This is a genomic window from Brevundimonas sp. T2-11 (genome assembly GCF_055397675.1).
The window spans coordinates 1,262,537-1,320,207 of the sequence record NZ_AP027920.1; the positions used below are offsets into that span (position 1 = coordinate 1,262,537).

Consider the following 57,671-nt stretch of genomic DNA (forward strand, 5'->3'; position numbering starts at 1 on the left):
AAGTCACGCTCGATCCGTCGAGCTCCCGGTCTTCTGCGCCCATCGCGGGCGGGCTGACCGGGGCCATGCTCGGCCGGGCGCTCGGCGACGCCGTCGTCAAGCTGAACCCGACCAGGCTGCTCAGAAACCCGGTGATCTTCGCCACCTGGATCGTCGCGGCTCTGGCCACCGTCTCTGCGGTCGCCGCCGTGGCGACGGGGCAGGCGGCAGGTTTCGCCATCCAGTTGGCCCTGTGGCTGTGGGCCACGGTCCTGTTCGCCAACGTCGCGGAAAGCATCGCCGAAGGGCGCGGCAAGGCGGCGGCCGACAGCCTGCGCGCCGCCCGCGTCACCACCAAGGCCAAGCTGATCGTCGACCCCAAGACCGGCACGCTTGTTCCGACCCCGGCGCATGAGCTGGAGATCGGCGCCATCGTCCTGGTCGAGGCCGGGGACGTCATTCCCTCGGACGGCGAGATCGTCGAGGGCGTCGCCTCGGTCAATGAGGCCGCCATCACCGGCGAGAGCGCCCCCGTCATCCGCGAAAGCGGCGGCGACCGCTCGGCCGTCACCGGCGGCACCACCGTGGTGTCGGACTGGATCAAGGTGCGCATCACCTCGGCCCCTGGCTCGACCTTCCTTGACCGTATGATCGCCATGGTCGAGGGCGCGGACCGTCGCAAGACGCCGAACGAACTGGCCTTGTCGGTGCTGCTGGCCGGTCTGACCCTGGTCTTCCTGATCGCGGTGGCGTCTCTGCTGGGCCTCGGCGCCTATTCGGGGATCAAGCTGGATCCCATCGTGCTGGGCGCCCTGTTCATCACCCTGATCCCCACGACGATCGGGGGCCTGCTGTCCGCCGTCGGCATCGCCGGCATGGACCGGTTGCTGAAGGTGAATGTTCTGGCCACCTCGGGCCGCGCGGTGGAGGCGGCAGGCGACGTCGACACCCTGCTGCTCGACAAGACCGGCACCATCACCTTCGGCAACCGCATGGCGACCGAGGTCATCCCCGCGCCGGGCGTGCGTCCCGAGGCGGCGATGCGGGCGGCGGTCATGGCCTCCCTGGCCGATGAGACGCCGGAGGGCCGCTCCATCGTCGAACTGGGCCACAACGCCGGGGTGACGGGCGATCTGCCGGAAGGGGCCAAGACCATCCCCTTCACCGCTGTGACCCGCCAGTCAGGCCTCGAAGCCGATGGCCGATCGTGGCGCAAGGGGGCGGTGGACGCGGTGCTCAAGGCGCTGGGCGTGGCCGAAAGCGCCGCCCCGGCCGAGTTCCGCGCCGCAGTGGATCGCATCGCCCGTTCGGGCGGCACGCCCCTGGCTGTGGTCGAAAACGACGCACTGGTTGGCGTCATCCACCTGAAGGACGTGGTCAAGCCGGGGGTGAAGGCGCGCTTCGCCGACCTGCGCCGCATGGGCCTGCGCACCGTCATGATCACCGGCGACAACCCGGTGACGGCGGCGGCCATCGCGTCGGAGGCCGGGGTCGACGATTTCCTGGCCGAAGCGACGCCCGAGGACAAGATGCGCCTGATCAAGGCCGAACAGGCCAAGGGGCGTCTGGTCGCCATGTGCGGCGACGGGGCCAACGACGCGCCCGCCCTGGCTCAGGCCGATGTCGGCGTGGCCATGCAGACCGGGGCCCAGGCCGCCCGCGAGGCCGGCAACATGGTCGATCTGGACTCGGACCCCACCAAGGTCATCGAGATCGTCGAGGTCGGCAAGCAACTGCTGATCACCCGCGGCGCCCTGACCACCTTCTCGATCGCCAACGACGTGGCCAAATACTTCGCCATCATCCCGGCCATGTTCGTGGTCGGCCTGCCGTCGCTGGCGGCGCTGAACGTGATGCAGCTGTCCAGCCCGGAAAGCGCCATCCTCTCGGCGGTCATCTTCAACGCCCTGGTCATCATCGCCCTGATCCCGCTGGCGCTGCGCGGGGTGAAGTATCGCGCTGTGGGGGCCGGAAAGCTGCTGGGCCGCAACCTGCTGATCTACGGCCTGGGCGGTCTGACCGCGCCCTTCGTCGGCATCAAGCTCATCGACATCGTCATCTCCGCCCTCGGCCTGGCCTGAGGGGAAGGAAAGCATCATGCGTAAACGCAACTCCACCAAGGTTTCGGGCGCCAACGACGCCCTGTTCGGCGGCGCCTGCCTGGTCGCCATCATCGCCCTGGGCCTGTGCAGCAGCCCGGCCGAGGCCCAGGAAAAAGCCGGACCTGACGTCGCCTTCAACGCCGCCGTCGCCAGCGACTATGTCTTCCGCGGCGTCAGCCAGACCGAGAGCGATCCGGCCGTCTCGGCCGGGGTCGATGTCACGCAAGGTCTGTTCTACGCCGGGGCCTGGGCCGGCAACGTCTCCTTCGCCGGTGACGGCGACACCGACGCCGAGATCGACCTCTACGCCGGCGTCCGGCCCGAGTTCGGCGGCTTCAACTGGGACTTCGGCGTGGTCAGCTATTTCTACGCGGGCCAGCCGGACGGCGCCGACTACGACTATGTCGAGCTGAAGGCCGCAGCCTCGCGCGCCGTCGGCCCGGCGACCCTGGGGGCGGCGATCTACTACTCGCCTGACTTCTTCGGCGCTTCCGAGGACGAGGCGACCTACGCCGAGATTAACGGCGCGATCAGCCCGGCCGACAAGTGGACGATTTCGGCGGCGGTGGGGCGTCAGTGGGTGTCGTCCGATTTCGACTACACCACCTGGAACCTGGGCGCGGCCTGGCAGATGACCGACCATCTGGCGCTGGACGTCCGCTATTTCGACACCGACGAACACGGCTTCGGCGACGCCTATGACAGCCGCGCCGTGGCCAGCTTGAAGGCGGTCTTCTGATGCTGAACCACATCCGTCCGGCGATCGTGATGATCGTCCTGTTCACCGGCGTTCTGGGCGTCGCTTATCCGTTCGCGGTGACGGGCGTGGCCCAGGCCGCCTTCTCGGAGCAGGCCGACGGCAGCCTGGTCCGGGACAAGGTCGGCAAGGTCGTCGGCTCGGCCCTGGTCGGTCAGAACTTCGCCGAGCCGGGCTATCTGCATCCGCGTCCCTCGGCGGCGGGCGACGGCTATGATGCTGCCGCCTCGTCGGGCTCCAACCTCGGTCCGCTGAACTCGGACCTGATCGCGCGGGTGAAGACGGACGCCGATGCGCTCAGGGCTGATATCGGAACGGCGGCGGTTATCCCCGCCGACGCCGTGACGACCTCGGCTTCGGGCCTCGACCCGCATATCTCTCCGGCCTACGCTGAGCTGCAAATCGCCCGCATCGCCAGCGCGCGCGGGGTAGGGGAGGCGCAGGTGCGCGAGGTGGTTGAACAGCACGTCGAGGGCCGAACGTTCGGGGTGCTGGGCCAGCCGCGCGTCAATGTGCTGCTGACCAATATGGCGCTGGACGCCCGCTTCTCGCGTCCCGCTTCGGAGGGCTGATGGCGCCGTCTGTCGTCCCGACGATCAAAACCCCGGCCGCCCCGCGCAAGCGTGGGCGGCTGAAGGTTTTTCTGGGCATGTCGCCCGGGGTCGGCAAGACCTATGAGATGCTGCGCGCCGCCCGCCGCCGAAAGGCCGAGGGCGAGGATGTGATCGTCGGCGTGGTCGAGACGCACGGCCGCAAGGAGACCATGAGCCTGCTGCGCGGGCTGGAGGTCATGGCCCGCAACCCCATCGCCTATCGCGAACGGACCCTGCTGGAGTTCGACATCGATGCGGCCATCGCGCGCCGCCCGAACCTGCTGCTGGTCGACGAATACGCCCATTCCAACGCCCCCGGCTCGCGCCATCCGAAGCGCTGGCAGGACGTGGAGGAGATTCTTGAAACCGGGATCGACGTCTGGACCACGCTGAACGTCCAGCATCTGGAGAGCCTGTCGGACGTGGTGCTGCGCATCACCGGCGTGCGCCAGCGCGAGAGCGTGCCCGACAGCGCTCTGTCGCGCGCCGATGACATCGAATTGGTGGACATCACCCCCGAGGAGCTGCGCAAGCGGCTGGCCGAGGGCAAGGTCTATGTGCCCGAGACGGCGCGGCTGGCGTCGGACAACTTCTTCAAGGTCGAGAACCTGACGGCCCTGCGCGAGCTGGCCCTGCGCCGCGCGGCCCAGACGGTGGACGACCAGTTGACCGCCCGCCTGCGCGAACAGGGGGCGGCCGGGCCGTGGGCGGCGGGCGAGCGGATTCTCGTGCTGGTGGCGGGCGACGCCATGGCCGCCCCCCTGGTCCGCACGGGGCGGCGGCTGTCCGACATGATGATGGACGCGCCCTGGACCGTGGCCCACGTCGACCGGCCCTCCAGCGCGCGCCACGGCGTCGGCTCGGCGGGCAAGCTGTCTGATGCGCTGAAACTGGCCGAGCAACTGGGCGGGCGCACCGTAGTTCTGTCCGGCGACGACCTGGTGCGCGCGGTCATGGATCACGCCCACAACAACCATGTCACCCAGATCGTGCTGGCCAAGGGACGCGACAGTCGCCTGTCGGAATGGCTGGGCCGGTCGCTGGCCGCCGAGCTGTTGCGTCAGGCGCGCGGCGTCGCCGTCCACGTCATCACCGACGGCGCCGATCTGGAAGAGAAGACGCTGCGCGAGCCGCGCCTGCGCCTGACCGGAGGCTGGCGCGGCTATGCCGTCGGGGCGGCCTTCGTGGTGGCCGCCACCGGCCTGGCGCTGGCGCTGGACCGGACGTTCGAGCGGGCCGATCTGGGCGTCATCTATCTGTCGGCGGTGCTGGCGGCGGGGGTGCTATATGGCTTGCGTCCGGCGCTGGCCGCGGCGACGGTCGCCTTCCTGACCTACAACTTCCTGTTCCTGCAGCCGAAATACAGTTTCGCCATCGGCTCGCCCACCGACGTCCTGACCCTGATCGTCTTCTGGGCCGTGGCCCTGACGACGGGCTTTCTGGCGGGGCGGGTGCGCGAGCAGGCGAAGGCGGCGCAAGGGCGCGCCTCGGCCGTCTCGGCCCTGCTGGCCGCCAGCCAGAGGCTGACTGGCGTGGGCGACCGTGCGGCCGCCGCGCGAATTCTGGCCGAGCAGACGGCGGCGGCGGCCGGAGCCGGGGCCGTGGTCCTGCTGCCGGTCGAAGGGGAACTGAGCCTGACCGCCGGAGCGCCGGGCAAGCCGGAACTGGGCGCCGAGGCCATGGCCGCCGCGCGCTGGGCCTGGGAGAAGGGCGAACCCGCCGGCCACGGCACCGGCACCCTGCCGCAGGCGCGCTGGACCTTCCGTCCCTTGCAGGGCGTCCGCGACCGGGCGGGCGTGGCGGGGATCGAGGCGGCGGCCCTGCCGCCTGGGTCAGACGAAGAGAAGCTGGCCCTGGCCCTGCTGGATCAGGGCGCCGTGGCGGTCGAACGCGCCGACCTGGCCGGCCAAGCGGTCGAGACGGAGACCCTGCGCCGCACCGACCGTTTTCGCGGCGCGCTGATGAACTCGGTCAGCCATGACCTGCGGACGCCCCTGTCCACCGTGCTGGGCGCTTCGACCACTCTGATCGACCTGGGCGACAAGCTGAAACCGGCGGTTCGCGCCGACCTGTTGCTGTCGATCCGCGAGGAGGCAGAGCGCCTCAGCCGCTATGTCGGCGACCTGCTGGACATGACCCGGCTGGAGGGCGGCGGGTTGAACATTCGCGCCGACTGGGTCGACGTGCGCGACGTGCTGAACGCGGCGGGCAGGCGGGTGGCGCGGCGTCTGGGGCAGCGGACGATGACCCGCGACTTCCCGGCCCAACTCAGCCTGGTCATGGTCGATCAGGGGCTGCTGGAGCAGGCGCTGGTCAACATCCTTGAGAACGCCATCGCCTACAGCCCCGACGGCTCGACCGTCGAACTGGCCGCCTATGAGGACCGAGGCTCCGTGGTCATCTCCATCGAGGACGAGGGCAAGGGCATCCCGACCGCCGAGTTGGAGCGTGTCTTCGACAAGTTCCGCCGCATGGAAGAGCCGTCGGATCGCACCAAGGGGGCTGGTCTGGGGCTGGCCATCGCCAAGGGCTTCGTCGAGGCCATGAACGGCCGCATCGCCGCCGCCAGCCCCATTCAGGACGGAAAAGGCACCCGCATCCTGATCAGCCTGCCCAAGGCCGTCGCCACGCATCCGAGCCTGCTTTAGGATTCGTCGCATGGCCGCCGTCCGCCCCCAGATTCTCGTCATCGACGACGAGCCGCAGATCCACCGCTTCCTGTCCCCGGCGCTGGACGCCGCCGGCTATGAGCCGCGCCGCGCCGACAGCGGGCAGGAGGGCCTGCGCGGCATCGCCCTGTGGAGCCCCGACGCCGTGGTGCTGGACCTGGGCCTGCCCGATATGGACGGCAAGGACGTGCTGGCGCGGGCGCGTGAGTTCTACTCGGGCCCCATCATCATCCTGTCGGCGCGCGACAAGGAGGCCGAGAAGATCGCGGCGCTGGACCTGGGCGCCGACGACTATGTCGAAAAGCCCTTCGGCGTCGGCGAACTGCTGGCCCGCCTGCGCGCCAATCTGCGTCAGGCGCCGCGCGCCGAGGCGGCGGGACCGCTGACGGCGGGCGAGGTGGTCATCGACCTGGAACGCCGCCTGATCACCCGTGCGGGCGCCGCCGTGCGCGTCACGCCCAAGGAATACGACGTCCTGGCCCATCTGGCGCGCAACGCCGGCAAGGTCGTCGGCCACCGCGACCTGCTGACCGCCGTCTGGGGCAAGGCCCACGCCGAGGACACCCAGTATCTGCGCGTTGTTGTGGGTCAGTTGCGCCAGAAGCTGGAGGGCGATCCCGCCCAACCGCGCCTGATCCTGACGGAACCGGGCGTGGGGTATCGCCTGGCGGATTGATCGACCAAGGATCAACGGCGTGCCTTGAAACGGCCGATGAAGCCTGGCCCTGTCTGCCGAGCCACCTCGTCGTCGCCCTGGACGGGCGGACGATACGGTCATGCTTCGTCGGCGGACGAGTCTTCGCAAAAGGGAAGCGGCAGCTTCACCTTGGATTTGTCCGGGCGTCGCCGGGCCGACACCGACGCCCACTACGCCTCCCCGAACCTTCAAGGGGATGCAATGATGAAGTTCACGGGAAACAAGGCGCTCTGGCTGACAGGCGCGGCAATGCTGGGTCTGACGGCCGCCGGGGCGGCGCACGCCCAGAGCGCCTCTGAGCAGGTTTCGACCGTGGATGACGTCATCGTCACCGCTCAACTTCGCGCCCAGGACCCTGTCGAGGTGCCCTTCGCCCTGACGGCCTACAGCGGCCAGTTCCTGGAGAACCTGGGGGTTCAGGAGTTCGAGCAACTGTCGGCCTTCGTGCCGGGCTTCCTGGTGCAGAACCAGTCGCCGAACAATCCGGGCTTTGTCATGCGCGGCATCACCTCGGACTCGGGCGCGGCCACGGCCGAGCCGCGCGCCTCGGTGTTCCAGGACGGCGTGTCGATCTCCAAGTCGCGCGGCTCCTATGTCGAACTGTTCGATCTGGAGCGGGTCGAGGTGGCCAAGGGGCCGCAGTCGACCCTCTATGGTCGCGGCGCCCTGATCGGAGCGGTCAACCTGGTGCAGAACCGCGCCCGACCGGGCCAGTTCGACGCCGAAATGCGGGCCGAGGTCGGAGACTACGGCTATCGCTCGGTCGAGGGCTTCGTGAACGCTCCGGTGGGCGAAAACGCCGCCCTGCGTCTGGCCACGCGGATGAAGACGCGTGACGGCTCGGTCGAGAACCTGCTGGGCGGCGAGGACTACAACGGCATCGAGACCCAGGCCTTCCGTCTGGCCGGCGCCTGGACGCCGAGCGATAGGCTGCGCGCCGATCTGATCGCCAACTACCAGACCGATGACGCCACCGGCACCTCGTTCAAGTCCATCGCCTATGATCCGGCCGATCCGAATACGGGCGCCGTACTGGGCGGTCGCGCGCCCTGGGAAGGCGCGGCGTTGACGCCGGGCGCCGCCTTCGACGGGGGCAAGAGCCTGGGTCTGGACCGCAAGGTCTGGGGCGTGACGGGGCTGGTGAAGTGGGCGCTGACGCCGTCGCTGTCGCTGAACTCGACCACCGCCTATCGCCAGTTCGATTCCTACGAGACCTTTGACGCCGACGGTCTGTCGCTGCCGCTTCTGACGGCGGCGGAAGAGGCCTATGGCGAGCAGTGGAGCCAGGAGTTCCGCCTGAACTGGGACAACGGCGGGCGCCTGTCTGGCTTCGCCGGCGCCGGCTGGTTCCGCGAGGAAGGCTATCAGCGCACCCCGACCCAGTTCGACGAGCGCATCGCTCTGGCCCAACTGGCCGGACTGCTGGACGGCTCGCCCACGGCGGTCGGCCACAACACCCTGCCGATCTCGGCCTATCCGACCGTGGCGACGCAGTTCCTGCAGGCGACGCTGACGCCGATGGGGGCAGGGGCTCTGGCCGCGCCTATCGCGGGCAACCTGAAGTCGGCCCATATCGAGATCCCGATCAACAGCGCCGAACTGACCTCCTGGGATCTGTTCGCCGATCTGACCTTCAAGGCCACGGACCGCCTCGAGTTCGCCGGCGGGGTCCGCTACACGCGCGACGACAAGGCCACGGGCTACGCCAGTTCGGTCGCCAACGGCCGTTCCATCGCGGGCGGGCTGCTGGCGGTGCTGCAAGGCGCCGTGCCGCCGGCCCAGGTTCCGGCCCTGCTGGGTGGACTGGCCAACCCCAACGCCGTCAACCTGCCCGCGACGGTCCTGCCGCTGTTCGGCCTGACGGCGCAACCGACCGCCAACAACGGCGACTTCGTCTATGGCGACCATGAAGATGACGGCTTCACCTGGCGTCTGACGGCCCGTTACGCCCTGTCGGACGATGCCAGCCTCTACGCCAACTATGCGCGGGGCCGCAGACCCGAGGTTCTGAGCGTCAGCGGTCCGGCCGCGCCGCTCGGCGCCCCGAGCTTCAATGTGATCGAGGCCGAGACGATCGACAGCTTCGAGGTGGGCGCCAAGGCGGCGCTGATGGACGGTCGCCTGCGTCTGGACGGCGCGGTCTTCCACTACGCCTATGACAACTTCCAGACCACGGTTCAGGAAGGCACCCTCTTCATCACCACTAATGCGGGCGAGGCCAGCGCCTATGGCTTCGAGGGGCAGGTTTTCTGGGCCGCCGCCGAGAACTTCGACCTGTTCGGCACCTACGGCTACAACCACTCGCGCTTCGAAGCGGGCCTGTATGACGGCAACCGTTTCCGGCTGTCGCCGGATCACATGGCCTCGATCGGGGCTGTCTGGCGTCTGCCGGTCGCGGGCGGCATGATCGAAGTCCAGCCCAGCTACACCTGGCAGTCCAAGGTCTTCTTCGACGACAACAACGATATCCCGGCTCTGCAGACCCAGAACTTCGTCGCGGACACGATCCAGGACGAATATCAGGACAGCTATGGTCTGCTGAACCTGCGGGTTCGCTATGCGCCGACTTCAGGGAACTGGGGTGTCGAGGCCTTCGGCGAGAACCTGCTGGACGAGGAATACATCAAGGACGCGGGCAATACGGGCGATGCGCTCGGCCTGCCGACCTTCATCGCCGGACGCCCCGCCAGCTACGGCGTGGCCTTCACCGTTCGCTACTGAGGGCCGGGCGCATGACCATGAATCGTCGCGGCCTGCTGGGGCTGTTCGGGGCAGGGGCGGCCGTCGGCGCGACGCCGGTTGCGGCGCAGGCGGCTGAGATCGCCTTTGCTCATGGCGTCGCCTCGGGCGATCCCGGAACAGATCGGGTGATCCTGTGGACGCGCGTCACGCCGGGCGCGGGTTTCAACGGCCCGGTCTCCGTGGCCTGGCGCGTGCTGGATGGCGAAGCCATAGCGGCTTCGGGCCGGTTCGAGACGGGGCCGGAGCGCGACTACACGGTCAAGATCGATGCTGGGGGTCTGCGTCCCGGCCGCGACTATCGCTATGATTTCGCGGTCGGCGAGACCCGGTCGCCGGTCGGACGCACCCGCACCCTGGCGGTCGAGGGCGTGACCCCGGTCAATCTGGCGGTCGTGTCGTGCCAACTCTATCCCGGCGGCCTGTTCAACGCCTATGAGGCCATAGCGGCCCTGCCGTCGCTGGACGCCGTGGTCCACCTGGGCGACTACATCTACGAGTACGGGGCCGAGGCCGACGCCTATGGCATGGTCACAGGCGCCGCGTTGAACCGTCTGCCCGAGCCGCGCCATGAAATCGTGACCCTGGCCGACTATCGGACCCGTCACGCCCAGTACAAGACGGACGTGGATCTGCAGGCGGCCCATGCGCGCGCGCCCTTTATCTGCGTCTGGGACGACCATGAGACGGCCAACGACGCCTGGCTGCACGGGGCCGAGAACCACCAGCCGGAGAGCGAAGGCGACTTCGCTGTACGCAAGGCGGCGGCGCTGAAGGCCTATTATGAGTGGATGCCGATCCGCGAGGCCGCGCCCGGCGCGCTTAAGGAAGCGATCCATCGCAGCTTCCATTTCGGAGACCTGGCCAGCCTGATGATGGTCGAGACGCGGCTGACGGGCCGCACCGAGCCGTTGGACTATGGCAAGGACCTGACCGCCAAGGATGGTCCTGACGGCGAGCCCGTACTGGACCTCGACGCTTTCCGCGCCCGGTTGAACGATCCGTCGCGCGATCTGATGGGGCCGGAACAGCGCGACTGGTTGACGCGCGAACTGGCCTCGTCCAAGGCGGCGGGGCGTCCGTGGCAGGTGCTGGGCAATCAGGTCGTGACGGCGCGTGTGGCGGGGCCTGACGTGTCGCGCACCATGACGTCGGAACAGATCGAGGGCCTTATGGCCCAGGTGCCCGAGGCCTTCCGCGAGCAGTTCGAGCAGGCGCTGTTCCTGTTCAAGATGGGGCTGCCGTTCAACCTCGACGCCTGGGACGGCTATCCGGCGGGACGCGAACGTCTCTACGGCGCCTTCGCCGAGGCGGGGGTGCAGCCCATCGTCCTGGCCGGCGACAGTCATGCCTTCTGGGTCAACGAACTGAGGGACGCCAGCGGCGTGCGCCGCGCCGTCGAGTTCGGAACCAGCGCCGTCGCCAGCCCCTCGATCGGGGACGCCATTGGCGGCTTTCCTCTGGGCGCGGCCCTGATGCAGGCCAATGAGGAGGTCGTCTTCTGTGACCAGTCAGCCAAGGGCTTCATCGTCCTGACCCTGACCGCCGACAAGGCCGAGGCGGCGCTGATGCAGGTTTCGACCATCCTGGCCAAGCCCTTCAGCCTGTCGATCCTGAAACGCTATGGGGTCGCGATCAACGGCGAGCTGACTGAAACGACCGCCTGAGATCTGGGGCCGTCTATAGCCGGATAGCCTCGAAGCCGCCGGTGAAGACGGCCTCCATGGCGTCGCAGATGGCGCCCATTTCCGACGACTTGCACAGGCCGCCGGACAGGACGTCGATACGGCCGGTCTGGGCCAGAGACAGGGTCAGAGACCCCGACAGCAGGTGATAGAACCAGTAGATCTGACGTGGCGGCGTCTCTGGCGCGATACGTCTCAGCACGCTGATGAAGCGGTCGATCACGGGATCGAAATGCTGATGCATGGTGTCGCCGCCCCAGACGGGGGTGTTGTTCACCTGGGCCACCAGGGCGGCGTAGTTCAGCCAGGCCTTGTCGCCGTTGTCGAACAGGACGAACAGCGGGCGCAGGAAGGCGTCGATGGCGCCGCGCACCGTCATGGTGTCGCCGTGCTCGGCTTCGTACTGATCCAGGCTGTCGAGGCGCAGACGGTTCACCACCTCGGCGCGGCGGCCGAAGACGGTCGAGAACAGCCGGTTCTTGTCGTCGAAATAATAGTGCAGCAGGGCCGTATCGACGCCGGCCTCCTTGGCCACCGCCTTCAGGGTGACGCCGTGCAGGCCGTCACGGGCGAACAGGGCCTCGGCCACGTCGAGGATGCGGGTCGTCGTCTCCTCACGGCGCTGGGCCTTGGGCTTGGGGTGGGGCCTGGACGCCGCCTTGGCTTTCGGCGTCGCCTTCGGGCGCGGCTTGGTGTCAGTGGCGGTCATCGAGTCACTTTAGCCGAGAACAGGGTTCTCAGGCGATCCCGGGCGCGCAGCAGCAGGATCAGCAGCCCGCCCTTGCGGCCGTGGTGGTCCAGGGCGGCCTTCCACCAGCCGCGCTTCACCTCTCCGCCGGGCGTGTCGTTGAACACCATCCAGGCGTCGTCGGCGGGGGCGTAGGCGGGCCAGCCGGCGCCCGGCGCGCCGGTTCTGGCGAAGTCGATCCAGCGCGCGTGCATGGCGGCGCTGACGGCGCGGTCGGCCTCGGTCGCGGGCGGAGCGCCGTCGGGGCGGTGATCCAGGGTCTCGAAGACGTGGAAGATTTCGGCGGCGTGGTTGGCGCGCGGCATGGCCTCGCGTCGGGCCTCTTCCACATAGTCAAAGGCGTAGAGCCAGGCTTTCGACCGACGCGGGCGCGAGGCCACCCAGCGCGCGGGCGCGGCGAAGGCGAAGTCGCGGAAGCCGTGGCGGATCAGCTGTTCCTCGTCGCCGTTCGCCTGCGGATAGAGGCGGGCCAGGGCTGGGTTGGGCTTGATCAGCTTGCCGAACCGTTCCAGCCCGCCGCCGTAGTTGAGCAGGGAATCCTCGCCGCTGTTGACCCCGATCATCAGCGGCACGTCGGCGAAGTCGCCGCGCGCGAAGGCGCTGATCGGGTCGCGATCCAGCAGGTGGCCGTCGATGACCGGGCCGAAGGCGCCTTCGACAGCCGTCAGCTGTGCGGGCGTGACGGCGCGCAGGGCGGCGGCGTCAGGGTTGGTGAGGCCGAGCGCGGTCGCCGCCGCGACGCCGCGTTCCTGGGCGGTCTTCAGCGGCGTGGCGGGCAGCCAGCCGCCGCCGGACTGGACCACGGCCTTGTGGAACAGGCCGCGCGCTCGCTTCGCCGTCATCAGGGCCAGGATGTCGAGCCCTCCGGCGGATTCTCCGAACAGGGTGACGTTGGCGGGATCGCCGCCAAAGGCGCCGATGTGATCGCGCACCCACGCCAGCGCCGCGATCTGATCCAGCAGGGCCTGATTGCCCAGCGGTTCACCGGGCCCGGCCTCGGTTGTCAGCGCCGGGTGGGCGAAGAAGCCGAGCTGGCCCAGACGATAGTTGACGCTGACCAGAACCACGCCGTCCCGGGCGAAGGCGGCGCCGTCATAGAAGGGCAGGGAACCGGCGCCCATCCGGTTCGAACCGCCGTGCAGCCAGACCATGACCGGCGCGGGCGTGGCGGTCTCGGCGGGCGCCCAGAGGTTGAGGGTCAGACAGTCTTCGTCCGTCGGCTCAGGCGCGCCGCCGATGGACACGATGTCGGCCACGTCGGCCGGGCCGGCCTGAGGGGCGGAAGGGCCGAACGCCGTCGCCTCGCGCACGCCGTCCCAGGCGGGGAAGGGATGCGGCGCCTTCCAGCGCAGGTCGCCCGTGGGGGCGGCGGCATAGGGCACGCCGCGATACACATTGGCCGGGCCTTCGCGACGACCGCGCAAATCGCCGGACGGGGTGTGCGCGACAGGCGAGGTCGCGGCCAGATTGACCTGATCCATCTTTGTTCCTCCAGGCGCGATCTTCGCCGCGCTCGTTCATTCGAGAATGAACAACGCTCGCCCGGCTGTCGAGCCGTTGAGTGAAACTTCATTCATGCGAGAATGAATGATGTTGACAGCGAGGCCGTTCGCGGACCACCGTCTGTCCAACACAGATCAGCGGCGACCAAACGACCGCGCGTGGAGAGGAAACGAGAATGCGAACGACAGGACAGTTGCGTCTGGCGCTGATGACCAGCGTCTTCATCACGGCCTCGCTCTGCGCGGCGCCGACCCTGGCCCAGCAGGCGACGGACACCGAACAGGCCTCAAGCGTTGACGACATCGTGGTCACCGCCCGCCGACGCGAGGAAAGCCTGAAGGACGTGCCGGTCGCCGTCACCGCCGTCAGCAGCGAGCGCCTGGAGCAGACCGGCGCCGCCGACATCACCACCCTGCAGCAGCAGACGCCGAACGCGACGGTCCAGATCGCTCGCGGCACCAACTCCACCTTGACCAGCTTTATCCGCGGCGTCGGCCAGCAGGACCCGCTGTGGGGCTTCGAACCGGGCGTCGGCCTCTATGTCGATGATGTCTATATCGCCCGTCCCCAGGGGGCGGTTCTGGACATTTTCGATATCGAGCGACTGGAAGTCCTGCGCGGACCGCAGGGCACGCTCTATGGCCGCAACACCATCGGCGGCGCGATCAAGTATGTCACCAAGCGCCTGGGGCAGGACCCGGAGCTGACGTTGAAGGGCGCCTATGGCAGCTATAATCAGGTTGACCTGATCGCCTCGGGTTCAACCCCGCTGACCGACAGCTTGCGCATCGGCGGGGCCATCGCCCGCTACACCCGCGACGGCTATGGCACGAACCTGAACACGGGCGCAGAGCACTACAACAAGGACGTGACAGCGGGACGGCTGAGTGTCGAATGGACCCCGACCGACAACCTCTTCTTCCGTCTGGCCGGCGACATGACCGAGGATGAATCCAACGCCCGCCACGGCTATCGTCTGATCGGCCCGACGACCGAAAGCGTTTATGACACCCGCGCGGGCATCGGCGACGAAGGTTATGTCCGCACGCGCGGCCTGTCCTTTACCGGCGAGTGGAACGTCAACGACACCGTGACGCTCAAATCGGTCACGGCCTGGCGCGACGGCGACACCAAGGGGGACGGGATCGACTTCGACGGTCTGCCCCAGCCCATCCTCGATATCCCCGGCTACTACGCCGACAGCCAGTTCACCCAGGAATTCCAGCTGTTGTTCGAGGGCGAACGCTGGCAGGGCGTGGCCGGCATCTTTTACATGGACGCTTCGGCCGAAGGCGCGTTCGACACGGTCATCGGCCTCTATCCGCTGGTGCCGCCCGGTTTCGACCCTGGCCTGACGACCTTCACCGGCGGCAAGGTGGACACCGAGAGCTTCGCCGTCTTCGCCGACTTCAGCTACGACCTGACGGACCAGCTGTCGCTGTCGGTCGGCGGCCGCTGGACGCGGGACAAGAAGAGCGTTGACCAGTTGCGCCAGAACTATCTGGGCATAAAGAGCCCCTTCTTCGGCAATAGCAGCGCCGTCGCCGCAGGCCCGCCTTCGACCGACTACAGCAACTCGGACACCTATTCGGAGTTCACGCCGCGGATCAGCGCCAGCTACAAGTTCACGCCGGAACTGACGGGTTACGCCTCCTACGGTCGAGGTTTCAAGTCGGGCGGATTCGACATGCGCGGCGACGCGGCCCTCTATCCGGAAACCGTCAACGGCTATCAGCCGGAACTGGTCGATACCTATGAGATCGGGCTGAAGGGCTCGCTCCTGGACCGACGGATCAATTTTGCGACGGCCCTGTTCAAATCGGAATATACCGACCAGCAGATCACTTCGCAGATCTTCATTCCGCCCGCGTCGGTCGTCAGTTTTGTCGATAATGCGGGATCCAGCGAAATCTGGGGCTGGGAACTGGAAGCCAGCGCCCGCGTGACGGACAGCTTCATTCCGCGTCTGACGCTCGGCTACCTTGACGCCAAGTTCAACGACTTTGTCACCTTCAACCGCGCCACCGGCTTGAGGGAGAATATGGCCGACAAGCGGGCCTTCCAGAACACGCCCGACTGGACCGCCAGCATCGCGCTGCCCTACAGCCTCGATCTCGGGGACCGCGGTTCGGTGATGTTTACGCCGATGGCTTCCTATCGTGGGGCCACGCAGATGTTCGAGGAGGCTCTGCCCCTGCTCGATCAGGGCGCCTACTGGCTCTATGACGCGACCCTGATGTGGACCGCCCCCGACGCCCGCTATCGTGTCAGTCTGGCGGGCCGCAATCTGGCGGACGAACGTTATCGGGCTGGCGGCTACAACTTCCCCGATGCGCTTACGGGGCAGTCCGTCATCGGCTTCTACGGAGCGCCGAGGACGGTGACGTTGAGCGTTACGGCGCAGTTCTAGGCGCCGGTCCGGTCGTCATGAAAGCCCCGCAGGTCGCTGCGGGGCTTTTTGCGTGGCCGAGGAGGAAGCGGGCGCTTTTTTCACAGGATCGCCATGTCTCTGTTGCACATCATGGCGATCGCCGTCGGATCTGGCGGGATGAACGCGCGTCACGGGGCGTGCGGTCAGGACGTGAATGCGGAGCGGCCATGTCTAGGGGCGCATGTTCGAGAGGCGGCCTGACAATCCTGCTGTCGGCGGCGATGCTGTCCGCCGCATTTGCGCCCGCGTCCGCCGCGAGCCGGAACGGGCAACGCTTTGCAATCGCGGCCCAACCTCTGGATCAGGCTCTGGCTGACTTCTCCGTCTCGACGGGCCTCCAGATGCTTTACGACAGCTCATTGGCCGCCGGCCGCCTGTCGTCGCCGGTCGCCGGCGAAATGCAGCCCCGAGAAGCGCTTGCGCTGATGCTGGCGGGCACCGGTCTGACGGCGCGGTTCACCTCGGCGGGAGCGGTGGTGATCTACGCGGGATCAACCTCGGCCGTGACGCTGAATCCCATCACGGCCACGGCGGCGCCGGTGGTGGGAAGAGTGGGCGCGAACGCTGAGGCGCGTGCCTACGCCGAGGCGGTGCAGCGTCAGACGATCGAGGCCTTGCGTCAGGACGCGGTGCTGTCAGGCGGCGACTATGTCCTGAGCGTGCGGCTGTGGGTGGCGGAGGACGGGGCGACGCGCCGGGTCGAAATCTTGAAGGGTTCAGGCGAGGCGGCGCGCGACGCGGACTTCCTGGCCCTGGCCTCGACATTGCTGTTTCCGGTTCCGCCTCAGGACTTGCCGCAGCCCATGCGGATCGAGTTTCGCGTCCGTCAGCGTCACTGACATATCAGCGTCACCGTTCTGTCGCCGGTGACGGTCTAGGGAGGCGGGGTTCCAGCGGCTCTGACGGCTCGGCCTCCATCCATGACGCGAAACTGGCTTCTTGGCGCGATGACGTCGGCGGCCCTGCACGGCGGGGCGGCGGCGGTTCTGCTGGCGTCATCCGCCATTCCGCAGGGCGTGGCGGCGCCCGAGGCCCAGCCGCACGCGGTCACTGTCGAACTGATCGACACGGCTCGCCGACAGGTCGGCGACAGCGACCGCACAGAAGCCTCATCGAATGCGGCCGAGACCGCCAGCCCCAGCGCCGAAGCGCCGGCCTTGCCCATGGCCGGAGAGGCCAAGGCGGCGCCGGTCCAGACGGCGAGCGGAGGCGCGGCGGCCATGCCGGCGGCGGCGCCCGACCCGGGCGCGGTGTCCGACTATTACCGACGGGTCGAAAGCCATCTGGCGCGGTTTCATGCCTATCCCGCCTCGCTGACCAGCCCGCGTCCGACCGGAGTGGTGCGGGTCGGTCTGATCGTCCAGCGCGACGGGCGCGTCATGGACGCCTGGATCGAGACCAGTTCGGGGGTCGTGTCTCTGGATGATGCGGCTCTGCAGACCCTGAAGCGCGCCGAGCCTCTGCCGGGCCTGCCCGCGACCCTGCCGGGAGCGATCGATCTGATCGTGCCCTTGCGCTACGCCGCCTCGACGCGGGGCGCCGGCGTGCGGGTCGGCGAGTGAGGGTGTCGGCATGGTGACGGACGCCGCCGCCCGCCTGCGTGGCCATCTGGTCGAGAAGTACGAGACCCTGCTGAGCGGCCTCAGCGCGCGTCTGGGCTCGCGCGAGATGGCGCGCGACGCGTTGCAGGACGCCTATGTGAAACTGTCGAGCAGCGGACCTCAGGACGAGGTGCGCCATCCGACGGCCTATCTGTTCCGCATGGCGTTGAACATCGCCGCCAATGCACGACGGCGCGACCGGCGGTTGCTGGGCTTTGACGAGGTCGCGGCCTTGCTGGACGTGCCGGACGAGAACCCCGATCCGGCGACGGTGGCCGAGGCGCGGTCCGACCTGGCGACGGTCAAGGCGGCGATGGCCCGGATGCCGGCGCGGCGTCTGGCCATCTGCACCGCCGCCTGGCTGGACGGCCTGTCGACGGTCGAGATCGCCGAACGTCACGGCGTGGCCCAGCGGACGGTGCAGCACGAACTGAAACTGGCGACAGAGGCGTTGCAGAAGAATCTGGCTCAACCCAGGGTCATATCCTTGCGCCGTTCCGACGGTGGCGTGTCATGAATTACAGGGGCGCCCCGGAGGCCGGACATGAGCGGCGAGATCAGGACGTGAGCGACGCGGTCGTCGAACAGGCCCAGGACTGGGTGCGTCGCCTGATGTCAGGCGAGGCGACGCAGGACGACGCCCTGGACCTGGCGATCTGGCGTCAGGCGGATGCGCGTCACGAGCGCGCCTTTGTTCAGGCGGCGCGGTTGCACAAGGCGGCGCGACAGGCGGCTGCGGACCTGCGTCGCGAGCAAGCGGCGCAACCGGCCGCCCGGCGAGGCATGAGCCGCCGCATGGTGGTGGGCGGCGCCATCGCCGCTTCAGCCGCCGGTATCGCCGTCCTCGCCGAGAGGTCGGGGACGACGCGGTTTACGCCAGCTCCCGCCGATTTCGCCACGGCCAAGGGCGAGACGCGGCGCATCGAACTGACGGCGGGCGTCTCGGTCGAACTGAACACTCTGACGCGGATCGCCCTGCGGCCGCAGGCGGGCGCGGGGGCCTTTGAACTGTTGACGGGGGAGGCGGTCGTGACCGTCAACCGCCCCGACGCGCCTCTGTCGATCTTCGCCCGGGACGGAGAGACTACGGCGTCGCAAGCGCGGCTCGCGATGCGCTGTCTGGATGGGGAGGTGCGTGTCTCCTGTCTGGAAGGCGCGGCTCTGGTGCGTTCAGCCGGGCAGGCGGCCACGCTGGCGGCGCAGCACAGCGTCACCTATGACCAGAAGCAGATGCAGGCGCCGACGGCCATCGATCCCGAGGCTGAGGCGGCGTGGCGGCGTGGTCTGCTGGTCTTTCGCGATCAGCGTCTCGGCGACGTGATCGAGGAGATCAACCGCTATCGTGCGGGGCGCATCGTCATCGCCGATCCGCGCCTGAGAAACCGCCGCGTCAACGGGGCCTTCCATACCGATCGCATTGATCAGGTCATCGACCAGATGCGGCTGGCCTATGGGGTTCGGGCCACGCGTCTGCCTGGCGATGTTGTCCTCGTGGCCTGACGAAACAGCACATAAGCGACTGGAAAGCGTCGCGAAATCTTCACGCTAAATCTTTGCGCCTGTCTCCGGCGCGCGTGTCTCTCCCCTGACGACCAAGTGCGGGGCGTCGGTCGCTCAAGCGGCTGTCGCGTCACGGGGGATTGATGCTGGATTACAAGAGACATTGCGCGCTGAGAGGCGCGGCGAGCGCACTGGCGCTGGCCGCTGCTCTGGCTGTTCATACGGCGCCCGCAGCGGCGCAGGACGAGGCGAGTTTCGAGGTTCGCGCCTTTCAGGTGAAGGGCAACACTGTCCTGCCGCCCGAGGCGGTGGAGCGGGCGGTCTATCCCTTCATGGGGCCGGGCCGGACCTCGGACGACGTGGAGGCGGCGCGGGCGGCGCTTCAGGCCGCCTATGAGGCGCGCGGCTTCGTGGCGGTGTCGGTCTTCATTCCCGAGCAGTCGGTCGAAGGCGGCGTCCTGATGCTGGAGGTGGCCGAGCAGCCGATCGGTCAGGTGCTGGTCGAGGGCGCGAAGCGACCCGACGCCGTGCGCGCCCAGGCGCCGTCTCTGACGCCGGGTCAGACGCCGAATCTGCTGGACTTCCAGCGCGACGTGGTGGCGCTGAACCAGAACCCCACGCGGAGGGTGACGCCGGAACTGCGCGCGGGCGTGGCGCCGGGCACGCTGGACGTGGTGCTGGCGGTCGAGGAAAGCTCGCCCTGGCACGGCTCGCTGGAGCTGAACAACTATTACAGCGCCTCGACCACCCAGTTGCGGACGGCGGCCACGCTGCGTCATGACAACATGTGGGGCAGGGGCGACAGCCTCAGCCTGTCGGCGCAGACCGCGCCCGAACGCACCACGGACGGCACCGTCTATTCCGGCAACTATCTGATGCGCCTCGGGGTCGGCACGCAACTGCTGGCCTATGCCGTTCATTCCGACAGCGACATCGCCGTGGTCGGCGGCACCAATGTCATCGGCAAGGGCGATCTGGCGGGGCTGCGCCTGATCCGGTCTCTGGGCGGCGGCGACGGCTTCTATCATTCGCTGACGCTCGGCTTCGACTGGAAGAGCTTCAAGGAAGACGTGATCCTGGGGTCGGATCGCGCCGCCGCACCGATCGAGTACTTCCCGCTGATGGCCTCGTGGCGCGGCGACTGGAGTGGCGAGGCGCGGCGCAGCGACCTGACCTTCAGCGGCGTTCTGGGCGTGCGCGGGCTGGGCGACGACAAGTGGGCCTTCGACGCCAAGCGCTACAACGCCCGTCCCAGCTTCTTCACGGTCAAGGTCGACGCCTCGCATACCGAGGAGCTGGTTCATGACCTGCAACTGATGGGCAAGATTTCGGCCCAGTGGACCGACCGCCCGCTGATCTCCAACGAGCAGTTCGGCATCGGCGGTTCGAACACGGTCCGCGCTTATCGCGAGAGCGAGGCCATGGGCGACTACGGCCTGGCCACACAACTGGAGATGCGTTCGCCCTTGCTGCTGACCGACTGGCCGGGCGTGGATGAGCTGCGGCTGTACGGTTTCTGGGACGCAGGCTTCGTCGGCATCCACGATCCGCTGCCGGGTCAGAAGGGGGAGAACCTTCTGATGAGCGCCGGCGTCGGCGGGCGGCTGCGCCTCTTCCAATACCTTAACGGGGTCGTCGATGTCGGCACGCCCCTGATTTCCATGCCGGGCCGCGATGCGGGCCTGGTTTCCGTTCGCTTCCGCATCTGGGGGGAATTCTGATGGCTTTGACGATGACCAAGAAGGGGCTGCTCGGCGGCCTCGCCGCCGTGGCGCTGATCGGGGCCGCGGCCCCGGCCGCCGCCGCGGGCTGGTGGCAGGCGGACTACGCCTATCGCACGAAAATCAACCTGAACGCCCAGGCGGCGGGCGTGACCGGAGAGGTGGCCCGCGCCCCGGTCCTGATCCGTCTGCACACCGGCAATTTCGACTTCGCCGACGTCAAGGCTGATGGTTCGGACTTGCGCTTCGTGGCGGGCGACGACCGCACCCCGCTGGCCTTCCACATCGAGAAGTGGGCGCCGGCCGAACAGCAGGCTCTGGTCTGGGTCGACGTGTCGAACCTGAAGCCGGGCGCCGCCTCGACCATCTACGCCTACTACGGCAACGAGAAGGCCGAAGCCGGCCAGAACGCCGCCGGGACCTTCGGCGCCGACTACAGGCTGGTCTGGCACTTCGACGGCGCAGGCGCGCCGCAGGACGCCACGTCCAACGGCCTGAACGGCGTCGGCGGCGAGGCGCGAAACACGGGCGGCCTGATCGGCCAGAGCCTGACGCTGGACGGCGCTTCCGCTGTCTCGGTCCCGGCTGAAGCCTTCGCCCAGGGGCCTGTCTCCATCAGCTTCTGGGTCAAGCCCGGCTCGGACGGCCAACTGCTCGGCCTGCCCGGGCTCAGCCTGATCTCGGAAGGCGCGACCCTGTTCCTCGACGCCGCCGGTCAACGCAGCGCGGGCGCCGCCCTGCCGGCCGGAACCTGGGCCCATGTCGCCCTCGTCAACGACGGCCAGAAGTCGAGCCTGTTCGTCAACGGCCAGCCTGCGGGCGAGGTCGCGGGCGCGCTGTCGGCCGGTCCTGCGGTTCTGGGTCAGGGCTTCGCCGGCGAGATCGACGAGTTCCGCGTGGCGGGCGTCGCCCTGCCGCAGGCCGCCTTCCAGCTGGCGGCCGCCAGCGAAGGGCAGGGCGCCAGGCTGCTGACCTTCGACACGGCCGAACAGACCGAGAGCGGCGGCCACAACTATTTCGGCATCCTGTTCAAGGCCCTGACGGTCGACGCCTGGGTGGTCATCATCATTCTGGGCTTCATGCTGGCCCTGGCCATCTGGGTCATGATCTCCAAGGGGCTGATGCTGGGGCGCACCACGCGCGCCAACGAAGAGTTTCTGGACGTCTATCGCCAGTCGGCCCGCGCCTCGAACGGTCATGACGGCCTCGGCGCCTTGCCGCCGGCCCTGACCGAGCACTCGCCGCTGGCGCGTCTCTATCAGATCGGTCGCCACGAGCTGGGCATGCGTCTGGCGGAGGGCAAGGCGTCGGGCAGCCGGTTCGCCATCCGTCCGCAGTCGATCGCCGCCATCCGTTCGGCCCTCGACGCCGGTCAGGTGCGCGAGAGTCAGAAGCTGAACAAGTGGATGGTGCTGCTGACCATCGCCATCTCGGGCGGTCCCTTCATCGGTCTGCTGGGCACGGTTCTGGGCGTCATGATCACCTTCGCCTCGGTGGCGGCGGCGGGCGAGGTCAACATCAACGCCATCGCCCCCGGCATCGCCGCGGCCCTGCTGGCCACCGTCGCCGGTCTGGCCGTCGCGATCCCGGCGCTGTTTGGCTACAACTACCTGCTGAGCCGGGTCGAGGACGTCACCGCCGACAACCAGATCTTCGTCGACGAGCTGGAAAAGCGCATCGCCGAAACTTGGCAGGACAGCGCGGGGCCCGCAGGCGGTCCCCGTGGGCAGGACGCCCCTGCCGCCGCCCTCGCGGCGGAATAGGGGAGCGCTGATCCATGCAGGTTCAGGGCAAGAAACCCTATAACGAGATCAACATCACGCCTTTGGTCGACCTGACCTTCGTGCTGCTGATCATCTTCATCCTGTTGACCACGGCGGCGGTGCAGGGCATCCAGGTCGACCTGCCGTCGGCCTCGGCCTCCCAGGTGCTGGACCAGCCCAAGTCGCGGGTCATCGCGGTCGCCAACGACGGCACGGTGTCGATCGACGCCGTCCCCGTCTCGATGGCCGAGCTGGAGCAGGAACTGCGGGCCTCCATCGCCTCGACGCCGGACCTTCCGGTGATCCTGCGCGGCGACCGGGCGGTGCAGTACGACCAGATCATGCAGGTGCTGGATCTGTGCTCCAAGGTCGGCGTCGGCAGCCTGGGCATGGCCTCGACCCGCCCGCCCGGCGGGGGAGCCTGAACGCCATGACCTACGCCTTCATGGCGGATGATCCGCCGCCGCCGCGTCGTCGGCGCAGGATCAACTGGCCGGTGGTCGGGGCGGTCGCGGTGCTGGCCGCCGTCCTGGCCGCCACCTTCCTGCGGCCCGCCTCGGTCAGCGAACGTCAGCGCGAGGACAAGACGGTGCGGGTGGTCCTGCCGCCCCCGCCGCCACCGCCCCCGCCGCCTGAAGTCGCGCAAGAGAAGCCGCCCGAGCCCACGCCGACCCCGATGGATCAACCCGTCGAGGACACGCCGCCGCCGCCGGACGCGCCGTCCGAGCCGACGGTCGGGGACAGCGCCCTGACCGCCCGCGAAGGCGCCGGACCGTCCAACTACGGTCTGGCGCGCGGCGACGGCTCGGGGACCCGCATCGGCGGGCGTCCCGGCGGCGGCGACGGCGGTTTCGGCGCCTATGGCGAACTGACCCGACGCGAGGTGACCCAGGCCGTCCAGGGCGAGCGCGACCTCAGCCGGGGCCGCTACTCGGCCCAGCTGGCCGTCACGGTCGACGCCGAGGGCCGGATCACATCGGTCCGTCTGTTGCGCGGCACCGGCGACGCGCGTCGCGACGCCGCCCTGCAACGCACCCTGACCGGCCTGCGCCTGTCCCGCCGCCCGCCCGACGGCCTGCCCGTCATGCGTATCGAACTGAACGCCCGAAGCGGCGCCTGACCTCCCTGGGGATTAACCTGATGAACCGTCCTAACCGCCTGAAACCGGCCCTGATGGCCTGCGCTGCGGGCCTCAGCCTGCTGGCCGCCCAACCGGCCTTCGCCCAGACCGTCGACTCCGCGAAGCTCCTGGAGCTGATGGTCGCCAAGGGTCTGGTCACCCGCGAGGAGGCCGACGGCCTGCTGGCGCAAGCCACCGTGGCGCCGACGCCCGCGCCCATCCCGGCCGGCGGCGTGGCCAACGGGGTGCAGACCATCCCCTATATCCCGCAGGTCGTCCGCGACCAGATCAAGGAAGAACTGCGCGCCGAGCTGGGCACCCAGGCCCAGGCGCAAGGCTGGTCGGCGCCCGGCCAGACGCCGGAATGGACACGCGGCATCACCCTGTCGGGCGACATTCGCGTGCGTGGCGAAGGCGTCTTCATGGACGACAATAACGCCGACATCTTCGTCGACTACGGCGCGATCAACGCCGGCGGCGGCCAGAACATCAACGACAAGACGCTCGGCTATGTCGGCCCGCCCTACCTCAACACCCTGGAAGATCGTCAGCGCGCCCGCATCCGCGCCCGCTTCGGTCTGAAGGCCCAGATCGACAGCTGGATCTCGGCGGAAGTGCGCGTCGCCACCGGCAACGACACCTCGCCGGTCTCGACCAATCAGACCCTGGGCGGTGGCGACGAGTTCGGTAAATACGCCCTGTGGCTGGACCGCGCCGCCATCCGCCTGACGCCGGCGAAGGACGTGGCCCTGGACTTCGGCCGCTTCGCCAATCCGTTCTGGACCGGCGATCTGATCTTCGACGACGACATCAACTTCGACGGCGTCGCCGTTTCGGCGCGTCATGCCCTGAACCCCGAGTTCGCGGTCTTCGGGACCGCCGGCGCCTTCCCCATCTTCAACACCGACTTCAACTTCGGCTCGCGCAATGCGCCGGAGGGCAAGGGCGGCCCGTTTGAAAGCAAGGACAAATACCTGCTGGCCGCCCAGCTGGGTCTGGACTGGACGCCGCGCGACGACATGCGGGTGCGCGCCGCCGTCGGCTATTTCAACTTCGACGGCGTCGAGGGCGAGGTCTCCAGCCCCTGCCAGTTCTACGAAGTCGCCTGCGACACCGACCCGACGCGCCCGCAGTTCCAGCAGTTCGGCAACACCATGTTCCCGATCCGCAATGTGGTCGCCGACCCGCTGAACCCGATCACCAGCGCCGAGAACCAGTATTTCGGCCTGGCTTCGGCCTATGAGGTGCTGAACGTCCGCGCCAGCCTGGATTTCAACGCCTTTGACGGCGTCGGCTTCCGCGTCGAGGGCGACTATGTCGAGAACCTCGGCGTCGACGACGCCCTGATGCGTCTGCGCGCGGTCAACAACCTCGGCCCGTCGACGACCATCCCGGACCCGACCAACACCAACGGCACCGTGACCCTGCCGGGGGCATGGGACGGCGGTTCGTCGGGCTGGTCGCTGAAGCTGACGGCGGGCAGGCTGGACCTGGCCTCGCGTGGCGACTGGAACGTGCATGCCGGTTACCGCCGCCTGGAATCCGACGCGGTTCTGGACGCCTTCACCGACAGCGATTTCCACCTGGGCGGGACCAACTCGCAGGGCTGGATGATCGGCGGCGCCTACGCCATCGGCAAGAACACGGCCGCCAGCGCCCGCTGGCTGTCGGGCGAGGAGATCGCCGGCGCCCCCCTGTCGGCGGATCGCCTGCTGATCGACCTGCTGACCCGGTTCTGATCCGCGCCATGACGACGGTTTCCGCTCTAGTCCGGTCGTGCCTTCCCCCCGTCGTTTGCGACGGTGCGGGAACGCGCGGCCATGCGGAGGCTGTCGTCAGTCGCAACCGGTTCGTCGTCTCGCCTGGTTCTCGCCCGTCCCGGGGCGAGGCGACGCGGGCGGACCGTTTCGGCCCATCCCCGGTCGGAGCGGTCCGCTTTCTCCTTCTTCCCGTTCTGCTGGCGTCCTGGCCTGTCGCGGTCAGGGCTCAGCAGGCGCCGCCTGCGGATCCTTCGCCCGCCGAACTGTGCGTTCAGGTCGATGTCGGCGGCGACCGCGTTGGTCATCTGGACTGCGCGGCCGAGGCCCTGCAACGCGCCGCCCGCATCGCGCAGAACCAGGCCCGCGCCGCCTTTGAGGCGCCGACGCCCGACGCGCGGTCGTCCGACCTGACCGTGGGCGTGGTCAACCAGTCGGCGGTGCGTCAGCGCCTCGGCGCCAATTTCGGCCTGTCCGTCCATCCCCAGCGTCCCGTCCGGCCCGCGCCGACGCCGCGACCGGGAGGACGGCCGTGAGCCGCTTCACCCTTTTTCTTTCTCAGGCCGAGGGCGTGTCGCGCCCGGTCTGCTTCCTCATTCGCCAGACCGCCGCGCTTGCGGCCTCTGCGCCTCTGGAGATCGCCCGATGATCCGTCTCGACTCGCGTTCGCTGCGCCGCCGCCTGCTGGTCGGCGCCTCGCTCGGCTCCCTGATCGTCGCCGGCGCCGCCGAGGCCCAGAACCGGGGCGGCTTCGGCAGCCGAGGCGGAGCGGGCGCCAACCCGACCGCCGCCGTGACCCAGGCCATTCAGGCCGAGGTCGGCCGGGCGACCCAGACCAGCAGCGCCAGCCAGCGCGCCATCGCCTCCTTCGCCCGGGCCGCCGCCACGCGTCAGGCCATGACCGACGCCCAGGCCGCCGCCCGCGCCGCCGCCCTGGCGGCTCAGAGCAACATCCCCAACGGTCTGGGGCAGGGCGGCCTGCAGGTGGCCGAGGGCGTCACGCTTGACCCCAGCCTGTGGGTCGGCGCTAACGGACCGACCCAGACGACAGGAACGGACGGCCGCACCACGGTCACCGTCGGCCAGACCGAGCAGAAGGCCATCCTGACCTGGGACAGCTTCAACGTCGGCCGCGAGACGGATCTGGTCTTCAACCAGAAGGGGCATTCCGACTGGGTCGCCCTGAACCGAGTCACCGACGCCGGCGCCGACCCGACGAAGATCCTCGGCAGCATCAAGGCCGACGGCTCGGTCTACATTATCAACCGGAACGGGATCATTTTCGGCGGCGCCTCGCAGGTCAACGTCCGCAATCTGATCGCCGCCACGGCCGATATCTCGAACATCCAGTTCCTTGAGCGCGGGATCACCTCGAACTCCATTCCGCCGGCCAACTTCTGGGAGGCCCCGATCCTCGTGCCGGTCTTTACCGATGCGGGCGGCGCCGTGACGGTCGAGGCCGGGGCGCAGATCACCACGGCCAAGCCGGCGACGGTGGTCGAGGGCGGCGGCTTCGTGGCCCTGCTGGGCAAGGAAGTCACGAACGCCGGTACGATCGTCACCGGGCGCGGCCAGACCCTGATGGCGGCGGGCGACGACTTCATCATGCGTCCCGGCTACGGCACCAACGCCAACCAGGTCTCGACCACGCGCGGCTATGAGATCGCCGTGACCCTGGACGCCGGCAGCGCGGCGGGCCGCGTCGTCAACCAGGGCCTGATCCAGGCGGCCGAGGGCGACATCACCCTGGCCGGTCGCCATGTGGTTCAGGACGGCGTCGCCATCGCCACCACCTCGGTCAATACGCGCGGCACCATCCATTTGCTGACGGACCTGAGCGACGGCGAATCCAGCGTCACCCTGACCGGCGACAGCCTGACCCTGATCCTGCCTGAACTCGACAGCGACGCCACGGCCACCAACGCCCAGCGCGACGCCCTGCTGGCGCAGTCGGCGCAGACCTCGGGCGCGCCCGCGACCTGGCTGAACAACCAGGCGATCAACCGCGTCACCTACGGCACGCCCGACCGCAAGGACATGTCGCGGGTCGAGATCGCCACCGGCGGCTCCGTGACCTTCCTGTCGGATTCCCAAACCATCGCCCAGGGCGGCCAGATCGCTGTCACGGCGATGAAGCGCACCACGGTCGAGGACCGCGCCGAGCTGAACGTCTCGGGCGTGCGCGACGTGGCCATGGACATGGCCTCGAACAATCTGAAGGTGAACATCCAGCCGTTCGAGCTGCGCGACTCGCCGCTGAACCGCGAGGGCGAGGGGCTCAAGAACAACGACGTCTGGATCGACATTCGCGACCTGATCCTGCTGCCCGACGGCACGGGCGGGCATGAGGGCGACCGCTATTACACGCCGGGGGGGCTGATCGAGGTCGGCGGTCATCTGGGTAACACCGCTCACGGCATCGGCGAATGGGCCGCCCAGGGCGGGACCATCAACATCAACAGCAACGAGATCGTCGCCCACAAGGGCGCCGTCTTCGACATCTCGGGCGGCTCGCTGGACTATGCGGCGGGCTATATCCAGTCGACGCGGATGATGGGCTCGGACGGCAAGCTCTACGACCTGGGCCAGGCGCCCGCGGGCGTGAAGATGCTGTCGGTCGGCAACGCCTTCGTCGTCAATCACGACCGCTGGGGCGAGGCCTTCCAGGAGGTCTACGCCCAGCCCCTGTTCAGCTCGGCGCGCAGCGTGCGCTGGGAGGCGGGCTACACCGTCGGCCGTGATGCGGGCGTCCTGTCCCTGTCGGCTCCGACTGTCCTGTTCGACGGCCAGATCGTCGCTGACGTGGTGACGGGCGAACGCCAGACCGGCGCCCGTCCGACGACGCCGCCCAGCATCAAGGACGGCATCATCTCGGGCGATTTCGCCAATCGACTGGACGGCTATGCCTTGCCGCAGAACGTCACGCCGCTGGCGGGCGGGTTCTATGTCGGCAATCGCCTGCATCAGAGCTATCAGCCCCTGGCGGGCAATGAGATTCCGTTCAACAACACGGTGGTGGTCGGCGCTGGCGGCGGCTCGACCGGCGTCACGACGGGCGCGGCCCTGACGCCGGATCTGACCAATACGGTGGTCCTGTCGGCCGAGGCGCTGAGCGCGGCGGGTCTGGGCGGACTGCGGATCAACGGCGGCGAGGTCAGGATCGAGGGTGATCTGACCCTGAGCCACGGCGGCGAAGTCGCCGTGCGCGGCCAGACCATCGTGGTCGATGCAGACATCACGGCGCGCAGCGGCTCCATTTCGCTGGCGGCGGTTCCGCCCTGCAGCTCGGGCTGCGCCGCGGTCACCGATCTGAAGGTCGGCGAGGGCGTGACGCTGGACGCCAGCGGCCTGTGGGTGAACGTCAAGGCGGGCGGCGACGTCCGCGACCTGGCCCACCTGGAAGGCGGAACGATCATGCTGGAAAGCCGTCAGGGCGACCTGACGCTGGGCAAGGACAGCCTGATCGACGTCTCGGCGGGGGCCGCCATCCTGCTGGACGGCGAAACGGTCGGAGCCAAGGGGGGCTCGGTCGGTCTGGCGGTGGGGTATGAACCGCGCACCGCCATGGGCGAAATGACGCTGGACGGCGCCATCCGCGCCTATGGCACGGGCGAGAACGCTGGCGGCACGCTGACGGTCTCGGCCGCGGGTCGTCCGATCACCATCGGCGGGGCCGTGATGAACGGCGGCGACGAACTGGCGGCTGGCGAGCCGGCGCCGATGGATCTGCAGCTTCTGGAAGATCTGGTGCTGAAGGCGGGCGAGGCCCTGCCGTTCGACTACGCCTACACCATCGACCGGGTCGAGGCCGGACAGCCCTTGCCGGCCAGCGTCAGCCTGGACTTCGCGGCGGTCACCCTGACCAGCGACTGGACGGTGCCGGACGGCTTCGAGGTCTATGACGGGGACTGGAACATCTATTACGGCGGTCAGGTCATTCCGGGTGGGACCTATCTGGAGCTCGGCTATGGCCAGGCTCCCGCAGGCTTTATTGTCAATCCGGACATATGGCCGACCGGCGTCAGCATTCCGCCGGTGGCCTTCACCTACGCCAAGGGCGACATTCTTCAGACCGATCTGACGCTTCAGGCCGGGCGAACCATCACGGCGGGGACCGTGTTCAGTTCCGCGGTCAAGCTGGCCAAGCCGCTGAATCTGGACGCTGATCTCTTCCAGACCGGTTTCTCGCGTTACGACATCCGCGCGGGCGGCGACCTGCATGTCCGCGACGACATCGACGTGAGCGCCCCGGTGCGCCGCTTCACCGCCGACAGCGCCAGCTTCGCCAGCGGTGCGGCCCTGTCCGACGCCCTGGAGCTGTGGACGCCGGAGATGCTGCGCGAGGACGCGGCCAACGGACGCTTCGTCCAGCGTCAGGGCGCCAGTCTCAGCCTGACCGCCCATGCTCTCAGCGAGCGCAACTGGCTGACGGGGTACGGCAACACCGTGCCCGATGCGCGTCTGCTCGGCGAACTGGTCCTGGTCGAGGGCGCGAGCATTCGGGTCGATGACGGCCAGGCGGTCAACCTGACCGCCATGGAGGGCATGCGGATCGACGGCCGTATCGAAGCGCGCGGCGGCAAGGTGACGCTGATCGCCGGCAACGAGGAGAACGAACGCCTCGACTACCAGCCGTCGTATGTGTCCTACGATCCCGCCACCGCCCTGTGGCTGGGCGAAAAGAGCGTCATCGACGTGTCGGGCCGGGGCGTCAGCGCCGTCGGCGCCGACGGTCTGCGATACGGCCATGTCTCAAGGGGCGGCGAGATCACTGTCGGCGGCCAGCGCGCGGCCTATGTGGTGGTGCGCCCCGGCGCGGTGCTGGACGCCTCGGGCGCGGCGACCGAAATCGACTATCTGACTTCGGGTCTGACCAATGATCGGCACAGCCTGACGGTCGCCACGGACGGAGGCGCGATCCGCTTCCAGTCGCAATACGGCGTCTTCCTGGATGGCGACATGCGCGCCCATGCGGGCGGCGCGAACGCATCGGGCGGCCTGCTGTCGATCAAGCTGACGACGCCTTATCTGGCGCAGATGGGCAAGGGCGTGCGCGACATGCCCGACTACATGCGCCGCCTTCGCAGCATCATCCTCGGCGCCGAACAGGACAGCGGTCTGGCAGCCGATCTACAGTACGGCGACTGCATCACCGGCTGCTGGACGCCGGGCCAACTGAACGCAGACGCCGCCGCCTCCAATGAGGGCAGGGCGGACCTGGTCGGTCAGGCCCGCATCGGCGTGGATCAGATCACCTCAGGCGGCTTCGGCAGCCTGACCCTGGATACGACCGACGTCATCCTGCTGGACGGTCCGGTCAACCTGAACCTGTCGCGCAATCTGACCCTGTCGGGAACCATCGGCTCGGTGGGCGACGGCGCGGATCAGGATTCGACCCTCAGCGCCGCCTATGTGCGCTTCGCCTCGGCCGGCACGATGCGGGGTAACAACCAGGTCCGCTGGGAGGACGGGACCCAGGCCCTGTTCAAGATTCCCGACATGGGCGACGGCGTCCTGACCATCAGGGGCGGGCTGGTCGACATGGGCGGGGCCCAATTCGGCGTAAACGGCTCGGTCGGTCTGTCGGACGGGCGTCAGCACGAATACGAGTACGCCGCTCACGGCCAGATCAACATCATCAGCGGCAGCGACATCCGCCTGACCGGGGGCGAGGTCAATGCGATGAGCAACATCGCCCTGACGGCCGCCCAGATCTATCCGATCACCGGCGCCGTCTCGGCGATCTACGCCGGCAAGTACACCTATCGCATTCCGGGCAACACCATCGGCTATCAGTCGCTGGTTCCCGGCGGCACGGTCAGCTTCCACAAGCTGGACGGCGTGACGCCCTCGGCGCCGCTGTCGCTGTATGGATCGCTGACGGTGGGAGCCGACATCATCAACCAGGGCGGCGTGCTGCGCGCGCCGATGGGTTCGATCACTCTCGGCGTCGGCGGCGACAAGTTCGTGCCCGGCCCCGACCAGTTGCAGCCCGGCCAGTCCTGGTGGTCGAACACCTCGGTCACGACCCGGGAAGTCAACCTGCTGCCCGGCAGCCTGACCTCAGTCAGCGCCAGGGATCTGGTCGTTCCCTACGGCGGGACGACCGACGGCCTGAAGTGGCTGCTGAACGGCGTCGAGCTGAAGAGCACCAACGCCTCGCAGGGGGTCATGGTGCTGGGCTCGCTGCGCGCCGACGAGGGCTCGGTGCTGGACCTGTCGGGCGGCGGCACGCCTGCGGGCGCCGGCTTCATCACGGGACGCGGCGGCTCGGTGGACGTGCTGAAGACAGCCCTGGCCAATGTCAGTCCGGCCTTCGAGGGCCTGAGTCATGCGGACAACAAGGTTTACGCCATCGTGCCGTCCTACGGGGCTTCGGTCGCGCCGAACGCCACCGACGGCCACGCCCAGCCGGGGCTCGGTCAGCAGATCGTCATTCCGGCCGGGATCGAGGGTCTGGCCGCGGGCGTCTACACCCTGCTGCCCGCCGAGTACGCCCTGATGGAGGGGGCTTTCCGCGTCGAGCTGGGCCGCAACGTCCCGGCGGGCGCCAACGGCGTGACCCGTCTGGCTGACGGCTCGACCCATCTGGGCCTGACCACGGGCGTGGCGCACACGGATGCCCGCAGCAGCCTGAAGGTCGAGGCTATCCTGACCCCGGCCAAGGTGGTCCGCACCTATTCGCAGTACAACGAGACCAGCTTCGGCGAATTCCTGGTCAAGGCGCCGGCGTCGGCCCTGTTCGACAGCCCGCTGCCCTTCCTGCCGGAAGACGGCAAGACCTTCATCCTGGCCCTGGCGCCGGATGCGGACAAGGAACGTCCGGCCTTCTCCTTCAAGGGCAAGGGCCTGTTCGACGCGGCCGAGGGCGGCATCGGCGGCGCGCTGGCTGTGGTCGGGGGGGACTATTACGACAGCGAGAATTACACGCTGGAAATTCTGGCTGACGGCGCGACGAAGTCGGGCGACGGCTACCTGTCGCTTTACGCCTCCGATCTGAATGCGGTCGGGGCCAAGATCATGACCCTGGGCGGCGCGGCGCACCGCGTCTTCACGGCCAACCAGTCAACCGAAATCCAGGTTGTTGCAGGTGGCGGCTGGCCGAACCAGATCAGCCTCAGCGCACGCGGTTTCGGCGGCGTCGCCTTGCGCGAGGGCGCGGTTCTGCAAGGGCCGCAGGTCCTGCTGATCGCCGACCGTAACGCTGACATTCTGGTGGAGGACGGCGCCCGCATCACGACCCTGGGCAAGGGCGATCCGGCTTTCGACTCGACCATGGGCTACAGCCTGCGGGCCAATAATGTGAACCTGCTGGCGGTGTCCAACGGCCTGCTGGAGTTCAACAGCAACGCCTCGGCGGGCGCCACCGCCGTCATCACGGTCGAGGACGGCGCCGCCCTCTATTCCGACGGCACGCTCAGCTTCGTCACGCCGGGCGCGGTCAGCCTGGGCGAGAACGTCAACTATGGCGCGCGCTATCTGGTCTTCTCGTCGGCCTCGGTGAACATCGGGACCAGCGAGGCCCTGGCCTCTGCGGGCGAGGGCGGCGTCCTGCCGTCTGGCATCGCCCTGAACCAGTCCGTACTGGACCGCCTGATGGCGGGCGATCAGAGCACGGGCGCGCCCAGGCTGGAGCGCCTGATCCTGTCGGCCAGCCAGTCGGTCAACTTCTACGGCTCCATCAGTCTGGACACCCGTGACGCCGCCACGGGCGTTTCGGCCCTGCAACTGGTGCTGAACACGCCGGCCCTCTATGGCGCGGGCGGGGCCGGGGACGTGGCCCAGATCACGACCGGGACCCTGGTCTGGAACGGCGTTCTGGGCGCACAGGGACCGAGCTACAGCCCGACCATCGTTCCCGGTCAGCCTGGGGCGCCGGTCGCCGGCGGCGCGGGAACGGGCATGGGCACGCTGAACCTGATCGCCGACCGCATCGTGCTGGGTCACCAGGACGGGGTGGCGATCACCGACGCCACGCCGATGAACCGGCTGGCTCTGGGCTTCAGCACCGTCAACCTGACGGCCTCGCAGCGGATCGAGAGCAACCACAAGGGCGAGCTGGCCGTCTATCAGTCCCAGACCGTTCACGGTCAGCCGGGGCAGGGCGGCGTGCTGAACCTGACCACGCCGCTGCTGACGGGCCAGGCCGGCTCCAGCCTGCACTACAAGGCGGGCGGGGCCATCAACCTGACCGCCCCCGAAGGGGCCTCCGTCGCCGAGGCGCCCAAGCCGCAACTGGGAGCCGAGATCAGGATGACCGCCGCCAGCATCACGGCGGACACCACCATCGCCCTGCCCAGCGGCCGACTGGTCCTGACGGCGACCGAGGGCGACATCGTCCTGGGCGACAAGGCGCGCCTCGATCTGGCGGGCAAGGCCACCGATTTCTTCGAGGAGACGCGCTACAGCTGGGGCGGCGACGTCGAGCTGGAAAGCGCGCAGGGGAACGTCATCGCGTCCGCGGGGTCCAGGATCGACCTGAGCGCCGACCACAACCACGCGGGCACGCTGAAGATCACGGCTCTGAACGGCGCGGCGACCCTGAACGGCGTCATCGAGGCCCATGCCCGCAATGGCGACAAGGGCCCCGACGCCTCGTTGCGCAACGGCTCGATCGACATCCGCGCCAACGTCGTCAGCGACTTCCGCGACCTGAACGAGCGGCTGACGCAGACGGGCGTCACCGAGAGCCGCAGCTTCGTCGTCAAGAGCGGCGATCTGGTGGTCGGCGACGAGGTCAAGGCGCGTGAGGTGACCATCGCGGCCGACGGCGGCGACCTGATCGTCAACGGCCGCATCGACGCCAGCGGCGCCCGTCCGGGCTCGATCCGCCTGTCGGCGCGCGACGACCTGACCCTGGCCTCGACGGCCGTGCTGGACGCCAGCGCCGACAGCATCGTGGTCGACGGCTACGGCGCGCCCATCGAAGCCTCGAACCGCGCCCACATCGAGCTGGGCAGCAAGGCCGGGACCCTGACCCTGGCTTCGGGCGCGGCGCTGGACCTGTCGTCGCCCGACGGCGTCAATCGCGGCCGCGTCGAGCTGAACGCCCCGCGTCTGGGCGGCGACGACATCGCCATCGAGGCGGGCGGCGTGCTGACGATCAAGGGGGCCGACAGCCTGTCGGTCAACGGCTTCCGCACCTATCAACCGGCGGGCGGGGTCATCAATCAGGCCCTGATGGACGGCGTCCATGCCGACAGCACGGCCTTCATCAACGCCGCCATCGCCAATCAGGCCCTGCTGGGCCGTCTGGCCGGGCTGCGGGCCTATCAGGACGCCTTCCACCTGCGTCCGGGCGTCGAGCTGACCAGCGCGCCGGGGCAGAGCCTGAGCGTGTCGGGCGACCTGAACCTGGCGGGCTATCGCTACGCCAGCCTGAACCCCGACACCCCGATGACCGGCGTCTATGGTTCGGGCGAGGCGGGCGTCCTGCTGGTTCGCGCCGCTGACGACCTGAACATCTACGGCAGCATCACCGACGGCTTCGGCGAGCCGGCGCGTACGCCCGACGACAACGGTTGGGTGCTCTACAACACGGCGGACGCGGGCGGCTTCTTCGCTCTACCGGCCGATCATCAGCTGATGGCGCCGGTGCGTCTGTCGCCGGGCGCGGCCTTCCCGGCCGGGGTCAGCCTGACCTTCGACGCGCCCGTCAGGGACTTCAGCGTCATCGGCAACCAGGTGATCGAAGCGGACGTCAGCCTGTCTCAGCCAGCGGTCCTGCCGCAGGACTGGGTGGCGACCTCGGCCATTCGCCTGCCGGACGGCTCGGTGCTCGAGCGCGGAACCATTCTGAAGGCGGGCACGACCTTGCCGGCTGACACGGAACTGGGCCGCGGCGCGCTGCTGCCGATGGGCGTCTCGCTGAAGGCGATGACCTGGCCCAAGGGCGTGGCTTTGCCTGCCGTCCTGACCCTGTCCACGACGACCCAGCTGAAGGCGGGTGACGTCATCCCGCGAGCCAGCACGGTCCTGGTCGCCGGTCTGACGGGCCTGCAGACCGAGCCGGTGGTTCTGGACGCCAGCTACACCCTGGTCGGCGGGGCCTCGGGCAATGCGACCACCATTCCCGGCGGCGCGGCCTCGACCGTGGTGCTCGATTTCGACATCGAGGTGCGCAACTTCACCACCATCCGCACCGGTGTCCGCATCCCGTTCGGTTTCGTCTCCACCACCATCGCCATGTCGCGCAGCGCGGCGTGGACCGTTCCGGTGGACATCTGGGCCAGTGAGGCGGCCTTCAAGGCTGGCGCTGCGCCGACGCACCGCCAGGGCGACGTCATCAACGTCGGCAAGTTCGTTCGCTCCGGGACCTACTGGGGGGCGGGCGCGGTCATTCCGACGGTTCTGGGCCAGACCCGCGGCATTGCTCCGACGGTCGTTCCGGCAGGCACGCCGATGAACGTCTTCGCGGCTGACGTTGCGCTGAACAGCAATGTGACGGTGAACGCCGGAACCCTGATCCCGGCGGGCGTCGACCTGCAGTTGCTGGGCGCGGGCGGGCCGCACAACACCCGACCGATACAGGCGGACGGCACGCAGGGCCGCATCTGGGCCGTGGCGCCCATGCTGGCGGCGGGGTCGCAGTCCTGGTCGATGCGTCTGGTCGCGGGCGCCGACATCGGCTCAGCCGACGGCCGGACCCTGCGGGCGGCGACCGATCTGGTCCGCACGGGCCACTCGGGCGACCTGACCCTGTCGGATCGTCACTATGTGAACCCGCAGGCGGCCCTGACGGACGGCTTCAATCCCAACTGGCTGGAGGGGATGAAGCTGATGCAGAACTTCAGCGTCATCCGCACAGGCGTGGGGTCTCTGGACCTGCTCGCAGGCGGCGACTACCGCCAGATGTCGCTGTACGGCGTCTATACGGCGGGCACGCCCTCGGCCGAGATCGGCGGGCTGACGCTGGACGGGCACAATGTCTTCAACCAGCCGCGCGCCACGCTGACGGCCTCGGCCGGTCTGGCCAACCCCTGGATCGGGCCGAACTTCGACGGCTACGCCGACGCCATCCGCGACTATCAGGCCTGGTATCCCGAGCACGGCGGCGACATGCTGCTGGCGGTCCAGGGCGACATGTCCGGCTATTCGACCGATCGGGACTTCGCCTATCAGCGCGTGGGCAGCGGACGGATCGGCAACTGGCTGTGGCGCCAGGGCGGCTATGGCGTCAGCGAGAACGGCGTCTCGGTCGCTCTGGGGCAGGACGTTCCGACGGCCTGGTGGATCAACTTCGGCGGATATGTTCCGAACAATTCCAGCGCTCTCAATGACTTCGTCGGCTTTAATGCTCCGATGCTGGAAGGCTTCATGGGCATCGGCGCCCTCGGCGGCGGCAATCTGACGGTGCGTGCCGGCGGCGACGCCGGCGTGACGCAGGACTGGGGCCGGGGGCTGGATGGGGTTTCGGACACGAGCCGGATCCGCATCTCCAGCTCGGGCCTGCACTTCGCCGTCGGCGGCACCGGCCGCGTGACCTCGGTGACGCGCACGGCGGGGATCGTTACGGACGGGACGGTGGTCCAGACCGGCGGCGGCGATATCGACATCCGTCTGGGCGGCGTTCTGAACCCGGGCGCGGCGTCCCACATGCCTTCGGATCTGGCGGGCAGCGTGACCAATCTGCGTGGTCAGGTCTCCATCCTGTCCGGCGGGGTCGGCGCGGGCGCCTACAGCGCCGCGGTCGACATGCTGGACCCGCGTCTGCCTGATCCGCTGCGGACCGCCTTCCACCTGCCGAGCGGCGGCCTCACCCTGGTGATCGGCGACGCCGACGTACGCATCGACACGCGCGGCGATCTGATCCTGGCCGGCGTCGGCGATCCGGGCTCGACCCAGACCTCGATGGGCGGGGTTTCGATCGGATACGTCAACGCCGCCGGCGAGTTCCTGCGACCGGACGGTCTGGTGATGCAGACCAGCTTCTCGCTGTGGCGCGACGACACCAGCATCAGCCTGTTCAGCGCGGGCGGCGACGTGACTCCGATCACGGCGGCTTCCGGCAACGGCGCGGTGCGCGACGGTCGCTACTGGTACCCGCCCATCCTGCGGGTGACGGCGGCCGAGGGCAGCATCCGCTGGAGCGCGGACCGTTGCGACGACAACTGCGGCGGCGGCATCCCGCCGCTGGAGCTGGCACCGTCTTCAATGGGCCTGGTCGAATACCTGGCGGGAACCTCGATCCTGGGCGGCGGTTCGCGCGACCCGGACGGGGGCGGGTCCTACGCCGCCGGTCGCCCGGTCGCCCTGTCGGGCATGGCCCGGACGCTGGATCTGTTGCCCAACCCGTTCCGTCCGGTGTGGATGACCGAATGGCGCGACACGCAAGGCGCGCCGGTGAACGTGGTCCAGCCGATCAAGGGCAATGCGACGATCCTCGGCGGCTTGCTGGCCTTCCAGCCGGACACGGCGACGGGCACGCTGCGGACCGGGCGTCAAAATCCGGCGCTCTTCTATGCGGCTGACGGCGACATCAGCAATCTGAACTTCGGCTTCATCACCTATGACGGTCAGTCGCAGCTCTACGTCAACTCCGGCTCGGTCGACCTGCGGGCCTCTCGCGATATCGTCAACCTGGGCACCGGCACGTCGATCGGTTGCATGAACAGCGGTCCGGTCGAATGCCGCGGCGCGCCGGTCTATCTGTTCGGCGTGTTCAACCAGGGCGGCCTGGTGGTGCACAACGACCCGTCCGACATCTCGCTGATCTCGGCGGGCCGGGACATCATCTACGGCAACATGACCGTGGCGGGCCCTGGCAATCTGGTGGTCGAGGCGGGACGCAACATTTATCAGGCCGGCAACGGGCGCTTCACCAGCGTAGGCCCGCTGTTCGACCTGTCGCCCTCGACCCGCAACGGCGGGGCGGGCATCTCGATCCTGACCGGGGTCGGGGCGGGCGGTCCCAACTATGACGCCTTCGCCAAGCTGTATCTTGATCCGGCCAATCTGGCCGAGGTCGGGCGTCCTCTGGCCGATCAGCCTGGCAAGGTGGTCAAGACCTACGACGTCGAGCTGATCCAGTGGTTGAAAGAGCGCTTCGGCTATGAAGCGGCGGATGCCAAGGACGCCCTGACCTACTTCGACGGTCTGGATCGTCAGCAGCGCGCCGTCTTCGTTCGGCTGGCCTATTTCGACGAGCTGAAGGCGGGCGGTCGCGAGTATAACGACCCCAATGGTGCGCGCTTCGGCAGCTATCTGCGCGGCCGAAACGCCATCTCCGTCCTGCTTCCCGAGAAGGACGCCAGCGGAAAGGAGATCTCCTACGCCGGCGACCTGACCATGTTCGGCGGTTCGGCGGTGCGGACCCTGTTCGGCGGCAATATCGAGATGCTGGTGGCGGGCGGCCAGACGGTGGTCGGCGTCGGCGGCGTGGCGCCGCCCTCGACGGCGGGCGTCCTGTCCATGGGCTCTGGCGACATCGACGTCTATTCGCTGGGGTCGGTGCTGCTGGGCCAGAGCCGGGTCTTCACCACCTTCGGCGGCGACCTGTTCATGTGGTCGGCCCAGGGCGACATCAACGCCGGGCGGGGGTCCAAGTCGACCGCCGTCTATCAGCCGCCGCGCCGGGTCTATGACCTGTACGGCAACGTCACCCTGTCGCCGCCGACCCAGAACACCGGCGCCGGCATCGCCACACTGAACCCGATCCCGGAGATCCCGGCGGGCGACGTGGACCTGATCGCGCCCCTGGGCACGATCGATGCGGGCGAGGCGGGCATCCGCGTCTCGGGCAATGTCAACCTGGCTGCGCTGCAGGTGGTCAACGCCGCCAACATCCAGGTCAAGGGCGACGCCGTGGGCATCCCGGCGGTGGCGGCGGTCAACACCGGCGCCCTGACGGCGGCCTCTTCGGCCAGCAGTTCGGTCGTGGCCGAGGCCGCCCGTCTGGCCGAGCGCGCCCGTCCCAAGCCGACCGGCGACATCCCCGCCATCATCACCAGCCGCTTCCTCGGCTTCGGCGAGTAACCACAGCGGGAGGGAGGCCGAAGCGCCTCCCTTCACGTTCCCTTCTTTCGACTGGAGTATCCCATGTCCGACGCTTCTCCTGCGGGCGCCTTGCCGCTCTTCTACCGCGACCCCCAGCCGCTTTCGGCGGTCCAGCACGAAGGCTGGCGCCTGAAGGACGGCGACGCGGCCTTCGCCGCCGACACGCCCTTCGTCCCCGTGGTGGTCAGCGAGATCGCCGCCGCCGCGCGCAACTATCCCGTCGTCTTTTCGGCCGGGGAGGGGGCGCAACCCGTCGTCGTCCTGGGTCTGGAACAGCGCAACCTGTTCGTCGCCGACGGCCGCTGGACCGAGGACGCCTATGTGCCCGCCTATGTGCGCCGTTACCCGTTCGGCTTCATCGCCACCGTCAATCCTGATGGTTTCGCCCTGGCCGTCGATGCGGCCTCGGAGCGTCTGGCCGTTTCGGGCGAAGAGGGCGCGCCCCTGTTCGACGGCGACCAGCCGACGCAACTGACGCAGGAGGCCATGGCCTTCTGCAATGCCTTCCAGGGCGAGGCCGCCGCAACCCAGGCCTTCGGCGAGGCCTTGCGCGCCCAGGGCCTGCTGATCGACCGCCGCGCCGACGTCACCCTGCCGGACGGCCGCAAGCTGGGTCTCGACGGTTTCCAGATCATCGACACGGAACGGTTCGCCAAGCTTGATGAAGCTGTCGTGCTGGACTGGCATCGTAAGGGCTGGCTGGCGCTGGTTCACTTCCATCTGGCCTCGCTGGAGCGTTTCGGCGCGCTGCTGACCCTGCACGGGCAGGCGGCGGCGACCGCCGCGCCCGAGACCAAGCCGACCAAGTCCAAGAAAGCCTGACCCATGAGCACCCGTAACTTCCTCGCCGCCCTGACCCTCGTCGCCGTCGCGGGCGTCGCCCTGCCGGCCGCCGCGCAACAGGCCCAACCGCTGGACGGTCCGGTCATACCGGGCGTCTGCCTGCTGTCGCGCGAGGCGGTCTTCGCCAACGCCGCCGCCGGCAAGGCCGCCAGCGCCCGTCTGCAGGCGTTGGCGGCTGCCGCCCAGGCCGAGATCGAGACCGAGCGTCAGCCGCTGGAGGCGCAACTGCGGGCGCTCGAAGGCCAGGCCGACAACGCCGCCCGGCGTCAACGCGCCGAGGAGCTTGCGGCTCAGTGGCAAGCTCTGCAGCAAAAGGCCGCCCACGCCAGCCAGGAGGTCGAAGCCACCAGGATCAAGGCTATGGAGCGCATCGCCAACGAAGCCCAGCCCATGATCGCCCAGGTCTATGCGGCGAAGGCCTGCGGCCTGCTGCTGGATCGCAACACCGCGCTGGGAGGGAATTTCGCCAATGATCTGACAGCCGATGTGGTCCAGGCTCTGGATGCTCGCCTGTCATCAATCACCTTCGAACGCGAGCGCCTGCTCCAGGCGCCGGGGCGCTGAGATCATGAACGGCGCCGGTCGCTCCAAGTTTTCGGGTTGGAAGTCCCTGGTCACGGGGGTGGCCGCCGCCTTCGGACTTGTCGCGCCGGCGGCGGCGCAGGAACCGTCGCCACGTCTGGCCCCCGAAGCCGCGCCGGCGGCCTGGGTCGCCTATGCCGAGACGGCGAACCGGGCTGTCGCCACATGGCTTCAGGATGAAGCAGCGGCGGGCGTACGTCTTTATCTGGACCGGACTCGCCTGGCGGCCGATCAACCTGCGCCTCCTCTGGAGCTGCGGCTCTGGATCGACGATGAAGGCGTGGTTCATCGGGTCGAGGCGGCGTCCTCGAATCCGCCGGAGGTCAATGCTGAGCTCAAGGTTGCGGTCGAGGGACGTCGCCTCGCATCGCCGCCGCCAGATATGCTGCAACCGTTGCGTCTGGCGATACAGTTGGAGCCCGCCTCGACCGAGGCGGTTGAAGGCGATCAGGGGGCGGGTGTTTGATCCGCTCCCGTTGGTCAGAAGACTTCGCGAACCTTATAACAGATTGCCAACCGCCGAGGACCTGCCTAGGTCGGCCGTATGGCGCGGCTATGCATGAAACTGCATGGACTTTTGGCGGTGATGACCCTGGTCTTCACCGTGTTCGTGGCTACGCCTATGGTTGATGCGGCGACATGTGCGCCGGAACCTCCATCGGCGCACGGTTACGTGGCGCATGAGGCGGGTCAGGGCGATCACTCCGACAAGGGGGGGCAGCACGGCGTCTGCGCCCACGGTCATTGCCACCATGGCGGCGGCGCGATGAAGCTGAACGACGTTGAAATTCAGGCGCCGTCCCTGTCGGCGCGTCTGCGACCGCAGTCGGATCATCTGGTCCTGACGCCTGTTCCCGGCGGCCTGGAACGTCCTCCCCGAGCCTGACGTGATGCGCCTCGCGGCGCGCCGATCCACGTCAGTCATCAGGGATATCAAATATGCCTCCCGTCTATTCCCGGCCGCTGCGTCATGCGGTCGGTTGCGTGCTGATCCTCGCGACGGCCGCAACAGTCAGCCCTGCATGGGCTGATCCCGCGCCTTCCTACTCAAGCTTGCTGGCCCAGATCAGCCGGTCGCCCGTCACGCAAGAGGCGGCGGCGTTGCTGGACGCTGCTGAAGCGCGTGTGCGCCAGGCCGGCGTGAGGCCTAATCCAACCCTGGATCTGAGCGTGGACAGCGCCTTCGGGACGGGGCCTTTCTCGGGGTGGGGCAATGCTGAAACCACCTTGTCAGTGACCCAGGACCTCGAGCTGTGGGGGCGTCGTGGCGCGCGCGTGGACACGGCCCGCGCCGAGGCCGGGACGGCCGCCTTGCGACGCGACCTCGCCACGCTGGACGCCGCCGGCCGATTGGCGCTGGCCTACGCCGAGGCCGAGGCGGCGCAACGTCGTTTCATGTTGGCGGAAGAGGCGCTGACCCTGGTGCTGGCCGACGCTCACGCCATGATGCGACTGGTGGAGGAGGGGCGAGAGCCTCTGATGCGGGGGTTGCAGGCCGAGAGCGAGGCGGCGTCCGCCAGGGCCTCTCGAGATGAAGCGCTGGCCGAACGCGACGCAGGTTTCGCCCGACTGACGGCGGTGGCCATGCTTGAGGTTCCAGCGACCTCTGTTCCGGACAGTCTTCTGGATCGTCGTCTGCCGCTCGACGAAACGGCGGCGGTTCTGACGGTTCGCATCGCCGAAGCGGAGAAGGCGACCGCGGAGCGTCGCGTCGCCGCTGAACGCATTCGATCGCGCCCAGATATCAGCGCAACGGTCGGCATACGCCGTTATGAAGCCGAGGACGCCTCCGCCCTGATGTTCGGGCTCAGCCTGCCTCTGCCTTTGTTTGATCCGAACCGGGGGAACATCGAGGCGGCGGAGGCGGAGTTTCGCGCCGCCGATGCACGATTGGGGCAGGTGCGTCTGGAAACCCGGGCGGATCAGGAATCCGCGGCCGCCCGCCGGCTGGCTTCGAGCAGTCGAGTGACGGCCGCAGACGCCGGGGTGGTCGCGGCGGAAGAAGCTTACCGCCTGACGCGGATCGGCTTTGAGGCTGGACGTTTGTCGCAACTGGAATTGAGCGCGACGCGCGCGGCCCTGGTCAATGCCCGGAACGCCGCCGTGGACGCCCGTCTGGCGCGAGTGCGCGCCGAAATCGACCTGGCGCGCCTGCAAGGCCGCGCCCCATTCGAAGGGATCCTGTGATGCTGAAAGCTCGATCGAAAAAGGCTCTGTTGCTCGGCGGCGTCGCCGTCCTGATCGTCATGGGCGGCTTGGCGTGGCGGACGCTTGATATGCGATCGTCGTCAGAGGAACCGGCTGCTGAAGAGGTCGCAGAAAGGGGGGAGGGCGACACGGTCGAGGGCTTCATCCCGTTGTCCGAGGAGCAGGCGCGTGCGGCGGGCATACAGGTTGTCAGCATTATGCGCGGCGGGGGTGCGGAGGCCCGGCTTTCCGGGCGGGTCGTGCCGATGGTCGATGCGCGCGCGATGGTTTCGAGCGCCGTGAACGGACGTGTGGAGCGTATTCTGGTCGCGCCCGGTCAGGTCGTCCGTATCGGTCAGCCGCTGGCGGTTCTGGTGAGTGGCGAAGCCGCCGGTCTGCGCGCCGAGGCAGACGCGGCTCGGGCCGCCGCGATCGCCGCCGAGCAGTCTCATGAGCGGGATGAAGATCTGGCCGACATCGGCGTCGTGGCGCGACGTGAAGCTGAAATCTCGCATGCGCAGGCGGCTAGCGCCCAGGCCATGGCCCGAGCCGCCCAGGCGCGCGTGGCCGCGGCTGGCGCGCCCAGCGCTTCCGGCCGTTTCAATGTAAGCAGTCCTATCGCGGGCGTGGTGACGTCGGTTCAGGTCGGACCCGGCGGTTTTGTCGCCCAGGGCGGAGTGGTGGCCGAAGTGGCTGATCCGGCCAGGGTTGAGATGGTCTTCAATGCGCCGCCGGCTGTGGCCGCCAGGGTGCGGGTGAGCTCGAGGCTGCGGGTTGATACGCCGGAGGGCCAGATTGACGCCGTGGTGACCGGCGTCGCGGTCGGGGCGGGCCAGGAGACGGGCGCCGCCGTAATTCGCGCGCGCGCCGTCGGCGTCGCCCAGCCGCCGGTTGGATCGGCGGTCACCGGCTCCGTTCTTGCCGACGGCGCCTCGAACGGCGCCCTGACCGTGCCGTCCGAGGCGGTGCAGATGGTCGACGGCGCCACGGTGGTCTTCGTCCAGACCGGCGAAGGCTTCCGCGCCCAGCCCGTGCTGGCCGGTCGTCAGGCCGGGGGCGCCACCGAGATCCTGCGCGGCCTGACCGGGACCGAAAAGGTCGCGGCGGCCAACGCCTTCCTGCTCAAGGCCGAAATGGCCAAGGGCGAAGCCGAGCACGGCCACTAAGGGAGGGCGATCATGTTCAAAGCGATCATCGAAGCGTCCGTCCGCTTCCGCTGGTTCATCGTCCTGGCCACGACGCTGGTCGCGGCGTGGGGCCTGTTTCAGCTGACCAAGCTGCCGATCGACGCCGTGCCGGACATCACCAACCGACAGGTGCAGATCAACACCGTGGCTCCGGCGCTGGCCCCTGAACAGATGGAGCGTCAGGTCACCTACCCGCTGGAAACGGCGATGGCGGGCATTCCGGGGATTCAGAGTACGCGCTCTTTGACCCGCAACGGCTTCAGCCAGGTGACAGTCATCTTCACCGACGCCACCGACATCTACTTCGCCCGCCAGCAGGTGGCCGAGCGGATGGCGCAAGCGCGCGAGAACCTGCCCGAGGGCGTCGAACCGGCCCTGTCGCCGATCACCACCGGCCTCGGCGAAGTGCTGATGTGGACGGTCGACCTCAAGCCCTTCGACGCCAGGACCGCGCGGCCCGGCCGCCCCGGCTGGCAACCCGACGGCGCCTATCTGACGCCCGACGGCGAGCGGCTGGACACGCCGCAGGCGCGGGCCACCTATCTGCGCACCGTTCAGGACTGGATCATCGCGCCCCGGATGCGGACCGCGCCCGGTCTGGCCGGCGTCGATGTCAACGGCGGCTATGTGAAGGAATACGCCGTCCGCCCCGACCCGGCGCGGCTGGCCGGCTATGGCCTCAGCCTGAACGATCTTGTTCAGGCGCTGGACCGCGCCAACACGCAAGCCGGCGCGGGCTATATCCAGCGCGCGGGCGAGGCCCTGACCGTGCGCACCGACGCCCTGGCCCAGACCGTCGAGGATCTGGCTCAGGCGCCCGTGGTCAACCGCAACGGTCTGGTCGTGCGGGTCGCCGATGTGGCGACGGTCGAGATCGGCCAGGCCCCGCGTCTGGGCGGCGCTAGCCGCGACGGCCATGAGGCGGTGATCGGCACGGCCCTGATGCTGGCGGGCGAGAACAGCCGCACCGTGGCCCAGGCCTCCGCCGAACGGCTGGAGCAGATCAGCGCCAGCCTGCCGCCCGACATCGTGGCCGAGCCGGTGCTGAACCGCAGCGCCCTGGTCAACTCGACCATCAAGACGGTGGCCAAGAACCTGACCGAAGGCGCCCTGCTGGTCATCGTCGTGCTGTTCCTGCTGTTGGGGAACATCCGCGCGGCGACGATTACGGCCCTGATGATCCCGATCAGCTTCCTGTTCGCAGTCATCGGCATGAACCGCTTCGGCATCAGCGGAAACCTGATGAGTCTGGGGGCGCTGGACTTCGGCCTGCTGGTCGACGGCGCCGTGGTGGTGGTCGAGAACACTCTGCTGCGCCTGGGCCAGAAGCGCGCCGACCTGGGCCGCGCCCTGACCCGCAACGAGCGGCTGGGCGTCGCCGCCGGCGCCGCGCGTCAGATGGTCAAGCCCGCCGCCTTCGGCCAGTTGATCATCCTGCTGGTCTTCACCCCCCTGCTGATGCTGGAAGGGGTCGAGGGCAAGACCTTCGTCCCCATGGGCGCCACGGTCATGCTGGCCCTGGTCGGCGCCTTCATCTTCTCCTTCACCTTCGTCCCGGCCATGGCCGCCCTGCTGGTCAAGGAACCCAAGACCGTCCACGTCGATGAAAACGGCGAGGCCGAGGAGCATGAGACCTTCCTTCTGCGCCACGCGCGCCGCTGGATCGAACCGGCCATCCGCGCCGCCGTCTCGCATCCGAAGACGGTGCTGGCGTCGGCCTTCGGCGCCCTGCTGATCGGCGCCCTGGCCTTCACCCTGCTGGGACGCGAGTTCATCCCGACCCTGGACGAAGGCGACATCGCCATGCAGGCGCTGCGCGTGCCCTCGGCCTCGCTGGAGCAGTCCCTCGCCATGCAGATGGCGCTGGAGCGGGCCATCAAGGCCCAGCCCGAGGTGAAGACCGTCTTCTCGCGCACCGGCACGGCCGAGGCGGCGGTGGACCCCATGCCGCCCAACATCTCCGACGCCGTCATTGTGCTGAAGAAACGCAAGGAATGGCCCGATCCGCGCCTGTCCAAGGAAGAGTTGATCGCCCGCATCGAGAAGGCCGCCTCGACCCAGCTGGGCAACGTCTTCGAGTTCAGCCAGCCGATCGAGCTGCGGTTCAACGAGCTGATCTCGGGGGTCCGCACCGATCTGGCGGTCATGGTCTATGGCGACGACTTCGCCCAGCTTCAGAAGACGGCGGATCAGGTCGCCAACGCCCTGCGCGACACGCCCGGTTCGGCTGACGTGCGGGTGGAGCAGGCGTCGGGTCTGCCGACCCTGACGGTCAGCGTCGACCGCTTCGCCGCCGCCAACTACGGCCTGTTGGCGGCGGACGTGTCCGAAGCCGTCTCGGCGGCCATCGGCGGGGCCGAGGCCGGTCAGATCTTCGAGGGCGACCGCCGCTTCGACGTGGTGGTCCGCCTGTCGGACGCCGAGCGTAACGACCCGGCCGCCCTGAACGCCCTGCCCGTCACCACGACGAGCGGCGCAGCCATCCCCCTGTCCTCGGTCGCCCGCATTCAGGTGAAGGAGGGCCAGAACCAGATCAGCCGCAACGACGGTAGCCGCCGCATGGTGGTTCAGGCCAATGTGCGCGGCCGCGATCTGGGCGGCTTCGTCGCCGACGCCCAGAAGCAGGTCGATCAGCAGGTCAGCCTGCCCGCAGGCTATTCGCTCAAATGGGGCGGCCAGTTCGAAAACCTGAAACGGGCCGAGCAGCGCCTGGGTCTGGTCATCCCCGTGGTCTTCGTCCTGATCGGCATCCTGCTGTTCATGGCGCTGGGATCCTTCGCGGAGGCGGGGCTGGTGTTCGCCTGCGTGCCGCTGGCCCTGGTCGGCGGAGCGCTGTCGCTGTTGCTGAGGGGGATGCCCTTCTCGGTCTCGGCGGCGGTCGGCTTCATCGCCGTGTCCGGGGTCGCGACCCTGAACGGACTGGTGCTGATGCAGGCCATCCGCGAGCGGTTGCAGGCGGGTCAGACGCCGCGCGACGCCGCCCTGTTCGGCGCCTTCAGTCGTCTGAGGGCGGTGTTGACCACGGCCCTGGTCGCCATCGTCGGCTTCATCCCCATGGCCATCGCCACCGGGGCGGGCGCCGAGGTGCAGAAGCCCTTGGCCACCGTGGTCATCGGCGGCCTGCTGACCGCCACCGCCCTGACGCTGCTGGTGCTGCCGACCTTTGCGGCCAAGGCGGTTCGGCATCGCAAGGCGGAAGGAGTCGAGGGGTAGCCGGCGGAAACCAAGGGGACCATGAGTCGCCGTGATGGTGTTCATGGTCCTGCCGCCCTTGACGTGAGCGGGCAGGGGGCTAGGAACCCCGGCCCCTCTCCGCGCAGGTTCCTTCCCATGACGTCCGCGACGCCCGCCACCATCGGCATCGACTTCGGCACGACCAATACGGTGGTGTCGCTGACCCACGGCGACGGCCCGGCGACCCTGGTGCGGTTCCAGGCGGAGGAGAAGGACCTGTTCGCCTTCCGCTCGGCGCTGAGCTTCCAGTTGCACGAGGCGCGGGACGGCGGCTCTCCCGAGCGGGTCATCGAGGCCGGGCCCTGGGCCATTGAGTCCTATGTCGAGGACCCGCTGGAGACGCGCTTCATCCAGTCGTTCAAGACCTTCGCCGCCAGCGCCGCCTTTACCGAGACGCGGATCGACAACCGCCGCTACCGGTTCGAGGACCTGCTGTCGGCCTTCCTGCTGCGGCTGAAGCACCATGCCGATGGAGCGATGGACGACCTGCCGCCGCGCATCATCGTGGGGCGGCCCGTGACCTTCGCCGGGGGCAATCCTGACGAGGCCCTGGCGCTGGAGCGCTACGAGGCCGCCTTCGCCCGTCTGGGCTTTACGGACATCCGCTACGCCTATGAACCCGTCGGCGCGGCCTTCTTCTTCGCCCGCGAGCTGAAACAGGACGCCAATGTCCTGGTCGCGGACTTCGGCGGCGGCACCAGCGACTTCTCCATCGTGCGGTTCGAGCGGAAAGACGGCGCGCTGAAGTCCACGCCGCTGGCCCGGTCGGGCGTGGGCGTGGCGGGCGACGCCTTCGACTACCGGATCATCGACCAACTGGTCTCGCCGGAACTGGGCAAGGGCAGCCTGTATCGCGCCTTCGACAACCGCCTGCCGATCCCACAGCGCTATTACAGCGCCTTCGCCCGCTGGGACCAGCTGGCCCTGCTGCGCGCGTCGAAGGACATGCGCGACATTCGCGGCCTGGCCTCGACGGCGCTGGAGCCGGAGAAGATCGAACGCCTGATCGAGGTGCTGGACGACAACCACGGCTACGCCCTCTATCGCGCGGTGTCCGGTCTGAAGGAGGCCCTGTCGAGGGACGAGGAGGCGGTCTTTTCCTTCCTTGCCGGATCGGTGCGGATCGAGAAGCCGGTCAAGCGCGCGGACTTCGAGGGCTGGATCGCCCCGGAACTGCAGGCCATGGAGGCCGCTGTCGATGAGGCCATGGTCCAGTCGGGTCTGGACGGCACGCAGATCGACCGCGTCTTCCTGACCGGCGGCACCTCCTTCGTGCCGGCGGTGCGGGACATCTTCATCCGCCGCTTCGGCGCTGACCGTATCGAGACCGGCGGCGAGTTCGAATCCATCGCCTCGGGCCTGGCCCTGATCGGGCGTGAGGCTGATCTGGACCTGTGGAGCCAGAAGGCCGCCTAGTCCCGGTCGGGCGCGCCCAGCGGGAAATAGGCGCGGTAGGGCCGGGCCTCATCCACCGCCCGCGCCATCGACGGCCGGGCCAGCAGCCGGGCGCGGTAGGCTTTCAGCGTCTTGAAGCTATCATCAATCGGGTGCGACCAGTCGGCGTAAAACAGCGCAGGTGCGGCGGCGCAGTCGGCCAGGGTGAAGCCGTGCTCGGTCGCCCATTCCCGCCCCGCCAGCCGTTCGTCCAGCCAGGCGTAGGATGTATCCAGCATCCGCCTGGCCTCGGCCACGCCGTAGGGATCTCGGTCGCCCTCGGGTCTCAGGGAGTCGGCCACCAGCTTCTGCTGCGGCGTCGAGACATAGTGGTCGAACACCCGGTCCATCATCCGAACCTCGACGGCGGCAGCGGGATCGGCGGGGATCAGGCGCACCGGGCCGGGATGATGCACGGCCAGATGCTCGATGATGGCCGTCGCCTCGACCACGGTCCGGTCGCCGTCCTGCAAGACCGGGAACTTCCTCACCGGCCACAGCGTCGCCAGTTCGGCGAAGGCGGCCTCGCCCTCCAGCAGTCGGAACGCGAACGGCGCGTCGTTCTCATACAGCGCGATCAGCGCCTTCTGGCAGTAGGACGAGAAGGGATGAGCGTAGAGCTTCATGGGCGGCTCCTTCGCAACGTTGCTGGATGTTTGCGGCCAGATCTTCACCAGAGAACATTAAGCTGCCACTCCTGAAGGTATGAAGATGCGGTCGTACAACATGGAACTACGGGAGACGGTCAGGAAGCCATCGCCGGGCCGCTGCATCTATTGTGGCGATGATCAAGGGGAACTGACCGACGAGCACGTCATCCCTTATGCGTTAGGCGCTAACACAACAATCTTTGAAAAGGCGAGCTGCGTCGCCTGCGCTAGGACTATCCAGAAATACGAACAACGCATCCTTCGCGGCCAGCTCGGTGTGTTTAGAGCTCGCATTGAAGCGCCAACCCGCAACCGGAAGGATCGCCCTACGCATCAACAACTCCATTTCGTTGAGGTCGATAGTCTTGGCCAGAAAATCCGAGATTTGGGTAGTAGGGCCTTTGCGATTGACGATGCGCCGCTCAGCTTCAGTGTTTGGCAACTGGCACCCCCGCGCATCCTTGGAGAGCAGGTAGCGGAACAGGAGCATACGGGGCGACCATGGGTTTCTGTTTCTCAGAGCGAAAGTCAGAAGGCGCTCGCAATGGGTCTTGCGCGCGGAGTCGCAGAGGAAACCGGCGCAGAGCACGTCGCGGTTAAGGTCGATTCGATCAACCGCGAGGATTTCCTGCGTTTCTTGGTCAAAACCGCTCATGCCTATGCCGTGTTCGAGAAAGGGCTAGAAGCTTTTCGGCCAATCACTACAGATCTGATACTCGGTCGTGGCGATGATCTTGCTCATTATATCGGTGGTAGTCCGATTAATCCTGAGTACGAGAGTAATCTCGCAAATATGACCGAACTTGCTCTCGGCGTCGTGAAGGACGGACCAGCGGCAGGCTACACCGCTGTATATATACGCCTTTACCCCATGCTAGGCACGCCGCCGCACATTGTAATCGTTGGTGAGCCGCTGTAGCCGCATTGGTGGTGCCAATTTGACCCCTTCGCCTCCCGATGCCAGATCGCGGCCCTGAGCAAAGCGAGGGAGCGCGCCATGACCATCACCCTGTACGGCATCAAGGCCTGCGACACGATGAAGAAGGCGCGAGTCTGGCTGGACGGGCAGGGCGTCGACTACGCCTTCCATGACTACAAGGTGGCGGGCGCCAACAAGGCCGATCTGGAGCGCTGGATCGCCGAGCATGGTTGGGAGACGGTGCTGAACCGCGCCGGGACCACCTTCCGCAAGCTGTCGGACGCCGACAAGGCCGACCTGAACGCCGACAAGGCCATCGCCCTGATGCTGGCCCAGCCGTCGATGATCAAGCGGCCGGTGCTGGACCTGGGCGACGGGCGGACCCTGGTGGGCTTCAAGCCCGAGCGTTACGCCGAGGTCTTTGGCGTCTAATCCTCGACGGTGGTTTCCGGGCGGTCGTGGCCGTCCGCGCGCTCGGTGATCCACTGGCCCGAGGCGTCCTCGAACTCGATCCAGGACGTGCGGTCCGGCACCTGCTGTTCGCGCGAGACCGCGACGGCGGCGTCGCGCGCGGCGTCGTGGGTGGCGAAGGTCTCGGAGAAGCTGTCGCCCAGCTTGTAGGCCCAGCCGCCGTCATGCGGGACGATGCGATAGACGATACGGGTCACGCGGTTTCCTTCAGGCAAGGGCCGCCGCCGACAGGCGACGACGGCGGGACAGAAGCTGCAGCGTCACGCCCAGGATCAGCAGGACCAGCAGGGTCAGCTGGAAGCCGACCACCAGCGGATCCTCGACGCCGGAGGCGATCGGATCGCTCGCCGGGAGCCGGGTCAGGGTCTCGGTGACGCTGGGCAGCAGCAGGGTGAAGTAGGAAATGCTCAGCGCGACGGTCTCGATCGACCAGCGATAGCGGGCCAAGGGCTTGATGAAGCCCACGGTCGCGCCGACCGTCAGGGAGATCAGGCTGAGCGCCGCCACCGCCGCGCCCGGCGGGGTCTTGATGACGAAAATGGCCGAGATCGCGCCGATGAACATGAAGGCCAGATAGGCCTTGCCCCATCGTGTGGCGGGGTCGATCCGGCCGTGCATCAGCAGCAGGATCAGGCCGATGGGCACGGCGGGCAGGCTGCCGAGCGTATGAAACCAGCCCAGCGCAGACAGTTGGGGCAGCATGGCGACACCTCAGGTTCAGGAGGAAGGATCAAGGCCACTGCACGCGCGAACGACGCCGCACCGCCACCGTTGATCGGCCTTGAGCCGCTGTCGAGTCACGCTGTGGTGACAAAAAAGAGTCGGGCGTGCATCCAGAGCGCGGTTCGGCGACGACTATCCTGTGAAGACGCAGGGCGATAGGCGCCCGGCTTATGGGGAATGGTCGAATGGAAAACCTGTTTCGTGACTTCTGGTGGCTGATGTTCCCGCTGGCGTGGATCATCGGCAGCGCCTTTTCGAGTTTCTTCCGCTATCGCAGCCAGAAGAATGCGCTGGACCTGGTTCGAACCTATGTCGAGCGAGGCCAGGAGCCGCCGGAAGCCTTGCTGCGCATGGTTGAAAAGCCTCACGATTCCGACGCGGCCATGTGGGAGATGGCGTCCGAGCCGTCCAAGCCGCGCGCGCCGCGCGTGGCGGCGGATTACTGGTCCTTGTTCGGTCTGTTTGCGGCCCTGGCGGCCGGCTTTGGTTTCGCCGGCGCCTTTACCGGGATTGATCGCGGCAGCGGCGCCTTTCTGATTGTGGCGGTCACCATGGGCGCGGTGGCGGTCTGGGCCCTGATCAACGCTGTGGTGCGCCGTGGCGAGAAGCCCTGATTCCTGACGGCCGGGGGGCTGGCGAGCATGACGGACGCCGAACTGGTCGCCGAGGCGCGGAAGGGGTCGGACGCGGCCTTCACGCGACTGGTCGAGCGACATCAGGCTGCTGTGCGCGGATTCCTGCGGCGCCTGCTGGGCGGCGGCTGGGCCGAGGCGGACGACGTGGCCCAGGAGGTGGTCCTGACCGCCTGGAGCAGCCTGCACCGCTTGAAGCAGGGGGCCGGATTTCGCAGCTGGCTGCTGGGCATCGCCTGGCGCAAGGCTCAGGATCGAATACGTTCAGCCCGACGGGGGGCGGCGCGCGACGCGGAATGGCTGGAGACGGTCGGCGTTGCGTCGAATCTTTCTCTCGCCGACCGGCTGGCCCTGGCGCAGGCGATGGCGGAGTTGACGCCGGATGTGCGGGCATGCGTGGCGCTGTGCCTGGCCGACGGCTGGTCGCATGCCGAGGCCGCCGAGGCTCTGTCCTTGCCCTTGGGCACGGTGAAGTCGCATATTGCGCGGGGGCGAACGCGTCTGTTTCAGGCGCTGGGAGGCACCAATGACGCCTGATCAGAAGCTCGAAGCCTTCTTCTCCGCCGCGACGCCGCCGCATCGCGACCTGGTGTTCATGGCGGCGGCCGCACAGAAGATCGCGCGCCGGCGCGCCGTTCTGGCGGTGATGGCCTGTCTGCCCTGGGCCCTGGTGGCGACGATCGTTCTGTGGGGCTTGCGGCCAATGGTGGAGATCGTCGGAGCGACGCTGGGCGAGTTGGAGCCCTCGCTTGAGCTGGTGGGCTTCGGCGCCGTCGCTCTGGGGCTGGCGTTCTGGCTGGTGCGTCGTTTTTCGCCAGCCTGAGCCGCCTTACAAAGAGTTCATGCAGTTTTCTGCATCCGTTCGAGCTGATCGCCGCCTCTTGTGATCAGAAGGCCGCAGCGTCACGCTCGGCTCAACCATTTCAAGAAGGGGCGAAACCCATGGACGGACTCGAAGTTCTCATTCCTCTGGCGCCATTCATCATGATCATCGCGATCGTGGTCGTGCCAGCCTGGCTGAAGAGCAAGGAACGCAAGGAGATGCAGGCGACCCTGCGCTCGGCCATCGAAAAGGGCCAGCCTCTGCCGCCGGAAGTCATCGACTCGCTGAGCAAGGACAACATCAAGCCGCCGGCGACGGCGGCGCGCGATCTGCGGGTCGGTGTCATTCTGTTGGCCGTGAGCCTGGGCATCGCCATCTTCGGCTATGCGGTCAGCTTCGCGGAGATGGACGCCTTCTATCCGATCAGCGGAATCGCGGCGATCCCCGGCATGATCGGTCTGGCCTTCATCGTTCTCAGCTTCTTCAACAAGAACAAGGGCTGAGGGCGACGGGAAGGGGAGACCGTCATGGCCAAGCCTTTACGCGATCTGCACGATGTCGAGCTCGCCGCCCTGTCGGCGGCGGGCGGGCGGCGCGAGTTCGGGGAGCTGGTGCGTCGTCACAGCGCGGCTGTGCGCGGATTGCTGCGTCGGATGGGGGCGCAGCCCGCCCTGGCCGATGACGTGGCTCAGGACGCCTTTCTGCTGGCGTTCGAGAAATGCGCCGAGTTTCGGGGCGAGGGGACGTTCGGCGCCTGGATCAAGCGCATCGCCGCCCGCCTGTATCTGAAGCGCCGTTCCAAGGACGCCCGTTATGTGGCCGAGGTCGAGAACGAGGACGTCGCGCCCCATGTCGACAGCGCCGGGCGCATGGATCTGGATGAGGCGATGAAGGGGCTGACTGAACCGGAGCGCCTGTGCGTCTCCTTGTGCCACGGGGCGGGTCTGTCTCACCCCGAAATCGCGGCCGCCATTAATTTGCCGCTTGGAACGGTGAAATCTCATGTCAAGCGTGGTCTGGATAAACTTCGGGCCCGGCTCCAGTCGGAACCGGTTGCTCACGGGAGCGCGTCCCATGTCGGTTGATGAGTTCGACCCAGCTATCGAACGCCTGTTCGCGCGGGCCCCGAGCTTCGCCGATTCGGCCCAGTTCGAGGCCGCCGTCTCGGCGAAACTGAACAAGTCTTCGAGGTTCAGGACGGCGGCCCTGTCGGTGGCGGGGCTGGTCGGCGGCGTCATCGCCGTGCGCGAGGTTCTGAGCATCGATTTCAACTTCGCGTCTTCTTCCGTGTCTGCTTCTGCGGGCGCGCCTCCGGTCGCACAGGGGCTGGCCATGGCGGGCGTGGACGGAGGCATGGCCGTGCAGTCTCTGCTGGATCGCGTCGGCGTGTCCGGGCTGGATATCGGCTCCATGGGCGGGATGCAGTTGTTCTGGGCCACCGCCGGCGTCCTGGTGGCCCTGCTGGCGGCCGGCGTCGTGAAACTCTCCCAGCAGATCTGAGCGCCGTTTTCCTGACGAAGTCGCGACCTACTGCTGAAATTTCGGGTCGTGACCCAATGCCTGCGTTGCGGGCGGGGCGCCGACCCTCTAGGGTCGCGCCGGTTTAGCGACCAGTCTTGGCAGCGGTTTTTGGGGCGACGTTTCGTGGTTGATGTCTTCGAACAGGTCGAGGAGGAGCTTCGCTCCGATCGATACAAGCGTTTGGCCCGCACCTGGCTGCCGATCGGCGCGGGTCTGCTGGTCGTCGCCCTGGTCGCCGCCCTGGCCTGGTGGGGGTGGCAAAGCTATCAGACCAATCAGGCCGACAAGGCGTCGGCGGCCTATGATCGCGGCATGACCGCGCTTGAGGCCAACAATCCCGCAGGCGCCGACACGGCCTTCGCGGAAGCCGCAAAGTCGGGCAATGGCGCCTACAAGGCCCTGGCCCTGATGCAGCAGGCCGGCATCGCCGTTTCGGCGGCCAAGACCGAGGATGCGGTCAGGCTGTTCGATGAGGCGGCCAAGGCCGCCGGGGATCCGATCATCGCCGACGCGGCGGCTCTGAAAGCCGTTTTCCTGATCATGGACACCGCCCCGCTGGCCGATATCCAGAAGCGCCTGGAGCCGCTGGCTGACGACAAGCGTCCGCTGCACGCCTTCGCCCAGGAAGCCCAGGCCATGGCCCTGCTGCAGCATGGCAAGGCTGCTGACGCCCGCCAGATCTTCGTTCAACTGCAACTGGGCCAGGATGTGCCTGATTCGATTCGCCAGCGCGCCCAGATCGGCGTTCAGGCTGTCGATTCCGGCACCGCCGCCGGGTTGGCCGCCATCGTGAAGGCCGCCGCTGCGACGCCGGCGCCGGTCGCCCAGAATCAAACCGCGGCCCCCGCGCAAGCGGCTCCCGCCGCTGCTCGCCCGTAATCGACGCTTTCAGGACGCCCCGTATGAATCGAACGCTGAAAGTCGCCCTTCTGTGCGGTCTGGCCATGACCGTCGCGTCATGCGGCACCGTGCGCAACGCCCTGCCGTTCGGCCTGGGAACGCCCAAGGAAGACGTCGCAAAGGCGAGCGAAGGTCAGCGCATCTCGATCCTGGAGTTCGAGCAGCAACTGGCGCCTTCGGCGGCCCTGTCGGGCCGGGATTTCTTCCTGCCGGGACCGCAAGCGGCGACAGCCTGGACCCAGCCGGGCGGCAATGCGGAGAACGCGGTCGAGCACGTCATCGCCGCCGCTGATTTCGCGGTCGCCTGGAAGCGCGACATCGGCGTGGGGTCCAGCCGCACCCGTCAGGTGATGGCCCCGGTCGTGGCTGACAACGGCAAGATCTTCGTTCTGGACGGCGAGGCCGGCGTGACCGCCGTCGACGCCGGCACCGGCGGCGTTCTGTGGAAGGCTGACGTCAAGGTCGACGAGCAGGACAAGGGTTCGCGCTTCCTCGGCATCGGTTTCGGCGGCGGCGGCGACAGCGGCGGCGGTTTCGGCGGCGGCGTCGCCGTTGGGGGCGGCAAGGTTTTCGTGTCGTCCGGCTATCGCACGATGACCGCGCTGGACGCGGCGACCGGAACCGTGCTCTGGCGTTCGACGGTCGATCTTCCGATCCACGGCGCACCGACAGTCTCTGGGCAGCGCGTCTTCGTCATTGACGTCGACAACCAGTTGATCGCGTTCAACGTCAACACCGGTCAGCAAGACTGGTCCTATCGCGGCATCACTGAGCCGGCCCGTATCATGCGGGCCTCCAGCCCGGCGGTCAGCGGGGATACGATCCTGGCGCCCTTCTCTTCGGGTGAGCTGGTCGCTCTGCGGGCCTCGAACGGCCAACCGGTCTGGCAGGAGGTCCTGTCGCGAACCAGCCGCACCAGCGCCCTGTCCGAACTGCGTGATATCGCCGGCCGTCCTGTCATCAGCCGCGGCTTCGTCTATGCCGTTAGCCACTCGGGCGTGCTTCAGGCCATGGACCTGCGTTCGGGGCAACCCAAGTGGTCGCTGCCGGTCGCGGGCGTGAACGCGCCCCTGCCGGTTGGAGACGTCGTTTATGTGGTGTCCAAGTCGGGCGAACTGACCGTGGTCAACCGTGAAAACGGTCAGGTCTACTGGACCCGCAATCTGAATGAGGGGCGTGTTCGTCAGGAAGGCGGCATCCTGGGCTTCGGCAAGCGGACGGTTCGTCCCACCTGGTCCGGTCCGATTCTGGCGTCCAACCGGCTGATCCTCGTCAATTCGGACGGCGAAGCGGTGGCGTTCGACCCGAAAACGGGCCTGCAACAGTCCAGCCTGAAGCTGGGGGCTGCGGCCTTCATCGCTCCCGCCGCCTACAACGGCGCCCTCTATGTCCTGACGGACAAGGGCGAGCTGGTCAGCATTCGCTGATCTTTTTCCTGATTCTGAGTTAGAAAGCCGACATGGCTCTTAAGGTCGCCATCGTCGGCCGCCCCAATGTGGGCAAGTCGACACTGTTCAATCGCCTCGTCGGCAAGCGCTTGGCGCTGGTCGATGATCGCCCGGGCGTGACCCGTGACCGTCGCTATGCCGACGGCAATATCGGCGACATGGATCTGACGCTGATCGATACGGCCGGCTACGAAGACGTCACCGACGACAGCCTTGAGGCACGGATGCGCGAGCAGACCGAGGCCGCGCTGGACGACGCCGAGGTCGTCATGTTCATGATGGACGCCCGCGAGGGCGTGACGTCGCTGGACCGCATCTTCGCCGATCGTCTGCGCAAGGTGCAGAAGCCGATCATCCTGCTGGCCAACAAGTCCGAAAGCCGTGAGAGCGGCGGCGGCGTGGGCGAGGCTCACGCCCTGGGCTTTGGCGAGCCGGTCGCCATCTCGGCCGAGCACGGCGAGGGCATGGCCGATCTGTATCAGGCCCTGCTGGCGGCCTCGGCCGACATCTTCATCGAAGAGGTCGACGAGCCGGACAAGCCGATCCGCATCGCCATCATCGGCCGCCCCAATGCGGGCAAGTCGACGCTGATCAACCGGATGCTGGGCGAAGACCGGCTGCTGACCGGCCCCGAGGCCGGCATTACCCGCGACTCCATCTCGGTCGACTGGGAATACGAAGGTCGGGCGATCCGTTTCGTCGACACCGCCGGGATGCGCCGCAAGGCTCGCGTTCAGGAAAAGCTGGAAAAGCTGTC

At 68.1% G+C, this 57,671-nt stretch carries 43 protein-coding genes (2 of these 43 running past the window's edge); 38 read left to right on the top strand and 5 right to left on the bottom strand.

Annotation, left to right across the window (positions count from 1 at the left end; genetic code table 11):
• From kdpB to ACZ5XO_RS06400, 7 genes are all read left to right on the top strand, one after another.
• Window positions 1-2,060 carry the 3' portion of a potassium-transporting ATPase subunit KdpB gene (gene kdpB, locus ACZ5XO_RS06370; RefSeq protein WP_464164429.1) on the top strand. Its footprint begins 7 nt before the window's first position, so only the last 2,060 of its 2,067 coding nucleotides appear in the window; the start codon falls outside the window, past its left edge; it ends in the stop codon at window positions 2,058-2,060.
• 16 nt (window positions 2,061-2,076) lie between these two features.
• The gene (locus tag ACZ5XO_RS06375; RefSeq protein WP_464164430.1) at window positions 2,077-2,820 is read left to right on the top strand and encodes a TorF family putative porin; all 744 of its coding nucleotides are present in this window, start codon (window positions 2,077-2,079) and stop codon (window positions 2,818-2,820) included.
• Window positions 2,820-3,410: a potassium-transporting ATPase subunit KdpC gene (kdpC, locus tag ACZ5XO_RS06380; protein WP_464164431.1), complete on the top strand. Its 591-nt coding sequence runs from the start codon at window positions 2,820-2,822 to the stop codon at window positions 3,408-3,410. The genes ACZ5XO_RS06375 and kdpC overlap by 1 nt, the downstream gene beginning before the upstream one ends.
• Window positions 3,410-6,079 (top strand): DUF4118 domain-containing protein, encoded by a 2,670-nt coding sequence (locus ACZ5XO_RS06385; RefSeq protein ID WP_464164432.1) that lies wholly within the window; start codon window positions 3,410-3,412, stop codon window positions 6,077-6,079. The genes kdpC and ACZ5XO_RS06385 overlap by 1 nt, the downstream gene beginning before the upstream one ends.
• A 10-nt stretch (window positions 6,080-6,089) precedes the next feature.
• Window positions 6,090-6,776 carry a response regulator gene (locus ACZ5XO_RS06390; RefSeq protein WP_464164433.1) on the top strand — a complete coding sequence of 229 codons (687 nt, stop codon included), beginning with the start codon at window positions 6,090-6,092 and terminating at the stop codon, window positions 6,774-6,776.
• 225 nt (window positions 6,777-7,001) lie between these two features.
• Window positions 7,002-9,518, top strand: coding sequence for a TonB-dependent receptor (locus ACZ5XO_RS06395; RefSeq protein WP_464164434.1), 2,517 nt, complete (start codon window positions 7,002-7,004; stop codon window positions 9,516-9,518).
• An 11-nt stretch (window positions 9,519-9,529) separates the two neighbouring features.
• Window positions 9,530-11,203 (top strand): alkaline phosphatase D family protein, encoded by a 1,674-nt coding sequence (locus ACZ5XO_RS06400; protein WP_464164435.1) that lies wholly within the window; start codon window positions 9,530-9,532, stop codon window positions 11,201-11,203.
• Window positions 11,204-11,216: 13 nt separating this feature from the next.
• Here the strand turns inward: ACZ5XO_RS06400 and ACZ5XO_RS06405 are convergent, their stop codons facing one another.
• Both ACZ5XO_RS06405 and ACZ5XO_RS06410 read right to left on the bottom strand, forming a co-directional pair.
• Window positions 11,217-11,930, bottom strand: coding sequence for a TetR/AcrR family transcriptional regulator (locus tag ACZ5XO_RS06405; RefSeq protein WP_464164436.1), 714 nt, complete (start codon window positions 11,928-11,930; stop codon window positions 11,217-11,219).
• Window positions 11,927-13,450: a carboxylesterase/lipase family protein gene (locus tag ACZ5XO_RS06410; RefSeq protein WP_464164437.1), complete on the bottom strand. Its 1,524-nt coding sequence runs from the start codon at window positions 13,448-13,450 to the stop codon at window positions 11,927-11,929. Before ACZ5XO_RS06410 ends, ACZ5XO_RS06405 begins: the two co-directional genes overlap by 4 nt.
• 197 nt (window positions 13,451-13,647) lie before the next feature.
• Here ACZ5XO_RS06410 and ACZ5XO_RS06415 point away from each other — a divergent pair, with 197 nt between their 5' ends.
• The 20 genes from ACZ5XO_RS06415 (at window position 13,648) to ACZ5XO_RS06510 (ending at window position 48,809) form a co-directional block, all read left to right on the top strand.
• Window positions 13,648-15,882 carry a TonB-dependent receptor gene (locus tag ACZ5XO_RS06415; RefSeq protein WP_464164438.1) on the top strand — a complete coding sequence of 745 codons (2,235 nt, stop codon included), beginning with the start codon at window positions 13,648-13,650 and terminating at the stop codon, window positions 15,880-15,882.
• 188 nt (window positions 15,883-16,070) lie between these two features.
• Window positions 16,071-16,742 carry a secretin and TonB N-terminal domain-containing protein gene (locus ACZ5XO_RS06420; RefSeq protein WP_464164439.1) on the top strand — a complete coding sequence of 224 codons (672 nt, stop codon included), beginning with the start codon at window positions 16,071-16,073 and terminating at the stop codon, window positions 16,740-16,742.
• A 108-nt stretch (window positions 16,743-16,850) separates the two neighbouring features.
• Entirely contained in the window at window positions 16,851-17,465 is a 615-nt protein-coding gene (locus ACZ5XO_RS06425) for an energy transducer TonB family protein (RefSeq protein ID WP_464164440.1), read from the top strand.
• 10 nt (window positions 17,466-17,475) lie between these two features.
• Window positions 17,476-18,021, top strand: a complete 546-nt coding sequence (locus ACZ5XO_RS06430; RefSeq protein ID WP_464164441.1) for an RNA polymerase sigma factor — start codon at window positions 17,476-17,478, stop codon at window positions 18,019-18,021.
• A gap of 47 nt (window positions 18,022-18,068) precedes the next feature.
• Window positions 18,069-19,004 carry a FecR family protein gene (locus ACZ5XO_RS06435; RefSeq protein ID WP_464164442.1) on the top strand — a complete coding sequence of 312 codons (936 nt, stop codon included), beginning with the start codon at window positions 18,069-18,071 and terminating at the stop codon, window positions 19,002-19,004.
• A gap of 143 nt (window positions 19,005-19,147) precedes the next feature.
• On the top strand, window positions 19,148-20,725 hold the full coding sequence (locus ACZ5XO_RS06440; protein WP_464164443.1) for a ShlB/FhaC/HecB family hemolysin secretion/activation protein: 1,578 nt from the start codon (window positions 19,148-19,150) through the stop codon (window positions 20,723-20,725).
• Window positions 20,725-22,488 (top strand): DUF2341 domain-containing protein, encoded by a 1,764-nt coding sequence (locus ACZ5XO_RS06445; protein WP_464164444.1) that lies wholly within the window; start codon window positions 20,725-20,727, stop codon window positions 22,486-22,488. The genes ACZ5XO_RS06440 and ACZ5XO_RS06445 overlap by 1 nt, the downstream gene beginning before the upstream one ends.
• 14 nt (window positions 22,489-22,502) lie before the next feature.
• On the top strand, window positions 22,503-22,913 hold the full coding sequence (locus tag ACZ5XO_RS06450) for an ExbD/TolR family protein (protein ID WP_464164445.1): 411 nt from the start codon (window positions 22,503-22,505) through the stop codon (window positions 22,911-22,913).
• A 5-nt stretch (window positions 22,914-22,918) separates the two neighbouring features.
• Window positions 22,919-23,608 (top strand): TonB C-terminal domain-containing protein, encoded by a 690-nt coding sequence (locus ACZ5XO_RS06455; protein WP_464164446.1) that lies wholly within the window; start codon window positions 22,919-22,921, stop codon window positions 23,606-23,608.
• 20 nt (window positions 23,609-23,628) lie between these two features.
• Entirely contained in the window at window positions 23,629-25,347 is a 1,719-nt protein-coding gene (locus ACZ5XO_RS06460) for a putative porin (RefSeq protein WP_464164447.1), read from the top strand.
• Window positions 25,348-25,355: 8 nt separating this feature from the next.
• A complete protein-coding gene (locus tag ACZ5XO_RS06465) occupies window positions 25,356-25,901 on the top strand; it encodes a hypothetical protein (RefSeq protein ID WP_464164448.1) in 546 nt (181 codons plus the stop codon).
• A gap of 109 nt (window positions 25,902-26,010) precedes the next feature.
• Complete coding sequence (locus tag ACZ5XO_RS06470) at window positions 26,011-39,339, top strand: filamentous haemagglutinin family protein (protein ID WP_464164449.1); 13,329 nt, start codon at window positions 26,011-26,013, stop codon at window positions 39,337-39,339.
• 63 nt (window positions 39,340-39,402) lie between these two features.
• Window positions 39,403-40,182: a SapC family protein gene (locus ACZ5XO_RS06475; protein WP_464164450.1), complete on the top strand. Its 780-nt coding sequence runs from the start codon at window positions 39,403-39,405 to the stop codon at window positions 40,180-40,182.
• A gap of 3 nt (window positions 40,183-40,185) precedes the next feature.
• A complete protein-coding gene (locus ACZ5XO_RS06480) occupies window positions 40,186-40,767 on the top strand; it encodes an OmpH/Skp family outer membrane protein (protein WP_464164451.1) in 582 nt (193 codons plus the stop codon).
• A 4-nt stretch (window positions 40,768-40,771) separates the two neighbouring features.
• Window positions 40,772-41,251: a hypothetical protein gene (locus tag ACZ5XO_RS06485; RefSeq protein WP_464164452.1), complete on the top strand. Its 480-nt coding sequence runs from the start codon at window positions 40,772-40,774 to the stop codon at window positions 41,249-41,251.
• 93 nt (window positions 41,252-41,344) lie between these two features.
• Window positions 41,345-41,671, top strand: coding sequence for a hypothetical protein (locus ACZ5XO_RS06490; protein WP_464164453.1), 327 nt, complete (start codon window positions 41,345-41,347; stop codon window positions 41,669-41,671).
• 53 nt (window positions 41,672-41,724) lie between these two features.
• The gene (locus tag ACZ5XO_RS06495; RefSeq protein ID WP_464164454.1) at window positions 41,725-42,972 is read left to right on the top strand and encodes a TolC family protein; all 1,248 of its coding nucleotides are present in this window, start codon (window positions 41,725-41,727) and stop codon (window positions 42,970-42,972) included.
• Complete coding sequence (locus ACZ5XO_RS06500; protein WP_464164455.1) at window positions 42,972-44,138, top strand: efflux RND transporter periplasmic adaptor subunit; 1,167 nt, start codon at window positions 42,972-42,974, stop codon at window positions 44,136-44,138. The genes ACZ5XO_RS06495 and ACZ5XO_RS06500 overlap by 1 nt, the downstream gene beginning before the upstream one ends.
• Before the next feature lie 12 nt (window positions 44,139-44,150).
• Window positions 44,151-47,372, top strand: a complete 3,222-nt coding sequence (locus ACZ5XO_RS06505) for an efflux RND transporter permease subunit (RefSeq protein WP_464164456.1) — start codon at window positions 44,151-44,153, stop codon at window positions 47,370-47,372.
• 117 nt (window positions 47,373-47,489) lie between these two features.
• Window positions 47,490-48,809, top strand: coding sequence for an Hsp70 family protein (locus ACZ5XO_RS06510; RefSeq protein ID WP_464164457.1), 1,320 nt, complete (start codon window positions 47,490-47,492; stop codon window positions 48,807-48,809).
• Here the strand turns inward: ACZ5XO_RS06510 and ACZ5XO_RS06515 are convergent.
• Window positions 48,806-49,453: a glutathione S-transferase family protein gene (locus ACZ5XO_RS06515; protein WP_464164458.1), complete on the bottom strand. Its 648-nt coding sequence runs from the start codon at window positions 49,451-49,453 to the stop codon at window positions 48,806-48,808. The genes ACZ5XO_RS06510 and ACZ5XO_RS06515 overlap by 4 nt on opposite strands.
• 85 nt (window positions 49,454-49,538) lie before the next feature.
• On the opposite strand from ACZ5XO_RS06515, the gene ACZ5XO_RS06520 reads away from it, so the two are divergent.
• Both ACZ5XO_RS06520 and ACZ5XO_RS06525 read left to right on the top strand, forming a co-directional pair.
• The gene (locus ACZ5XO_RS06520; RefSeq protein WP_464164459.1) at window positions 49,539-50,396 is read left to right on the top strand and encodes an HNH endonuclease; all 858 of its coding nucleotides are present in this window, start codon (window positions 49,539-49,541) and stop codon (window positions 50,394-50,396) included.
• Between the two features lie 78 nt (window positions 50,397-50,474).
• Window positions 50,475-50,828: an ArsC family reductase gene (locus ACZ5XO_RS06525; protein ID WP_464164460.1), complete on the top strand. Its 354-nt coding sequence runs from the start codon at window positions 50,475-50,477 to the stop codon at window positions 50,826-50,828.
• Here ACZ5XO_RS06525 and ACZ5XO_RS06530 read toward each other — a convergent pair.
• Together ACZ5XO_RS06530 and ACZ5XO_RS06535 are read right to left on the bottom strand one after the other, a co-directional pair.
• Window positions 50,825-51,064: a DUF2188 domain-containing protein gene (locus ACZ5XO_RS06530; RefSeq protein ID WP_464164461.1), complete on the bottom strand. Its 240-nt coding sequence runs from the start codon at window positions 51,062-51,064 to the stop codon at window positions 50,825-50,827. The two genes, ACZ5XO_RS06525 and ACZ5XO_RS06530, sit on opposite strands and share 4 nt — an antisense overlap.
• Window positions 51,065-51,074: 10 nt before the next feature.
• On the bottom strand, window positions 51,075-51,569 hold the full coding sequence (locus ACZ5XO_RS06535) for a hypothetical protein (protein WP_464164462.1): 495 nt from the start codon (window positions 51,567-51,569) through the stop codon (window positions 51,075-51,077).
• A gap of 206 nt (window positions 51,570-51,775) precedes the next feature.
• Between ACZ5XO_RS06535 and ACZ5XO_RS06540 the strand changes: the two genes are divergently transcribed.
• From ACZ5XO_RS06540 to der, 9 genes are all read left to right on the top strand, one after another.
• Window positions 51,776-52,204 (top strand): hypothetical protein, encoded by a 429-nt coding sequence (locus ACZ5XO_RS06540; RefSeq protein ID WP_464164463.1) that lies wholly within the window; start codon window positions 51,776-51,778, stop codon window positions 52,202-52,204.
• A gap of 27 nt (window positions 52,205-52,231) precedes the next feature.
• Window positions 52,232-52,759, top strand: a complete 528-nt coding sequence (locus ACZ5XO_RS06545; RefSeq protein WP_464164464.1) for an RNA polymerase sigma factor — start codon at window positions 52,232-52,234, stop codon at window positions 52,757-52,759.
• Complete coding sequence (locus tag ACZ5XO_RS06550) at window positions 52,749-53,045, top strand: hypothetical protein (RefSeq protein ID WP_464164465.1); 297 nt, start codon at window positions 52,749-52,751, stop codon at window positions 53,043-53,045. The genes ACZ5XO_RS06545 and ACZ5XO_RS06550 overlap by 11 nt, the downstream gene beginning before the upstream one ends.
• Before the next feature lie 161 nt (window positions 53,046-53,206).
• Window positions 53,207-53,548: a DUF6249 domain-containing protein gene (locus ACZ5XO_RS06555; RefSeq protein WP_464164466.1), complete on the top strand. Its 342-nt coding sequence runs from the start codon at window positions 53,207-53,209 to the stop codon at window positions 53,546-53,548.
• Between the two features lie 24 nt (window positions 53,549-53,572).
• Window positions 53,573-54,130 (top strand): RNA polymerase sigma factor, encoded by a 558-nt coding sequence (locus tag ACZ5XO_RS06560; protein ID WP_464164467.1) that lies wholly within the window; start codon window positions 53,573-53,575, stop codon window positions 54,128-54,130.
• Window positions 54,120-54,545, top strand: a complete 426-nt coding sequence (locus ACZ5XO_RS06565; protein ID WP_464164468.1) for a hypothetical protein — start codon at window positions 54,120-54,122, stop codon at window positions 54,543-54,545. Before ACZ5XO_RS06560 ends, ACZ5XO_RS06565 begins: the two co-directional genes overlap by 11 nt.
• Window positions 54,546-54,689: 144 nt before the next feature.
• The gene (locus ACZ5XO_RS06570; RefSeq protein ID WP_464164469.1) at window positions 54,690-55,445 is read left to right on the top strand and encodes a tetratricopeptide repeat protein; all 756 of its coding nucleotides are present in this window, start codon (window positions 54,690-54,692) and stop codon (window positions 55,443-55,445) included.
• A 23-nt stretch (window positions 55,446-55,468) separates the two neighbouring features.
• Window positions 55,469-56,893: a PQQ-binding-like beta-propeller repeat protein gene (locus tag ACZ5XO_RS06575; RefSeq protein ID WP_464164470.1), complete on the top strand. Its 1,425-nt coding sequence runs from the start codon at window positions 55,469-55,471 to the stop codon at window positions 56,891-56,893.
• 32 nt (window positions 56,894-56,925) lie between these two features.
• Window positions 56,926-57,671: the beginning of a ribosome biogenesis GTPase Der gene (gene der, locus ACZ5XO_RS06580; RefSeq protein WP_464164471.1), read on the top strand. 880 nt of this gene lie beyond the right edge of the window; 746 of the gene's 1,626 nt are visible here — the first part of the coding sequence; the start codon lies at window positions 56,926-56,928; the stop codon falls past the right edge of the window.

Coding starts and splice junctions, on each gene's coding strand:
- ACZ5XO_RS06375 (WP_464164430.1), top strand. CDS start 2,077: ATGCGTAAACGCAACTCCACCAAGGTTTCGGGCGCCAACGACGCCCTG.
- kdpC (WP_464164431.1), top strand. CDS start 2,820: ATGCTGAACCACATCCGTCCGGCGATCGTGATGATCGTCCTGTTCACC.
- ACZ5XO_RS06385 (WP_464164432.1), top strand. CDS start 3,410: ATGGCGCCGTCTGTCGTCCCGACGATCAAAACCCCGGCCGCCCCGCGC.
- ACZ5XO_RS06390 (WP_464164433.1), top strand. CDS start 6,090: ATGGCCGCCGTCCGCCCCCAGATTCTCGTCATCGACGACGAGCCGCAG.
- ACZ5XO_RS06395 (WP_464164434.1), top strand. CDS start 7,002: ATGAAGTTCACGGGAAACAAGGCGCTCTGGCTGACAGGCGCGGCAATG.
- ACZ5XO_RS06400 (WP_464164435.1), top strand. CDS start 9,530: ATGACCATGAATCGTCGCGGCCTGCTGGGGCTGTTCGGGGCAGGGGCG.
- ACZ5XO_RS06405 (WP_464164436.1), bottom strand. CDS start 11,930: ATGACCGCCACTGACACCAAGCCGCGCCCGAAGGCGACGCCGAAAGCC.
- ACZ5XO_RS06410 (WP_464164437.1), bottom strand. CDS start 13,450: ATGGATCAGGTCAATCTGGCCGCGACCTCGCCTGTCGCGCACACCCCG.
- ACZ5XO_RS06415 (WP_464164438.1), top strand. CDS start 13,648: ATGCGAACGACAGGACAGTTGCGTCTGGCGCTGATGACCAGCGTCTTC.
- ACZ5XO_RS06420 (WP_464164439.1), top strand. CDS start 16,071: ATGTCTAGGGGCGCATGTTCGAGAGGCGGCCTGACAATCCTGCTGTCG.
- ACZ5XO_RS06425 (WP_464164440.1), top strand. CDS start 16,851: ATGACGTCGGCGGCCCTGCACGGCGGGGCGGCGGCGGTTCTGCTGGCG.
- ACZ5XO_RS06430 (WP_464164441.1), top strand. CDS start 17,476: ATGGTGACGGACGCCGCCGCCCGCCTGCGTGGCCATCTGGTCGAGAAG.
- ACZ5XO_RS06440 (WP_464164443.1), top strand. CDS start 19,148: ATGCTGGATTACAAGAGACATTGCGCGCTGAGAGGCGCGGCGAGCGCA.
- ACZ5XO_RS06445 (WP_464164444.1), top strand. CDS start 20,725: ATGGCTTTGACGATGACCAAGAAGGGGCTGCTCGGCGGCCTCGCCGCC.
- ACZ5XO_RS06450 (WP_464164445.1), top strand. CDS start 22,503: ATGCAGGTTCAGGGCAAGAAACCCTATAACGAGATCAACATCACGCCT.
- ACZ5XO_RS06455 (WP_464164446.1), top strand. CDS start 22,919: ATGACCTACGCCTTCATGGCGGATGATCCGCCGCCGCCGCGTCGTCGG.
- ACZ5XO_RS06460 (WP_464164447.1), top strand. CDS start 23,629: ATGAACCGTCCTAACCGCCTGAAACCGGCCCTGATGGCCTGCGCTGCG.
- ACZ5XO_RS06465 (WP_464164448.1), top strand. CDS start 25,356: ATGACGACGGTTTCCGCTCTAGTCCGGTCGTGCCTTCCCCCCGTCGTT.
- ACZ5XO_RS06470 (WP_464164449.1), top strand. CDS start 26,011: ATGATCCGTCTCGACTCGCGTTCGCTGCGCCGCCGCCTGCTGGTCGGC.
- ACZ5XO_RS06475 (WP_464164450.1), top strand. CDS start 39,403: ATGTCCGACGCTTCTCCTGCGGGCGCCTTGCCGCTCTTCTACCGCGAC.
- ACZ5XO_RS06480 (WP_464164451.1), top strand. CDS start 40,186: ATGAGCACCCGTAACTTCCTCGCCGCCCTGACCCTCGTCGCCGTCGCG.
- ACZ5XO_RS06485 (WP_464164452.1), top strand. CDS start 40,772: ATGAACGGCGCCGGTCGCTCCAAGTTTTCGGGTTGGAAGTCCCTGGTC.
- ACZ5XO_RS06490 (WP_464164453.1), top strand. CDS start 41,345: ATGAAACTGCATGGACTTTTGGCGGTGATGACCCTGGTCTTCACCGTG.
- ACZ5XO_RS06495 (WP_464164454.1), top strand. CDS start 41,725: ATGCCTCCCGTCTATTCCCGGCCGCTGCGTCATGCGGTCGGTTGCGTG.
- ACZ5XO_RS06500 (WP_464164455.1), top strand. CDS start 42,972: ATGCTGAAAGCTCGATCGAAAAAGGCTCTGTTGCTCGGCGGCGTCGCC.
- ACZ5XO_RS06505 (WP_464164456.1), top strand. CDS start 44,151: ATGTTCAAAGCGATCATCGAAGCGTCCGTCCGCTTCCGCTGGTTCATC.
- ACZ5XO_RS06510 (WP_464164457.1), top strand. CDS start 47,490: ATGACGTCCGCGACGCCCGCCACCATCGGCATCGACTTCGGCACGACC.
- ACZ5XO_RS06515 (WP_464164458.1), bottom strand. CDS start 49,453: ATGAAGCTCTACGCTCATCCCTTCTCGTCCTACTGCCAGAAGGCGCTG.
- ACZ5XO_RS06520 (WP_464164459.1), top strand. CDS start 49,539: ATGCGGTCGTACAACATGGAACTACGGGAGACGGTCAGGAAGCCATCG.
- ACZ5XO_RS06525 (WP_464164460.1), top strand. CDS start 50,475: ATGACCATCACCCTGTACGGCATCAAGGCCTGCGACACGATGAAGAAG.
- ACZ5XO_RS06535 (WP_464164462.1), bottom strand. CDS start 51,569: ATGCTGCCCCAACTGTCTGCGCTGGGCTGGTTTCATACGCTCGGCAGC.
- ACZ5XO_RS06540 (WP_464164463.1), top strand. CDS start 51,776: ATGGAAAACCTGTTTCGTGACTTCTGGTGGCTGATGTTCCCGCTGGCG.
- ACZ5XO_RS06545 (WP_464164464.1), top strand. CDS start 52,232: ATGACGGACGCCGAACTGGTCGCCGAGGCGCGGAAGGGGTCGGACGCG.
- ACZ5XO_RS06550 (WP_464164465.1), top strand. CDS start 52,749: ATGACGCCTGATCAGAAGCTCGAAGCCTTCTTCTCCGCCGCGACGCCG.
- ACZ5XO_RS06555 (WP_464164466.1), top strand. CDS start 53,207: ATGATCATCGCGATCGTGGTCGTGCCAGCCTGGCTGAAGAGCAAGGAA.
- ACZ5XO_RS06560 (WP_464164467.1), top strand. CDS start 53,573: ATGGCCAAGCCTTTACGCGATCTGCACGATGTCGAGCTCGCCGCCCTG.
- ACZ5XO_RS06565 (WP_464164468.1), top strand. CDS start 54,120: ATGTCGGTTGATGAGTTCGACCCAGCTATCGAACGCCTGTTCGCGCGG.
- ACZ5XO_RS06575 (WP_464164470.1), top strand. CDS start 55,469: ATGAATCGAACGCTGAAAGTCGCCCTTCTGTGCGGTCTGGCCATGACC.